The organism is Chryseobacterium culicis, assembly GCF_900108365.1.
Classification (GTDB): domain Bacteria; phylum Bacteroidota; class Bacteroidia; order Flavobacteriales; family Weeksellaceae; genus Chryseobacterium; species Chryseobacterium culicis.
This window is the reverse complement of sequence record NZ_FNWQ01000003.1, coordinates 575491-633161: the sequence shown is the minus strand read 5'-3', so window position 1 is coordinate 633161 and position 57671 is coordinate 575491. Positions and strand designations below refer to the sequence as shown.

The following is a 57671-nucleotide window of genomic DNA, read 5'->3' as shown; positions in this document are numbered from 1 at the left end:
TGATATGAATGCTTATTTTTTCTTTTTGTCAGAAGCTTGTTCTTTTTCTATTGGATTGTCATTCGCATTATAAAAGTCTTTATATTGCTTTTCTTGTTTTTTCATCATATCTCCAATTGTTCCATCCATTCCAGGTATAGATTTAGACATCATCTCTTGAGTCATCATTGGTCTTACTGATGCAAATGGATCTTTCTTGAAATCATTAAATGTCTTTTCAAATTTTTCTCTTGATAATTCATTTACTTTTCCTCCGGAAGCATGCATTAAATTTTCAATATAGGAGAATTCTGTATAATCCTTCACCTTCTTATTTCCTTGTAATATCCACGAATAATTTTTATCAGCATCTTCAATTTTTACAATTAAACCCGGAAGACCATAAAATTTGTACGGTCCATCCTGAAAAGGAATATCTGTACTAAACCAAGCTGTCCAAGTTCTTCCTCCAAAGTCTGTTGTTGCTTTTTGAGCATTGTATTCCCCTATCTTTTGTTTATCAGACAAAATATTCCAGTTGAATTTTAGATCTTCACTGTAGCCAATATTACTCGGTGTAAATCCATTTGCTATTTTATCCACATATTGAACTTTCATACCTGGGTAAAACTTATATATTCTTGCTGAGATTTTCGGAGTTTTAAGAGATTTTGAAAGATCTTTCATCATTCCTGCTTTTTGCATTGCTTCGATTTCTACTTTCATAATAGAATCTTGTGCTATTACAGTATAATCTTGATAAATAGATTTATTTTTATCTGTAATATCAAGAATGGTGATTACCTTATCTAGTTTTGCCGAATCTTTCTTCGGCTTAAAGGTCAGTTCATAAAAGAAACGATTAGCTGTTTCCTTTGACTCCTGAGCTCCTGCAAATGCAAAAAGAGTGACAAGAAATATGGAAAGTAATTTTTTCATTATAGCAAAGTTTTACATAATTAGTAATCACATGTCATCTTTTGTTACAATTTTTTTAAATTTTATTTTTTAGCTAAAACCTGTTCCCGCAAACCGGATAGCCTCCCAAAAATTATGATTCTCTTAAAACAGTTTGATTTTTAAAACGCTTATCTTTAAGTTTCTAAAAAACAAAATATTATGGATACCTTATCTCAATTAAAATCTGAACTGGAGGGAGAATTCCAAACCACGAAAAAATTTATTGAACTGTTTCCTGAGGGAAAAAACGACTTCGCTCCTCATGAGAAAAGCATGAAAATGATGCCGCTTGCCACCCATCTCGTAGAAGTTTTTGAATGGCCGAACACCATTTTAAATACTTCCGAACTGGATTTTGGCAAAGGCGAATATAAACCTACGGTTCTTTCTACCAGAGAGGATCTTATGAACAAGCTGGAAGAGACTATCAGGCAGGTAAAAAAGCGCTTGATAGCAGTACAGAAGATGATCTGAATCCCAGCTGGACGATTAAAAATGACGGCCATGAACTGGCAAGCTGGAGCAAATACGGCGCAATCCGTCATGCACTCAACCAGATTACGCATCACAGAGCTCAGCTGGGCGTGTATTACAGACTGAACAATATTCCTTTGCCGGGAAGCTATGGGCCTTCAGCAGACCAGCAAAGCTTTTAATTTTATTACATCTTATATCTCAAAAAAAACCAATCCGGATGGATTGGTTTTTGATATTATTTAAAGTTGAATTTTACCGTAAACATGACCTGGCTAGGGCGGAGCTGAATTCTTGTGTAAGAAATACTTTGTGCATTGATATCATACGTTTCAAAAACTTTTTTGTTCGCAATATTCATCCATTTCAATTCAAAATCTATCTTCTTCTTTGCCCAGCTGAACTGATAAGACAAATCATAGAATCCATTATTATATTTCTGAGTTCCGGCGCTGCTGTTTACCTGGTCCCAATTAAATCCGATGGTATGATTTTCTATTGGATAGAAGAACACTCCTAAATTATGATTAAATCCATTTCTTGAGTTTACATTATTCAATTCAGGTGTTGCACTTGTATTGGTTTGTTGCGTTCTTGAAATAGTAAAATTATAATCCACACTCATCCAACTGAAATAGGTATTATTAAATTTAAATCCTACTGATTGAGAGTTGTTTTTACTTTCATAAGATTTATCATTCTGATAGGCATCTGATGTTGAAGTGTTATTACTATAGCTTACTGAAGCATTTGTTTTAAATTTTGGGAAATACTTTCCTACTTCTCCACTAAATCCATTATTTTTTGTGTGATTATCCTGTTCCAGATATTTCACGGTTGTATATCCTGCTTCATTTCTTACTGGTGAAGAAATAAGGTTTCTTTTAACATCGGATAGCCTGTAATTAAGATTAAAGAACAAATTATTCAGAGGATTTCTATATTCTATTCGTGTTCCTCCAGATTTTGTATTATTCTGAGGAATCGGGTTGGTAGCGTCCATTGCATTGATACCATTGGGTGAAGTCATTAAAAATCCTGAATAGGCTGTGTTTACCTCCCCAAAATTATTACTGATATTTCCTGTTAATGAAGCTTTCCAGAATGAAGCAAATGAATACTGTGCAAAAATATTAGGTTCAAACGTTACTTTATTTACTGATTTTGAAACAAGTCTTAATGGGTCTTCAGCTTTAATATTGTTTGAGTTCACTGGAAGATTGGCATAGATCATCCATGATTCACTTTTATAATTTACTCCTACGCTTCCATATGGAGTTGCTGTAGTGTATTTCAAATCATTATTATAAGCTGCATTTGGTCTTGGAAAACTACTATTTTGAAGATTTGAAAGGTCTGTGGTCAGATCTGTAGTTTTAAAATTAAATCCTATTTCCGGAGTAAAAGTCCATCCTTTAGCTGAAAAACCTAAATTAGCAGAATGATTGGCTTCGAAAGTTTTAAGTCTCATATTCTGTCTTACAATATCTGTGGGCGCAGTTGCATTGAAGCCCGGGATCTGCAAATAAGAAGCTGGTGAAACCTCTAATGTCTGTCTATCTGTCTGATAATTAATATAAGACTGAATATTTACCATTTTCTCTTTCCATGGGATAATAGTACTTAATGAGTTCTGAAATGAAGAAGTAGGAGATTCTATTGCTTCCTCCCCATGTCGGCTGCTGTTTCCATCTGTTCGATCTACAATACCACGATCTGCATTCCAATATTGAGAGAAGCTTGTGGTATTTTTAAAGAATCCTTTCTTTGCATTTTTAGTGAAAATCAATTCTCCTTTTGCTTTATCAGTATAAAAGTTATTGAAAATATTCTGAGTAACTCTTGAAGCGGGCTGATTAGATGTTGCAAAATAATCAGTTTGGCTATAAGATTCTCTATCTACAGCATTATTAGTATAGTTTGCGTTAGCTTTAAGTTCCCATTCTTTTTTCTTATCAATATTGGTAAGGTAGTTGGCTGATAAGTAATGGACATTATTCATCAAATATCTTTTTACCGGAAGATTAGGTGTGCTTGCATTTTCTACGTTCAGCCAGTCATTTTGAGAAGCATTGATTCTCTTGCCTTCATACCTGTTCCCAAAAGCCAGAATATTTCCTTCATTCTCCACCTGCTCACCCATATTATTGGTTTTATAATTGACTACCCACTGGCTTTTCTGCCCGAAAAACATAGGGGTCAGTTTTACATTCCAAAGCCATGGATCTCCGAAGCCTGTTCCCACTTCTCCTCTACCTGTCATGGTAACGGAGTTTTTCAGTTTGATATTGATGGCTGCCTGATCTGAAGGTACTTTATCCTGGAGGATTTTTACCGGCTGGTGATTTTCAAGAACTTCTACTTTCTGTACGGCATCTTTCGGAAGGGAGTTGTTGATGGTTCCGTAACCTCCTTCCATAAGGTCTTTTCCGTTCACATAGAATTTATTGATGGCATTGCCTTGATAAAGGATTGTTCCGTCCGTATTTACTTCAATTCCCGGAATTTTTTTCATTACATCTGCCAGCGTTCTGTCGTTTTTACTGTTGAAAGCTTTAAGGTCGTAAGAAATAGTATCCCCTCTTGCGGTAATCATTTTTGTTTTCAGCTGTACTTCTTTGATTTCTGTAGCTTCAGACTGCATTTTGAAATTCAGGGTCTGATCACTATTGCTGATCTGCTTGGTAAGGGGTTTCTGGTTGAAAGCTTTCACTTTAAGATCTACATTAGATTCTGCAGAAGTGAAGGTTACTTTGTATTCCCCTTTAGAATTGGTAATTCCGTATGCCAGAATCGCATCTTTACCGGGTTCTTCTACGGTCACACTTGCACTTGGTATAGCAACTCCATCATCATCCGTAATTTTTCCTGAAACGGTTTTCTGCGCATAAGTAAACACAGTAAAGAACAGCATCAGAAATAAAGAAATATTTTTTTTCATACTTATTATTTGCTCAATTAGTTAATGAATCTCGCTTTTTGTTACACTTTTTATAAAGATGAATTTTATAGATAAAGGTTAAATCTTTATCACTACAAACATAGTGATATTTTTTTAACGATTGTATTTTTATTAAAATCCTTTTTTATTCCGGATCAAATTACAGTTCTCTGCCCATTAGTATACCGATCATCAAATTCTTTCAAAATCTATAGTTGGCCTGTAAAATCTTTAAAAGTATCTATGAATTACTTTTTAAAAACTGTGTAACGTAATCCGGACGAACATTGTCATATTGAGTATAATAACAACAATTTTCAACTAAAGAAAAAATATTAATATTCTTATTTAGACCAGATAGTAAAATCTGATTTGAATCATAGATTAAAAAAAAATTAAACGCTGTGACATAAATATATATTTAATAATTTTGTAACATAAAATTTATAAAATGGGAATTATTTTAAAGCCTATAGATATTGTAGAGGATATTTCGAAAGAAGATTTCTACGAAAAATATCTGAAGCCAAGAAGGCCCGTTGTCATCAGGAATATGGCAAAAAACTGGCCCGCTTACCAGAAATGGACGATGGAATATATGAAGGAGGTTGTAGGAGATGTGGAGGTTCCGCTATATGACAGCTCAAAGGCAGATCCTTCTGCGCCCATCAATGCAGCGGCGGCAAAAATGAAGTTTGGAGACTATATAGATCTTATTCAGCGTGAGCCCACTGATCTCAGAATATTTCTTTTTGACCCCATAAAATATGCCCCTAAGCTTCTGGAAGATTATATTTCTCCAAAAGATCTTATGGGAGGTTTTCTGGATAAATATCCCAACATGTTCTTTGGCGGAAAGGGATCTGTAACGTTCCTTCACTTTGATATTGACATGGCTCATATTTTCCATACCCACTTCAATGGAAGGAAGCATATTCTGCTTTTTGATTACAAGTGGAAGGAAAGGCTATACCAGATTCCATATGCTACTTATGCACTGGAGGATTATGATATAGAAAATCCTGATTTCACAAAATTCCCGGCACTGGATGGTGTAGAAGGAATTGAATGTTATCTTGAGCATGGTGATACTTTATTCATGCCGACCGGATGGTGGCACTGGATGAAATATCTGGATGGAAGCTTCTCTATTTCTTTGAGAGCATGGGACAAATCATGGGCGGTAAAAGCACACTCTCTTTGGAATCTTACGGTACAGCGTAAATTTGACGACATTATGAAGTCAAACTTTAAAAAGAGCTATATGGACTGGAAAGAGAAAATGGCCGTTAAAAGAGCAGAAATGGCCTTGAAAAGAGGCTTACCAAGATAATTAAAAAGACGTTTCATTTTGAAACGTCTTTTTTTAGTTTATCTATTCAATATCAATTATTTACAACACTCTGAAAACCGGATACTGTCTGAATGTTTTTTCTTCAAAATAAGGAGAATGCCTGTACACCCAATCCAGCTGTGCATCTCCGTCTTCAGATAACTTTTTATCCGATGCTTTTGCTGCTTCAAAAGCTTCTTTCAGTTTTTTATCCCTTTTCAGAAGTTCAGCGGCTGTATCCTCGAAGATATAGGCGGAATAATATTCTTTCTGAGCCAGAATTCCGTCAAAGAAATTCCAGTTGAAAAATGAGTCTAATGCTTCAGGTTCAAGGGTTTCTATAATATATTTAACCCCTGGCTGATTCGTAGGAACAAGATAATCACCAGCTGTAAATGTCAGATTCTTGTGGGAAGCGTCAACCGTTGTTTCAAAATGCAGATAATGGCCTTCATAAGGGTTTTTAACGGTTTTAAAGTCTTTGATTTTATAAGATTCAACCGCCATCGTGCTGTCTCTCTGTATCGGTTTCATCTGAATTTTATTTCTTTTAAATTCTTCAATCACGCGGTACTGCGACTGTGGAATTACATAATACTTCGGAATGGTAATATATCCTGTAGGAACAGCAGTTGTAAACAGTTTTATATTCTTTGTAAAGGGTTTGTTTCTGTCATAATACAGCCTCGATTTGCCTGAAACATCACTGGGTTTGTATTTTCCTTCATATCCTTTAAAATCCATGGTAGAAAACTTTGTGGAATCTATTTTCCAACGGATACCATATTGCTTTCCTGCCTGATATTGTTTTAAATTTTCAATGCGAAGCTGCTTTATTTTCTGATAATCTTGATCCAGATTCTGTAGATTGACCAACATATATTTATAAGTAGCATCTACCCTTTTGTCATAAGGTTTCAGCATATGGGTTTCGGGAACGGTTCCTAAGGAGTTGAAAAGAGAGGCATACCCTGTGGAATACCGCGGAGAGTCTTCAAATGAGGCAAATCCCACTTCGGGAACATCTCCGTGAATATTGACATAAGGAGTACTTTCGTACCCGAGTTTCTTCATATCCTCAAGATTTTTAGCCTGATAGTCATTGTAAAAATAGTTCCCGAGAATGTTCCCCAAACGTTCTTTAAAGGTAGAAATATAGGTAAATGTGTATTGATAATCTGCTCCGTTGCTTACATGGTTATCAATGAAAACGTCGGGCTTCAGCCACTGGTAGATTTCCTGAAAGCTTCGGGCATTTTTGGAATCTGCCTTGATAAAATCCCTGTTTAGGTCATAATTCCTGGCATTTCCTCTGAAACCATACTGTTCCGGCCCATTTTGATTGGCTCTTGAATATGAACCTCTGTTGAGCATTCCACTTACATTATACGCAGAAATAGCAGCAATAATAAAATTCTGTGGCGTTTTAATCTTTTTAGTGGCAAGATCTCTCATCAGCATCATCGTAGCATCAATTCCGTCCGGTTCTCCAGGATGAATCCCATTATTGACGAAGAGAATGGCTTTATCTTTTCTTAATTTTTCAGGATCTTTTTCGGCGAATGGATTATAAATAACAACATAAATCGGCTTTCCATTATCATCTTCTCCTTTTTTAAGGTATTGAATGGTATTAAAGTTTTTGGCTAAATTCTCATAGTAGCTGTTCATTTCATCGTAGGTAACGGTCTGGTTTCCATTTCCTTTTTCAAAAGGGGTCTGAAATGATTTTTGAGCCAAAAACAAAGTTGAACTCAGGGTGAACAAAAGATATTTGAGTTTCATTGAAGTCATTTTTCGGACTTTAAAATTAATCATCTTTTGCGAAAAATGAGCGTATGCTGAGGGGTAAAATATTTTTAAAATAGAAACCACACAGACATTGAAAATCTGTGTGGTTTGATTTATCTTCATAACAAAAACCTATTATTGTTCTGTTTCACTTAATTCCTTCCATTTTCCTTGGGGTACAGGGAAGGAAGCGGATCGCTTTGCCAGAACTGCTTACTGTCAATATCCATGATGGATAAAGATCCGGTATAGGCAGCTCCGGTGTCCATATTCCAGATATTGGCTTTATGGGCGGGTGTTTTAATTCCTATATCGAGCGTTGGAGTATGTCCAATGAATATTTCTTTATACAGAAGCAGCCTTTTGGGATATAATTCTGAATTTTTATCCAGTTTTTTATCCATTGCCACAGCAGTTTCCCAGAGGGTTCTGTCCCAGCGGTAATTGCTGGAGTACACCTCTTTTTCAGGGCCGTGCATGGAGGCATATCCGGCATGAATAAACAGCCGGTTCTGATCATCAATATAATAGTTTCTCATCTTCTGAAAGAATTCGAGGTGGTTATCCAACTCTTCAAGAGCATAATCAGCATAACTTTCTATGCTACTTGTTCCTCCGTTGAAAAGCCATACATCAGGTTTTTGTCCTAATGAAAGCCAGTCTTCGCACCATGCATCATGATTTCCTTTGATGAAAATACATTTTTGTTTTTCGGAAAGTTCGATTAAGAACTGTATGATTTGTGAAGACTCGCTCCATCCGTCTACGTAATCTCCGAGAAAGATCAGCTGATCATTTTCTGTCACGCCTGCTCTTTCAAGAACCTGCTGCAGGGCTTTAAATCCTCCGTGAATGTCTCCTATGACTAGTGTTCTGCTCATTTTTACTTCGAAATGTATTTGGCATCTACAAAATCTGTCAGCCATACTCCGTTTGCAGACTGGTAGAAAGATAAACCATCCTGATGCATTGTTCCGGTTCTGATGGTGAGAATTACTGGTTTACCGTGTCTCATTCCGACCTTTGTAGCTGTCTCTTTATCAGCACTTAAGTGTACATGCTGACGGGTTCTTTTTTCAATTCCTTTTTCTAAAATCGAAGAAATATTAGATTCTGCAGTTCCATGATAGAGATATTCAGGAGGCTGTATTGCTTCCAGAGCCAGATCTATATCAATTGAATGTCCCTGACTTGCCCGGATCATGGTTTTGTCTTCATTAAAGGCAAAACGCTTTTTATTGTTGGTTTCTACTACCTCATCTAATTCTTCGGGACTAAAATATATTTTTCTTTTGGCTGATTTCGCTCTCAGCTCTTCTACATCTGCCCAGCCGTTTTCATCTAATTTCAGACCGATTGTTTCCGGCTGATGCCGTAGAATCAGGCTTAAAAATTTACTTATTTTTTTCTTTTCTATTTCGTTCATGGTTTGTGTTTTAGTTCATTAATTTTTGATGCAATTTCTCACAGAGTTCTTCAATATCATCTTTCCTCACCAGCTCAGCAATCCATTCTTTAGGAATGTTTTCATAACCATAATAAATTCCGGCAATACCTCCGGTGATGGCTCCTGTTGTATCGGTATCTTCTCCCAGATTTACTGCTTTTAAAACTGCTTCAGAATAGCTTTCTGAATTGAGAAAACACCATAGAGAAGCCTCAAGGCTGTGAAGAACATATCCACTTGAACCTATTTTTTCCTCATCAAATTCAAATATATTTTTGTTTAAAATTTTTTCAAATTTATCCATTTCTGATTGAGAACAAACAAGATTAAAGTCTAAAAAATGCTTTACTGTTTGTTGCATTTTATGATACGCATCAAACTTTTCTGCTCCATTTAAGATTTCCAACAAAAGCTCCAAATAAATAAAACATGCAATCACTGAACGAATATGTCCGTGTGTTATTGAAGAAACCTCCTTAATTCTATCAAACCTTTTTTCAATAGGAAAATTTTTAATGTAGAATAATAATGGTAAAATTCTCATTAAAGATCCGTTACCATTATCAAACTCACTTGTTCCCCCGCATAATTGAGGAGTATATCCTTTACTGACTTTATATATCGCTTGTCTTGTAGCAATTCCTATATCGAAAACACGCCCATGAGGAGTCCAAATTTCTGCATTATACCACTGCAAAAACTTCAGAGCTATATTTTCAAGGTTATATCCGTTACACAAACTATCTGCAAGACATAACGTCAAGGAACCATCATCACTCCATGTGCCTACAGGCTGGTGATGGGTTCCCAAAGCACGCATCTTAGTAACAGGAGAACGCTTAAGTTGTTCTCTGCTTCTGAATTCCACCGGAACTCCAAGCGCATCTCCAATACAGACGCCCATAATTCCAGCTTTTACTTTGTTTTCCATTAGGCTAAATTGACTAATTTATCAAACAATAATTTCATTCCTTGTGTGGCTGTTTCTTTCATCACTACGGCTCTTTGTCCGTATCCGAATCCTGTTTCATTAGGATTGATGACGATGAGAAGACAGTCATCTTTAATATCATGAATCAGCCCGGCAGCAGGATATACCTGCAAAGAGGTTCCGATTACCAGCAGAATGTCCGCCTCTTTTACGATTTCTCGCGCCGTATGATACAATGGAACGTCTTCTCCAAACCAAACGATAAATGGTCTTAATTGTGCTCCATCTTCTGCTTTGTCTCCGATATTGATATCCTCTTTTTGTTCATAAATCAGGTTTTTATTGTTACAGGAACATGACTTGAACAATTCTCCGTGAATATGAAGAATATCGGTAGATCCTGCTCTTTCGTGAAGATCATCTATATTTTGGGTAACAATCTGAACTTCAAAATATTTTTCCAGCTCTGCCAGCAATTGGTGTGCTTCGTTCGGCTGTACTTCATGAAGCTGGCGTCTTCTCTGGTTGTAAAATTCAAGAACTAAAGCTCTGTCTCTTCTCCATCCTTCCGGACTTGCCACATCTGTTACATTATGATTTTCCCAAAGACCGTCTCCGTCTCTGAACGTTTTTATTCCGCTTTCGGCGCTTATTCCGGCGCCGCTTAATATGGTTAGTTTTTTCATTGGTTTACTCTAATAATTTATTGTAAATCATTTCATTCTCATCATCAAAACAGACAAAAATAACTTTCTCAATGATTTCTGATTGAAATTTTCTGACCTCATCTGCTGCTATTTTTCCTGCCAGCTCTTTTGGAAACCTATAAATTCCTGTACTAATATTAGGAAAAGCAATGGTTTTTACACCAAGACTTTCTGCTAATTTCAAAGAATTGCGATAACAGTTGGCCAGAAGCATTGATTCTTTTTCTTCATGGCCATTCCAAACAGGACCTACGGTATGAATAACGTATTTTGCAGGTAGATTTCCTGCATTGGTTACTACAGCTTCTCCCGTTTTGCATTTTCCTTGTCTGTTTCTTATCGCTTTGCATTCTTCCAATATCTGAGGACCTCCAGCTCTATGAATAGCTCCATCTACACCGCCGCCTCCAAGTAAGGATGAGTTGGCTGCATTGACAATGGCATCAGCTTGGATTTTTGTAATGTCTCCTTTTATTAATTCAATTTTCATCTTAAATTGAGTTTTGTGTTTAAAGCCTCGTCATCAAATAATAATGGCTTTTCTTCAGGAACAATCAGATTATCCAGATCATCGTTCAATACAAACTGATATTGTTCTGCCACAAAATCAGAAATATTTTCAATGAAAAGAATATCATTCTTAGCAAAAGTCTTAATAAATTTATTCCGCAAGCCAATCTGAATTGCTCTCCGTTCCAGTTTATTTCCAAAAGTATCATGATCCGGATCCCACTGCAGTCTTACTGATGATTGTTTTATCTGATCCTGCCATTCATCTCTTGAAATTCCAAGCTTTTTACTGTAAGAAGAAAGTACCGCATTTTCCAAATAGTTTATAAATGTTTCTTTCTTCAAATGAATTGCTAAAACACTTTCCTGATCTTCTTTCCTTCCCCAGCCACTACGATACATCATCCAAAGGAAATTAGGTTTTATCCAGGTCATTCTTTCAAAGCTGAAACTTCCGCCAAAAAATTGGTTTTTAACAGCAAATTCTCCAATTTCTTTTCTGTAAGACTGATACACTATAACTTTCTCATTATCATATTGAGCCATGATGTGATATCCCTGTTGAGGCCAGTCTTGTAATTGTTCTTTATATCTTCTTAATTTAAGATTCATTGTATTTCTTCAAACGGTTTCAGCATTTCTTCTTTCTTAGTAAGTACTGCAAAAACCACTCTTTTAAATTTATTTTTATACTTCCCCTGAAGATGCTTCCTGAATAATCCTGCAATATCTTCTGGATCATTTTTGAAAACCCCGCATCCCCAAGCCCCTAAGATCAAAACTTCATTTCCCTGTTGTAGAGCCAGTGAAAGCATTTTATCCATCCTGAGATCCATTGCATCAAGAATTTCATGTGCCTTTTCCGGTTCCTGACGTTTTACCACTCCTGCATTGACTGCCGGAGACGTAATGAAATTGCATAAAACAGGCTTTGGAAGTAATTCTCCCTTGTCTTTTCTAAAAACGGGAACTTTAGGACTGTAAATCATGGTGTCTGTATAAAAACAGGATTCCATCGCCCGATGAATCGTATAATAATCCCATGCCTGAAGTAAGCTTTCATACAGTCCGGAAGTTCTTGCCAGACTTTCTTCCTGTGCTTCTGCTCCATTGATAAATCCTCCGCCCGGATTTTTTGCTGATGCAAAGTTCAGACACATGATCTTTTCCTGATTTTCTTCTTCAGCTAATTGTAAAATTGCTTTTAAAGAACTGCATTTCCAGGTTTCAATTTTTGTTTCAAAACTTGTTTCCGGCATTGGAGATTCTTTCATTTCAGAAAGTTGTTCCGGAGTGAAAAGAACGGTTTCTTTTTTACTGATTTCCAGTTCGTTTTCTATATTTATTTTTTCGTTATGTTCGTTGATATAATATTTTTTAGCTAAGATATCCAAAGTATCTTTTGCCATTCCTTTATTAGTCATAGTTAGTTTTTTATGTTGATCATCAAATCTTCCACCTCAGCGCTTCCGCCCTTCTTAAAGTCATCTCCTATAAAGACTTTGATTACTTTGATATCTCCTACAATTGCCTTATTAAAGCTGTTAAGATCCTCAGAAGGAACCCATAATTCATTGTGGTTTCTGGCTCCTACATTCTGTGCAGGATATTGATTTGCCACTTCTTCCAATACGTCAAACTGAGTTACAAAACCAAGATAGTTTCCTGCTTCGTCTCTTGTATTCCATTTTTCTGCAATCTCTGAAGCATATTCTTCATTAAGAACAGGATAAAAAATGGGTTGCCAATCTAATCTGGGAGGAAATTCTTTAAATCCGCTTTCTAAGATTAGAATCATTTCTTTTTCTCCTACTGGTCTATATAATGTTGTTGTTTTCATGGTTATTATTTTCAATCATTAAATATAAAATTAAAGCTTTAATCCTCAGGCTGATTACTTCTTTTGAAATTAAAAAATCTGTTTAAAATCTTTTGAATACGGAGAATAGGATCCGTAAACAGCGTCAAATTCCACATCAATGTTTTCTACCTTAAAATGTTCTTCAATCTGATCCAGACAGGTTACAACAAGATTCTTTTTAGTTGGAAATACATACGCTGCATCCAGTTTTAAGGCATAATTCAGCAGTTGGTAATCTATTGCTCCGGTTCTGAATTCCTTCTGATATTCATTAAATGTACAGGTTTCCTCTTCATTATTTTTCAGATGCATTTCTTTTTCATTGCTCATCCAGCCGTTTCCGTGCCTGGTTGAGTAGCTTCTGGTCACATAATACATTTCAATGTCTTCAATCTTTAAAAGCTTACAGATTTCGAAGGCATTTTTTGAAGTGGTATGCGCATAGGTCACATTGGGAAAAACGCCATGGTCCATATCGAGTAAAATACCCTGACTTCCTTCGAAAATAAGATGATCAAACGAAGCCAGGTAGTTATAATCATTTATTTTCCAGTCAATGGCTTCAATAGCATCTAAATAACGCTGTAAAAGTTCTGTGATCTCATTTTCATCTGCAAAACCATGGTAATAGGCAATTCCTTTCAACTTTTCCATCAGCATTTCTTTGGGTGCTATGAGGTCTATGGCAAATAGTTTATAAGGACTTTCGTTTCTTTTCATCGTGGCTCCTACTCCTTTTCCACACGTTCCATGTTCAAGATTGCGGGCATTCGTTCTGTTTTGCCATACATCAAAAGGAGTTGTCACTTTAGCCAATGGATGAATATGCAGTTCTGTGTTTCCATCTTTTGTTTTTAGATCTTCCCTCTCATTCAGGAGAAAAACAGGATGAACAGTACAATGCTCGGTAAAGTAAGAAGGCAGACCGCGAAGTGCTCCGCTGGCAAAACTGGAATGTACATGTTTTCTTTCATCCATCATTACGGTATGAGCAGCCTGCTGTCCTCCTGAAAAACGGATTACAACAGCTTCCGGATTCTGAGAAGCCAGAAAATCTGTGGTGATTCCTTTTCCTTCGTCACCAAAACCAAGTCCTATTACTATTTGCGCCTTTTTCATGTCCTACTGTTTTTTAAAATTCTTAATCACAACATTTTCTGATGATAATTCCCGATTTCTAAAGCATTTGAAACTGATCTAAACCTGTTCCTGTTGTTCCGAAACTTTGATTTTTAAATGTATCACAAATAATCCCTTTAATAAGATTTGGAATTTCTCTGTGGTCTTCTATGGATATACAGTGTTTTCCTAATAATTCTTTCCAGCCTCTGTCTGCTCTCAATGCCTGGTCGGAGTGCAAAACACTGATGTGGTAGACGTCATATTTTTTCTTTGCTTCTTCCAGCAGTTCAAAATGAGAATACGTCTGCTGCCCTTTTCCCATAATCTCTCTGATAGCAGAGGCAGAAAGTGTTTTTAGACAGGGCTCATCACCTACGGTAAACAGCAATCCTTTTTGCCCTCTTTTTTCAAAGGCATCCGTTCTGGTGTGGAATGCGGCAAAATACCATGCTAAAAGGTAGCTTTCTCCTGCATTACCGCCGCCTCCGGATTCAATATAAGTTCGTGTAAGCCACATATCCAGTTCTTCATCTCCAGACTCGAACTGCCCCACCTGAAGCGGATAGCCATCACATTCATGATCCCCGATTCCCAGGAATAATAAGGCTGGATCAGGAACACCTCCCTGAATAATTCCTCCCATTAGCTTTGGTAATCCCTCTCTAATGAGTTCGTGGGGAATATGGCCCATACTTCCGGTAACATCCAGTCCTAAAATAATAGGAACCGAATGAGGATGAACTTCCGAATCTCTGGATTCTCTGAAAGAAATTCCGTGAGGATTCATGGATTCGTGAGCCATTCTTTTGGCATTCTGGGTGAAAATTTCTCCTGCGGATTTTGTTCCGTAACCTGCTTTGCTTGCTCTGTCATAACGAGCGTCTAAATCGTATCTTGTACTTCCCATGACTATAATGTTTTTCCAAATAAATATTCAAATCTCTTTTGGGTTACTTCGAGCTGAATATTCAGATTTCTGATTGTTAATGATAATTCAATGTCTTTCTGAACGAATGCTTCAGGATTAAAATCCGCAAAAGTCAGACTGTTTCTGTCTAAAGGACTGATATCTATAAGCCCTTCCTGTTCACGCTCGAGTCTTTTAATTTTGAGTTCGATATCTTCTACTCTGCGTCTGTAGATCAGTTCGGAATCTGCTCCGATGATCCTTGCTCTATCTTCTCTGATCTGATCATTATTTCTCTGTAATGATTCGATAAATCTTGGTTTTAATTCATCTTCCATGATCAATATTTTATTTGTGTTGATATTACGCTAATTAGACAGGGTACAGTTATGCCTTTATTTTCTGAGAGCGATGGTATTATTTTCTTAATTCATCTCTTACTTCCATCAAAGCAAATCCTAAAAGATTTTGTCCGTTCCACAGTAATGGATTTTCTGCCCTGCTGTCTGTTTCCAGCATTCCGATTCCCCAGATTGTATCATATGGACTTGCCTCTACGAGAATTTTATCTCCTGTGGACAAAAGAAAGTCTTTAAATTTCTGGTTTTGAGAGAATTTCAAAAGATTTCCCCTGGTTACAATTTGATATTTATGGTTATCCCAGATTTTCGGATCAAAGTTTTTTACTTTTCTTCCCAGAGCCTTTGCCTGATTGGGAGTATTTGTACTTAAGATTTCCTTTTCTGTTTCAGGATCATTAAATAATCTGGCTTTTGCTGCCATCATATAATGTTCTGCTGTTTTATAAGTAACTCCGTTTTCTTCAAAGCATCCCAGAAACCATTGACTGAAACATGATTTGGTAACCATATCTTTTGCGGTGTGTCCCCAGAAAAAGAGAAACTTTATTCTTTTCTTTTTCTGGAAACGTTCTGTAATATTTTGTAGGGTGTATTTCATGATTGCGTTATTTTGACACAAATTTAAAGGATTATCATTTTATGAACCAAATTTATTTGCGTTAATTTTACACTAATTAATTTAATAAACTGATTATCAATGATAAAAATTTAATTTATAGAAACACGAATAACACAAATTTTGATCACAAATGGCACCAATTTGATACATTTTGGCTAAAGCCGATGGAATTTGGCTATAAAAAAACGGGCTAAAGCCCGTTCCTATTGAATATATTCTGTTATTTTTTGCTCCAGGATATTGGTGAAAATTAGTGTCAAATCACTCGTGAAATTTGTGTTTAGATATAACTATTTTATTTCAAAATAAAAGCCCTGTTCTTCAAGCTCTTTATATTTTTCTTTGTTGAATGTAAAAAGTTTTCCCGGCCTTCCGCTGCCTTCTTTCTTAACGTTATTCGTCTCATTAAGCAGTCCGTAGCTCATAATTTTTTTACGGAAGTTTCTTCTGTCAATCTCCTGTCCTACAATTGTTTTGTAGAGATTTTCAAGATCTGAAAAGGGGAATTCTTCATTAAGAAGATTAAATCCGATTGGCTGGTATTGAATTTTCGTGCGAAGCCTTTTTAAAGCCGTTTCAATGATTGTTTTATGATCGAAAGCCACTGAAGGAAGTTTATTGATGCTGAACCATTGTGCATCTTCTGCATCCGAATCAGCAAACAGCTCATGGTAAGAAGGGTTCACAAGCCCCAGATAAGCCACTGAAACCACTCGGTTTCTTGGATCTCGGCCAGGATTACCAAAAGTGTACAGCTGTTCCAAAAAATCGGGTTTTATGCCGGCTTCTTCATAAAGTTCTCTTTTTACAGCATCGTCTATACTTTCGTCATCCAGAACAAGTCCTCCCGGAAGGGCCCATCCTCCTTTGAAAGGCTCAATATTTCTTTTAATCAGAAGGATCTGAAGATCTTTTTTGTCAAAATATCCGAAAATAACGGCATCTACAGCCACTTTTATATCCTGTAATTTTTTTGGAGACTCCATAAATTGATTTGCGTTACGAATACACAAAATTACAATTTATGCCTGTATTAAAAAATAATTTTCATTATAATAAAAGTTATTATCTTTAAGCTATTATTGTAACATTCTTAAAACTAAACAATTATGAAAAATTTATTAACCATTCTCCCGGCAGCTTTATTATTAACAGCCTGCGAGAAAGGAAAAACAGCAGCAGCTGCCGGTTCTGATAAAACAGATTCTACCGCTGCCAGTTCTGAATGGAAACCTGTAGATTCTGCGACCGCCATGAAAGCCTGGATGGAATATTCAACTCCGGGAGAAATGCAAAAAATGCTGGCAAAATCTGACGGAACCTGGACCGGGGAAACTACCATGTGGATGGAAAACGGAGCAAAACCTATGATGAGCAAATCTGAAGCGACCAATAAAATGATGTTTGGCGGGCGTTATCAGATCACGAACCATAAAGGTGACTTTATGGGAATGCCTTTTGAAGGAATGAGCATTGTAGGATATGACAACTCCAAAAAGAAGTTTGTAAGTACCTGGATCGACAATATGGGGACTGGAATCATGAATGGAGAAGGAGACTGGAATGCTTCCACAAAATCGGTTGAATTCAAAGGAAAAATGACAGATCCTTCAAGACCCGGAAAAGATTGTGATTTTAGAGAAGTATTCACGTTTGTGGATGATAACACTCAAAAGCTTGAAATGTATGGCCCGGATTCAAAAACGGGAAAAGAGTACAAAACCATGGAAATAAAATATACCCGTAAAAAATAAATCAGAAAAAAACCGCTTCTCTCGAAGCGGTTTTTATTTTATAATGAATTAAATTAATCATTGAGTTTCAGTACAGCCATAAATGCTGATTGCGGTACTTCTACTCTACCAATCTGCTTCATTTTTTTCTTACCTTCTTTCTGCTTTTCCAATAGCTTACGTTTTCTGGAAATATCTCCTCCGTAACATTTTGCGGTAACGTCTTTTCTTAAGGCCTTAATGGTCTCTCTTGCGATCACCTTTGTTCCTAATGCAGCCTGAACAGCAATATCAAACTGTTGTCTCGGAATCAGCTCACGAAGCTTCTCACACATTCTTTTACCGATGTAATAGGCATTAGAATCGTGAATTAGTGAAGATAATGCATCTACCATATCCCCATTGATCAGGATGTCCATTTTTACCAGCTTGGAAGCTCTGAATCCGATTGGATGATAATCGAATGAGGCATATCCTTTGGAGATTGATTTTAGCCTGTCGTAGAAATCGAATACGACTTCAGCAAGCGGCATATTGAAAACCAGCTCCACTCTTTCTGATGTCAGATAGCTTTGATTAACAATTTCCCCTCTCTTTTCAATACATAAGGTCATTACAGGCCCTACGAAGTCTGATTTAGTAATAATAGAAGCCTTTATATAGGGTTCTTCCACTCTGTCCATAATAGAAGGATCCATCATTTCAGAAGGGTTGTTAATCAGAATAGGAACTTCCGGTTCTTTTTTAGAGTATCCAAAATAAGATACGTTTGGTACTGTAGTAATTACGTTCATATTGAACTCTCTGTCAAGACGTTCCTGAACAATTTCCATGTGAAGCATTCCCAGGAATCCGCAACGGAAACCAAAACCAAGTGCTGCAGAACTTTCCGGCTCGAAAACCAGAGAAGCATCATTCAGTCTTAATTTTTCAAGAGAGAATCTTAATTCTTCAAAATCTTCAGAATCAATAGGATAAATACCGGCAAATACCATTGGTTTCACTTCCTCAAATCCGTCAATAGGGCCATCAGCTGGCTTTTCAAAAGAAGTGATGGTATCTCCTACTTTTACTTCACGGGCATCTTTAATCCCGGAAACCAGATATCCTACGTCTCCACACTGAATAGTTTTCTTTGGAACCTGCTTCAGTTTCAGGGTACCTACTTCATCAGCACCATATTCTTTTCCAGTAGCAAAGAATTTGATCTTTTCATTTTTTGTGATACTTCCGTTCACTACTTTGAAATATGCTTCAATTCCTCTGAACGGGTTGTAAACAGAGTCAAAGATCAAAGCCTGAAGCGGACCATCAGGATCTCCTACCGGTGCGGGAATTCTTTCTACAATCTGCTCCAGAAGGTGGTGAACTCCCTCTCCTGTTTTTCCGGAAACTCTTAAAACATCTTCATATTCGCATCCGATCAGATTCATGATCTCATCGGTTACCTCTTCAGGGTTTGCAGAAGGCAGGTCAATTTTATTCAGAATCGGAATGATCGTTAAATCATTTTCCAATGCAAGATACAGGTTGCTGATCGTTTGAGCCTGAATACTCTGTGCAGCATCTACAATAAGAAGCGCTCCTTCACAGGCAGCTATAGAACGGGAAACCTCGTAAGAAAAGTCAACGTGTCCCGGCGTATCAATAAGGTTTAAGATATATTTTTCTCCTTTATACTCATAATCCATCTGGATGGCGTGAGACTTGATCGTGATCCCGCGTTCTTTCTCCAAATCCATATCATCCAGCGTCTGAGACTGTAATTCTCGTTGGGTAACGGTATTCGTATACTCCAATAGACGGTCTGCCAGGGTACTTTTACCGTGGTCGATATGAGCGATTATGCAAAAATTTCGTATGTTTTTCATTTAAGAATCTTGTAATTTGCAAAGATAAGAAAATGCAAATGAATTTTTCATTGTTAATTCTTTCTTTTAACTGAAACACAGATACAACTCAGCACGGAATCTCATTTTGGCCCGTTTTATTCTCAAATACTATTTCGTTTTACCAAAGTCTTCCGGAAACAAGTAATTTCCGGTAAATGGGTCAATATAAACTTTGGGGCCTATTGTATTCTTTTTTTTATTGGATAGACTGACATCTATAACCGCACCAATAACGCCTCCTACCAGGCCTCCTGCAGCAACACCAACAGAGATACCGTTTACAGCCGTTTGAGGAAACAGTTCCGCCTTGGTTGCTTCAATAAATACACCATTTTCATCTTTAAAAATTTCAGTGTAGCCAACGGGAATATTTTTGTATGCTATCCCTTTATAAACAAAGGCATAAAAACGTCTGATGCCTGTTTTTTCATTCCCTTTTACTGCTTTTGTAACGACTCCTTTATCATTTTCCTGTACAGTAAATCCTGGTTCAGGATTGTGAGTAAAAAAACTATAGTAATCTTTGTAAACCCCGTCTTTCAATTCGTTCGCTTTCAGAATACCGAGTTTTTCTTTTAATACAGAAGCATAGTCAGGCAGCTCATTTTCTGAAATGCCCAATTCCCAGGGTGTTGCTCTGTAGGAATCTTTAAACAGCCCGGTAAGAACTAAAGTTATTTTCCTCGCCAGACTTTGAGCCAGATAAGGGGTTTCACGGGATGAAACAGTTGCTACTGTATCTTTTCTGCCAATAAAATGATAGCCATCTTCCTTCTTAATAAATGTGCTTGCCTTCAATTCAAGCTTCCCGACAGAATACTTCTCTTTTCTGTCTTCTGAAACATTCAAACTTTCGAGCAAAAAAACCATCTCTTTATCTCCCCTTACAGGATTGTACTTATAAAACCAATCTTTTATGTCTTTACCGGCCCCATTTTCGAAAACAACCTTAACCTCATCCTTATGGTACATAACCGCTCCTATTTCCGGATTTGATCTCTGATCTATTACTGTAAGATTTTTGATAGAATTTTTGCCATCTTTAATAGACTTTGAGAGGTCAATGGTCTCTATTTTCTGCGCTGCTGCAAAAACTGAAAGCAGTAAGAATAAAAGAATATTTCTCATGGTTTATGTTTTTTAACTCTGACAAAAATAGGAATTTACAGCAAAATTAAACGGCTCTCACAGAAAGATCTGTAAGAGCCGTCCAACATTAAAAAAATAAACTATTATGGGTTTTGTTTAGGTTCGGAAGCACTATTTTGTCCGTGTGGTCGTCTTTCATCCATTTTATCCTTCATCATTTTTTCAGACTGAAAGAGCTTCAGAACTTTTTGGCAGGGAATTACCTGCTGCATTTTTTCTGCGTATTTTTTTCTGTTATCCAGCAGCTTTTGTCCCACTTCAAAACTTTGCTGTAATTTCGCTTTTGCTTCCTCATCACTTAATGTTTCAGGATCAAAACTTGAATTGAACTGGCTTTTTATTTGCTTCTGGCTTTCCAGATATTCATTATATAGTTGAGTAAACTCGGCCTTATCACCGGGATCTACATTCAGGTTTTCCATAATCATATTATTCCTGAATTTTTTCAGAAGCTCTCTTCTCTCTTCCGGAGAAAGATTATTGATGACCTCTTTCCTTTGCTTAGGATCCATTTTCTTCCAGTCATAATCTGTCCTCTGGGCATTTAAGCCGAAGCCGTAAATAATCAAAAACGCAAATAATATCTTTTTCATCTTTCTTTTAATTATATATATCCAAATAAACGTCCTGTGTCGAATTACTTGCTAATTCTGCAATTTCAGAATTAGAAAACGAGTCCAGATATTCATTCATTTGTATTTCTTCTTTTTTGGTAGCTGCTTTTGCAGGTTTCGGGGCTTCTGATATTTTTTCAGTTACCTTTTCTGCTTGAGACGCATAAACATCTTTACCGTTTTGATTTTCAACTGTTTGATAATTATTTTCAACAGAAGTTAAATCAGATTTTAAAGTTTCATAGGCCACTTCACTTTCTGTTTTGGGTTCTCCGTTGCTGGCCATATATTCTGTTTTGGAGCTCAGCTTTTGCTTCGTAGAATGGTTATCCGAATTAAAAACATAAGTAGCTCCAAAAATCAAAGCCAGTGATGCTGCTGCGGCATACATCCAGTTCATCTTAAAGACAGGTGCTTTTTTACTTGTCTTTATATCATTCAAAACGCTCTCCTGAATATTTTCAAACATATTATCAGGAACTGTGTAAATGTTTTTACGCTCTAATTTTTCTATGTCGAACTCTTTCATCTTTGTTGGGTAAAAAATTATCTTTCGTAATTTTCTTTAATATACTCTTCTATTTTCTGTTTGGCATAATGATAATTTGTTTTCAGTGTTCCTACAGACATATCTACTATTTTTGATATTTCTTCGTAGGGCAAATCATCATAATACCTCATCATAAATACCAGTTTCTGCTTTTCGGGCAGGCTCTGTATAGCATTCTGCAGTAAAATCTGTATCTCTTCTGCATCCCCTTCAGTATTATCGGCAATCAGATTCTGCATATGATACTCCGGATCTTCATCAGTTTTCTGCATCTTCTTCATTTTATTTACCTGCTGCAGTGCTTCGTTGGTAGCGATTCTGTACAACCAGGTATACAACTGGCTATCATTTTTGAACTGATGAAAATTCTGATAGGCTTTAATAAAAGTTTCCTGCAAAGTATCCTGTGCAAGATCTCCGTCCACAATAATTCTTCTTATGTGCCAGTATAATCTGCTTTGATAGGCATCCATCAAGGCGCGGACTCCCTTATCCTGGGTCCGTGGATTTTGCATCAACGAAATAATTTCCGCGTCCTTAATCTTCATAAGATGCTTTCACTGTTTTGGATTACAAAAATAACTGAAAGTTAAATTAAAAATTCAATTTTCAAGTTAAAAATTTAAATAATATGAGACAGTTACGCAAGAAACGTGCCTATATTAAAGCATCCTATTTCTGGAATCATCCTTCTTTTCAGGCTCATCTTAAAACCTTATATTTGTTATATGCAAATTGTAATAATCGGTTCCGGAAATGTTGCCTATCATATGGCAAAGGCTTTCACGATGAAAAGTATTCCCCTGGCCCAGATTTTTGGCAGGAACGAAAAAGAATTAAGTAAAATTTCTGAAGAATTGCACATTCCCTATTCCACAGATCATCTGGAAGAGGCTGATCTTTATATCATCTGTGTGAGTGATAATTCTGTAGAAGAAGTTTCGAAAATCATCACCAAAAAAGACAGCCTGGTAGCGCATACTTCAGGATCACTTGCAAAAGAAGCGCTTGCCGGTGATTACAGAAAGTCCAGTTTCTATCCTTTACAGACTTTTTCAAAATCCAAAGCACTGGAATATGAAAAAATACCTTTTTTTGTAGAGGCTGAGCATGAAGAAGATCAGAAATTATTATTAGCTCTTGCTTCTCAGATTTCAGAAAAGGTAATGGAAAGCACTTATGAAAAAAGAAAGTATATTCATTTAACTGCCGTTTTTGCCTGCAATTTTGTGAATCATCTTTTTTCAAGGGCTAAAGAAATTTCGGATTCTCAGGAAATTCCGTTTGATTATTTTTTACCGCTGATTGATGAAACGGTCCAGAAAATTCATGAAATAGAACCCAAAAAAGCACAGACCGGTCCTGCCGTAAGAAATGACGTAAGGATTTTGCAGCTGCATGAACAGCTATTAGAAGACGAAAGTCTTGAAATTTATAAAACAATGAATCATTCTATTCAGAAAATGTATGAGTTATAAAGAGAAATTAAAAGATATAAAAGCATTTGTATTTGATGTAGATGGTGTTTTCACAGATGGAAGCGTTTACCTTCTACCCGGCGGAAATATGTGCAGGGTAATGAATGTTCTGGACGGATATGCAGTAGTGAAAGCTTTAAAAAACAACTATCTCATCGGCGTTATTACAGGTGGAAATGACGAAATGGTAAAACACAGAATCAATTACCTGGGGATTCAGGATTACTATCCGAAGTCTCATAATAAGATTGAAGATTTTGAAGATTTTAAGAAGAAATATAACCTTAAGAATGAAGAGATTCTGACTATGGGAGATGATCTTCCGGACATTCATATTATGGAAAGTTCTGCTATTGCAGCCTGTCCTGAAAATGCAGTTCCTGAAGTAAAAGGAATCTCCGACTATATTTCCCCGAAAAAGGGAGGTACAGGAGCTGTTCGTGATGTGATTGAGCAGGTGATGAAAGTTCAGGGAAACTGGCACGATGATAACACCCAATCTGTATAATAACGCTATGAAATTACTTTTAGCATCCCAATCGCCAAGAAGAAAAGAGCTCCTAACCAGCCTTGGCTTCGAATTTGAAGTGGTAAAAATAGACTGTGAGGAAATTATTCCGGAGCATATTAAAATAGAAGATGTGGCAGCGTATCTTTCAGATCTGAAAGCTTCTGCTTTCAGAAACCTTGAGGCTGATGAAGTTCTCTTGACGGCAGATACCGTAGTGGCTGTGGACGATCAGATCCTGGGAAAACCTAAGGATGAAGCTGATGCATTGAATATGCTGAGTAGCCTTTCTGGTAGAACTCATCAGGTGTATACGGGAATTACAATTAAGACTGCCGATAAAGTTTTTACTGAAACCGATGTGGCAGATGTTACTCTGGATCAACTTTCTGGTGAGGAAATAAACTATTACATTCAACACTATAAGCCCTTTGATAAAGCAGGAAGCTATGGTATTCAGGAATGGTTGGGAATGGCAAAAATCACCAATATGAAAGGGAGCTTTTATACTATTATGGGACTTCCGACCCATCTGGTTTACAAAATATTGAAAGAAATCTCGCTGTCGTAATCAATTATTGAATTTTAGAGAGTCTGTTTAAAGTGGAAATAAAATATTTCCGAAAGAAATATAAATATTTTTCATTATAAAATTTTATTATTTTTACAAAATCAGCAAACTGCTGATAATAAATAGCAGATTAGCGAGTTATATTGAATAATGAAAAAGAATATATTATTCCTTTTAGTCATCTGTCTTGTTGCTTCCTGTGCTACCAAAACAAAAAAGCCGGAGCAGCGGTCAAAACTATTGAAAGGATTTTCCACATACTACAACACTCTTTTTAATGCAAAAGATGCATTGAACAGTGAGTTTACGACGAGAGATAAGGGACATAAAGACAATTTTTATGCCCCTTATATTCCTATCCTGACCTATGAAGATCAGCCTTTGGGAAGTGACCTCGGGCAGTCTGAGGCTTTTGCCGAAAATTCTATGAAAATGGCTGAAGTAGTTAACAGACCTTCCGGAAGAGGTGCTTCAGGACCTCCGGGAGCTCCGGATGGAGGAACTTCAGGAACCGGGAGACCCGATGGTGAACAGGGCAAAGGAGCCACAACGCTTGAAATTGCAGAAGCAAAAGCTTTAAAAGCGATCAATAAATATTCCGTAACCAGAAATGGAGAAGAAAAAAACAAGACGATTTTTGATGCTTACATGATCCTTGCCCAGGCAAGAATTTACCGTGGCAAATCTCTTGAAGCGCTGGATGCTCTCAACTATGTTTTCACCCACATGAAGGATGACAAAAGAATTCCTTTGGCCAGAATTTATCAGGGGCTTGCTTATGATAAAATCAAAGATTATCACAGAGCTCATGAAACTTTTGCCAAGCTTAAAGGAGATGACATCAATAAAAGCTATCAAAAACTGCTCAGTATTTATTATGCTGAATCTTTACTTGATGCCGGTAAAAAAGAAGAGGCAGCCAAAGAGCTTGATGATGCTTTCGAACTGAACGGCAACAGAAAGCTGAAGAGCAGAATTGCCTATCTGAGAGGCCAGGTTCTCGAAAATCTGGGGCAGAACGACAAAGCGAGAGAGAGTTACACAGCTGCCTATAAATACGCCAATGATTTTGAATTTGAAGTTAAATCCCAAATTGCCATTGCCAAAACATTTAATGGTAAAGGCGATTATGCAGGAGCAAAAAATTATCTGGAAGGCATCAGTAAGAAAGGAACTTATGGATCCAGAAAAAATGAATTTTACTATGCTTTAGGCTTAATGGCCAACAAAGCCGGAAAAAAAGATGAAGCACAGCAATTTTTCAGAAAATCTCTGTTTGAAAAGGTTTCTGACCCTCAAATCCGTGGACTGGCCTATTATGAAATAGGAAAAAGCTATCTGGAAAAGAATGATTATATCGGTGCAGGAAGCTATTATGATTCTGCGCTTGCCGTAATGACCTATGAGCCTTCCAAAATCTTATTAAAAGACCAGTCTGAATACATCAAAAAGATTTCCAAAAATTACTATCTGATCAAAAAGAACGACAGTATTCTTTCTCTGGCCAGGATGGATAACACGCAGAAAACAGATTATTTTACAAAATATATCGCGAAATTAAAGATTAAAGAAGAGAAAGAGGAACAGGAAAGAAGACGTGCTGAAAGAAGCAAAGGATTCGATACCGGGGATTACAGCGCCAACTCTATTTTTGCCAATGGTTCTTCAAGTGCTTTCGAGGACTTTGGAGTAACAACAAAGTCATTTTACTTCAGCAATACCGGAACAGTGAGCAAAGGAACCTCCACGTTTAAACAGGTATGGGGAGACCGTGCGCTTTCTGATAACTGGCGTTATTCTAAGAAAATGGCATCTATTGAAGATATGAAAAATGAAGCGCTGGGAGTAACTTCTGCGCCTAATCCGAGACGTTTTGAACCAGCTTACTACATTGAGCAGATTCCTACGGATCAGGGTAAATTATCTCAGTTAAAAAAAGACAGAGATACAGCTTCTTTAGGATTGGGAATTATGTATCAGAATTACTTTACCAACACTCCCCTGGCTACCAAAACACTGTATGATCTTATAGAGGTGAAGCCGGAAGAAAAAGTAATGCTTCAGGCTCTGTATGAGATCTTTGCCATGAATTATGAGAAAAATCCACAGGCGAGCGAAAGAGCAAAACAAATTTTGCTGACGGACTATCCATACACTTCGTATGCTGAATTTGCCAGAAATCCAAAAAACCAGTCTTTCGTAAAATCAACAGAAGAAGTTGAAAATGAATATAAAAGAGCCTACGCTTTATTCGAGTCTGAAAAATTTGCAGAAAGTAAAGATATTATAGACCAGACTATTCAGAAGTTTCCTAAAGATGCGCTGGTACCTAAACTGTATCTTCTCAATGCATTTAATGCAGGAAAATCCAGTGGAAAAGAAGTGATGATTCTGCAGCTTGAGCAAATTGCCCTGAATTATGCAAAAACTCCGGAAGGGATAAGAGCGAAAGAAATGCTGAATTATCTGAAAAGCGATCTGAGCTTTCAGGCAACAGACAGTAAAGGAAATACAATACCGCAGCAGACCGGCAACAGACCTTCTCAGCCTAATTCCCCTAACGGAACCGGTATTCCGCAAATGAACGAAGGAAAAGTTCAGAAGCTGGAAAATGCAGATCTGCAGCCTCAGAATATGGGTGCTGCTCCACCGTCCAAGGCAAATCCTTCCCAACCAATGCAAAAGGACAAAAAATCCAGTGATAACAGACCGCCGTCTGGCAAGCCGCCAGGCATTCAATAAAATAAAAAAGCGAAGATTTACTCTTCGCTTTTCTTTTTCTTTACGCCATGGAAATCTTTGAGATAGAAAGGCTCAAAATAAGCCATATCTTCAAACTCCTTATTTTCTATTTTCTCCAGAGCTTTTCTGATAAGATATTGGGAAGACGGATAAACATTTTCATCAAAAACGGCATCAGGCAGATCCAGGATCTCTTTTGCTTTCTGAGCTCCATCCCCTACGAACACTACTCTTTTACCTCTGAATTCTTCAAAAGAAGTTTCGTCCAGAATTTTAGCTTCGGTCGGTGACAGCTCTTTTCCAGTATGGCCGTCATAAACGGCTGTATAAACCTCCATTCTCCTTGCATCTATCAACGGTACTACAAAATCATAGTTATGGCCTAAAAAAGGCTCTATCATGCTTTCAAGGGAATTTACTGCTATCAAAGGAATTTTCAGACCGTAACAAAATCCTTTTGCAGAAGCTGCTCCTATTCTTAAGCCTGTGTAGGACCCCGGTCCTTTACCCAGGCAGACAGCTTCGATATCTTTAAGTGAAAGTCCTGCTCCTTCCAATGCCCATTCCACATAGGTATGAAGACTTTCAGACTGCTTATAGTTTTCAGAAACTTCTTCGCATACGCACAGTAATTTTTCATCGTCTGATACAGCTACTGAGCAATTCTTGGAAGAGGTTTCCAGATATAGAATTTTCATTTTTTTGTTTTAAGCTAACTGCAACATTTGCCAGGCAAGATTGCTTTTAATTTTCTGCAAATTTAATCCATTATTTTGGACTATTTTCTATAAATCGTTCGTGGCTCTGCCTGAGCGCTCGGATAGATGGTCATATCTGAAATAGTAACGTGTTTGGGTGCATTGACGCAATACGCGATGGCATCGGCAATATCTTCGGCTTTCAGCGGTTCATAACCTGCATATACCGTTGAAGCTTTCCCACTGTCTCCTTTGAACCTTACCAAAGAGAAATCTGTCTCTACTGCTCCCGGCTGAATATTGGTTACTTTAATACCAAATTCAGTAAGTTCCAGTCTCATACCTTCGGATATAACGTCTACTGCTTTCTTCGTTGCACAGTACACTACTCCATTGGCATAGGTCTGCCTTGCTGCAACTGAACTGATATTTACAATATGACCTAAATTTTTAGTTTTCATATCCGGGATGATCATTTTGGAAACATAGAGCAGTCCCTTTACATTTCCGTCAATCATAGAATCCCAGTCATCCGTTTTACCCGCTGAAAGAGGGTCTAACCCGTGGGCATTCCCTGCATTATTGATCAGAACATCAACGTCTTTCCAGTTTTCAGGAAGCGAATTAATGGCTTCTTCCACTTCTTCCAGGTTTCTTACATCAAACTTTAAACTAAATATTTCGGTAAATTGGGAAAGCTCAGCTTTCACAGATTCCAGCACTTCATTTCTTCTTCCACAGATGATGATTCTGTTTCCTTGTTTTGCAAGAAGCTCTGCAGTGGCTTTTCCTATTCCGGAAGTGGCTCCGGTGATTAATATTGTTTTCATAAAATTGATTTATTAATTGGCATCAAAGGCTTGAAAAGCATCTTTGATATGGTCAATAATTAAGTGCTTATTTTCATCGGGAAGAACGGAGATAATATCAAACCTGACTTCGTTATCTTTATTGAATTCTTCGAGATAATGATTGGCTGCAGAAACAATTGATTTTATTTTTGTTTTGGTGACAGCTTCCTGTGGCAGCATAAATGCATCGGTAGACCTGGCTTTCACTTCTACAATGATAATCAGGTTATCTTTTTCAGCAATAATATCTATCTCTGCTTTCTGAAAACGAAAGTTTCTGACCAGAATTTTATAGCCGTTTTTCTTAAGATAATCAGCGGCCATATCTTCTGCTATTTTTCCAAAATCGTTATGGTGAGCCATTGTTTTCTTTATTAAGTTTAACTGCTTTTCCTTCTGACGCTATTTCAAATTCTTTATCAATCCATGATTTCAATTTAACATGAAAATCAAAAAATAATTCTACATCTTTTCCTTCGATTAAAATGTCAGAAAACCGATAGGGGATATCAAAGTGCTTTTCCTGATTCTGAATTTCCAATTTATAATATTCTGTTGGAGGATGTACAGAAGTGGCATATTCAACCTTGTCTGTTCCTATCCTTACAGGTAAAATTGACTTTATATCGGATTGCAGTACCTTTTCAAGTATTCTTTGCAGATCTTCCGGTAACTTATCTTTTATTGTTGTAAATCGCCTCTGTTGGCGTCTCTCCTCATCATTATCAGGAAAATAACCAAGATCAAAATACCAAAAAAACTTAAGCTGGATTTCAAACGTTCTGGAAATTAATAAATCCTTAGATATAAATTCTCCATAGAAGCCAGGAGAATAGAAATACTTAAGAATTATACGATCCATTTTTAAAACTCAATCTTTACTTTAGTACCTATATTCATTTTAATATTTGCACCAATTAAAAGAGGTCTGTTGTCTTTAATATGACCATTCGGGAATGCAAATACTACAGGGAATTTATACTTTGAAACTCTATCAGAAATCAGCTTGTAGGCAAATTCATCAAAGCTTTCTTCATAGCTTTTATTTTCTTTTTCATCTCCCATATTGGTCATGCCGCCAACAATCAATCCTTTGATTTTACTAAAAACTCCAGCCAGCTCCAGACTCATGATCATACGGTCCAGTGCATAGAAGTTTTCTCCGATATCTTCAATAAATAAGATCTTATCTTTAAAGTCGAAAGAATATTTAGTTCCTAAAAGGGCGTAAATAAGGGCTAAATTACCTCCAACCAATTCTCCTTCAATATTCCCCACTTTATTAAATTGATGAGATTCCAGGCTGTATTTTGGCTTTTTACCTTTCAGGATGTCAAAAATAAGATCATAGCTTTCATCTGTAACTCCAAAACTGGATGTTTTAATGGTCTGTCCGTGGATGGAAACAAAACCTTTTTTCAACAGATAGCTTTGGATTACGGTATTGTCGGAGTAACCAATGTACCATTTCGGGTTTTCTGTAAAGCTTTTCAACTTCAGGTGCTGAATGAGATGCTGGCATCCGTAACCTCCTCTGGAAGCCCATACCGCTCTGATCTCTGTATCATTTAAAGCCCAGTTGATATCTTTTGCTCTTTCCTTTTCTGTTCCGGCATAATTGTATCCGTTTGAAAATTTGGTGTAAAGATGTTCCCCGGGAATGGGTTCAAAACCTCTACTTTTAATCATTTCTATTCCCTTTTCCAGTTGAGAGGCGTCTACCGCTCCGGCAGGGGAAATAACAGCTATTTTGTCTCCTTTTTTAAGAGACTTAGGAAAGATCATTTTTTTCATTTTGTTTTTTGATATTTTACTTCTTTTTTCTCTGCTTCTTCAAGCTGTTTTTCAAACTGATTGAATTTTTTGAAACTTTGCAGGAAAATAAAGAAACTGAATATAATAAGAATGCAGCCAACAACTTTTCTGATCTGGTTGGCCAGTTTTTGTGTTAATTTATCATGAAACTGCTTGGCAAGAAATATCTTGGCCAGATCTATGGAAAGGTAAGTGGCCAGTACTATGCCTATATATAAAATAAAACTGCTGGTGTCCGGATATTGATTCCTTACGGAAATTACCGTTACCAGCCAGAAAAGAATCACTCCTACATTCAAAAGGTTAAAGAAAAAGCCATTGAAAAATGTTTTGATATAATTCTGGCCAATAATTCTTTCTTCGCCAGGCAAATGCATCTTTGTTTTAGTAACCAGCATCACAATTCCATAAATAAAAATTAGGATAGAGGTGATTCTGTAAAACCCTGGATGTTTATCTATTAAACTTACAATATCTGTACTGGCATAATAGGCAGCCACAATGCATAATAAATCTGCAGTAATCACTCCAAGATCTAATGAAAGGGCATGCTTCGGGCCTCTGGAAAAGCTGGTTTCAATGAGAAGGAAAAAAATTGGTCCTATAAAAACCAGGCTCAGCATAAATCCTAATATGATGGCAGATAGTACAAGTTCTAGCATTAAGTGGGGTTTAAAAATGAATAAAAATTCATTCCGTTTTATACAAAGTTATACTTTATGATTTAATTATTCAATAAAGTTGTGATAGATCAAGTGGATTTTAAGGAGAGTTTAATGTGAAATTTTTAATGAAATGGGAGGGGAGCGTGTATTCAAAAGTTTTTTAATACAAAAAACAAAATGCTGATTGTTTAATAACAATCAGCATTTTCATAAATTTATTCTGTTTACTTCACAATCTGGAAATCAAGCTGCTTCTGGATCAGATTGGCTTTTACCACTTTGATCTGAACTTCGTCACCCAGCTGGTATTTGTTTCCGTGTCTTACTCCGTATACGGCATGCGTTTTTGCATCGTACATGTAAGAATCATCTACAAGATCTCTCAGCTTAATCAGGCCTTCAGCTCCGTTTTCAGGAATTTCTACCCAGAAACCAAATTCCGCAACTCCGGAAATCACTCCTTTGAAAATTTCTCCCAGATGTTTTTCCATGAATTTTACCTGCATGAATTTGATAGAGTCTCTTTCCGCATCTGCTGCCAGTCTTTCCATGGCACTGCAGTGTTTTGCTTTGTCTTCAAGCTCACCTCTGTTTGGGGATTTCCCTCCATCCAGATAGTGCTGAAGAAGACGGTGTGCCAGTAAATCCGGGTAACGGCGGATAGGAGAGGTAAAGTGGCTGTAATATTCAAAACCAAGACCATAGTGGCCAATAGGTTCCGTAGAATATACGGCTTTGCTCATACTTCTCATCGCAAGGGTTTCAATCATATTTTCTTCCCCTTTTCCTTTAACGTCATGAAGAAGTTTGTTCAGAGATTCTGCTACCTTTTTGGTATTGGCAAGATTCATTTTATATCCGAAAGTGGCTACAAAATCTCTTAATGATTCTAATTTTGCCGGATCCGGATCATCGTGAACCCTGTAAATAAATGTATTGTTGGTAATCTCTCCTTTTCTTGAAAGAGATACAAATTCTGATACTTTTTTATTCGCCAAAAGCATAAATTCTTCAATCAGGTGGTTGGAATCTTTGCTTATTTTAAAATAAACACCCACCGGCTCATTGTTTTCATCAAGATTAAACCTTACTTCGCTTCTGTCGAAAGTAATAGCACCTCTTCTGATACGTTCATGACGTAAAATTTTAGCTAACTTATCAAGTGTATTAATTTCTTCTGCCAGATCTCCCTGTCCGCTTTCGATACGTTCCTGAGCTTCTTCATAAGTAAATCTTCTGTCCGAATGAATAACCGTTCTTCCAAACCATTGTTTCTGAATTTCAGCATTATCATTCAGTTCGAAAACGGCAGAAAAAGTATATTTATCTTCATGGGGGCGAAGTGAACAGACATCGTTACTCAAAACTTCCGGCAGCATCGGTACAACCCTGTCAACAAGATACACAGAAGTAGCCCTTTTGTAAGCTTCATCATCCAGTATTGTTCCCGGAACTACGTAATGAGATACGTCAGCAATATGAACACCGATTTCCCAGTTTCCGTTTTCCAGTTTTCTTATTGATAATGCATCATCAAAGTCCTTCGCATCTTTTGGGTCAATCGTAAACGTACAGATGTCACGCATATCCCAGCGTTTTGTCACTTCATCAGCAGTAATACTTCTGTCAATTTTATCTGCATCTGCTTCTACTTCAGGTGGAAATTCGTACGGAAGACCATATTCTGCAAGAATAGAGTGAATTTCTGTTTCGTGCTCGCCCGGTGCACCCAGCACCTGAATGATTTCACCTTCGGGATTTTTATCTCCAGGTCTCCATTCTGTCATTTTTACAATCACCTTATCACCATCTTCTGCTGTACTGAATTTCCCTTTTGGAATAAAGATGTCTGTATTGATTGATTTTTTATCACACACTACAAACCCAAAATCTTTGTGGGCAACCTTCTGAAAAGTCCCAACAAACTCTGTTCTGTTTCTCTCCAGAACTTCCAGAACAGAACCTTCAAGTTTCTTTCCTTTATAATGATAAGTTATAATAAGAACCTTATCTCCCTGTAACGCATCCTTCACATTTTTGGAGTGAACGAATACATCATCTTCCAGTCCTTCCACATTTACGTAAGCATTTCCGCTTTGGTTGAAATCTATTATTCCGGTAAGCGTTCCTGCAATTTTCAGGTTCACGATATATTTTCCTTTTTCCACTTCTTTGATCTTTTCGGATCCCTGAAGTTTATGCAGTGCCTGGATGACAAGTTCTCTTTGTCTTGGATTTTTATAATCTATTCCGTCAGCAATTTGCTTATAATTATAAATTTTGGATGAATTGGCATTCATAAAACGGAGGATCAGTCTTCCGATCTCCATCAGTTTTAAATCATTTTTATGACTTATATATTTTCTTTTTTTTGGCATTTTAAATTTCTTTTTTAATTATTTTGTCCAGGTTTAAATACAACCTTTTCTAAATTTCCCGATTCGTTTCTTTACGTGAGGTTATTCAATTTCATCATTAGATTCTTTCCGTGCATCATCAGAAATTATCTTTCAGTTTACTTAGAACGGGAGCTTTAGTTTTGTATAAATTTAATACAATTCTGGAGAAGAAAAGAGAAAAACCTTCTATTAAATATGTTTCTACTATAAGAAAGGCTTTGGAGAATAATAGAGTATATTTTCTATTGAACACTGCAAATGTACGAATAAAAAATAAATAAGGCTTGTAATATGATTTACAAGCCTTATTTATGATTAGCAAACTGCAATTTTATCAACTCTGTTCTGGTGTCTTCCACCTTCGAAGTCTGTTGACAGAAACTGATCTACAATTTCAATCGCCAGTTCTTTTGATATAAATCTTGCCGGTATTGAAATCATATTGGCATCATTATGCTGTCTTGCCAGTGTTGCAATCTCCGGCATCCAGCATAATGCACATCTTATTTTCTGATGTTTGTTCGCAGTGATCTGAACGCCGTTTCCGCTTCCGCAAAGCAGAATACCGAGCTCATTTTCTCCATTTTCAACAGAGGTTGCGGCAGGGTGTACAAAGTCCGGATAATCCACACTGTTTGTGGAAAACGTTCCAAAATCCTGTACTTCAAAACGTTCTGAAAGGTAGTTCTTAACAATCTCCTTATATTCATAGCCTGCATGGTCCGCTGCAATAGCAATTTTTCTTTTCATAATACTCTTATTAAGCTTTATTAGATTCTATTTCATTACAAAGGTAAGAATAATAACAATTCGTGTTAGTAAACCCTGAGTTAATTGTGAAAAGCTATGTGAATAACTGTGGAAAACTTTTATCAACTTTCTATTTTTAAAGATCAATTTATTTCGTAATAGAAATTCTTTCCTCAAAGTTTTACCACAACTTTCCAGATGTTTTCTTCATCTATCCCCAGATTTTTCCATAATAAAATAACTAATAACGGCCGTAGTTCAAAGTTATCAACATTTGTTAATAAGTTCGTGAAACAGCGGGTTTACAATGGTTTATATTGTGAGTTAAATATGAATTGAATACAAGTTGAATGTTATCAATTTTTAGCCTAAAACTTATCCCCGAAACTCACAATACTCAACAACAACTACACTATTCTTTTTTTTATAAGAGAAAAAATTGTTGATTAGTGGGTGACTGGGTTCGGGGAAAGTTTTTGAAAACTTTTGTTTTAATCAAAGTGTTGAAAAAGTTTAAAACCTTACATTTGTGAAACGAAAATTCAATGAGTTGCATGAAATTTTCCCCGCGGGATTTCCGGAAAAGCTTACGGTGATCTGGTAAAGGGGATTTCTTGAGACTTGGAAAAAAATAGATCTATTTATGAAAACAATCAATGATTTCAATTTTAAAGATAAGAAAGCTCTGGTAAGGGTGGACTTCAATGTTCCTCAGGACGATCAGCTGAAGGTGACAGACAATACAAGAATTGTTGCGGTGAAACCTACAGTAGAAAAGATCCTTAATGATGGTGGTTCTGTCATCCTAATTACGCACCTAGGAAGACCTAAAGGTGAAGTGAAGGATGAATTTTCTCTTAAGCATATAGTGGGCGAAGTTTCTTCAGTTTTAGGAAAAGAAGTAAAGTTTGTGGATGAGTGTATTGGTGAAAAAGCAGAGCAGGCAGCTGCAGATTTAAAGCCAGGGGAAATTTTATTATTGGAAAATGTACGTTTTCACAATGAAGAGGAAAAAGGAGATGCAGCTTTTGCTGAGAAACTGTCTAAGCTGGGAGATGCGTATGTAAACGATGCATTCGGTACAGCGCACAGAGCTCATGCTTCAACAGCGGTAATTGCTCAATATTTTCCTTCAACTAAATATTTCGGTTTACTGATGGCTAAAGAGCTTCAGGCTATTGATAAAGTATTAAAGAGTGGTGAAAAACCTGTTACAGCGATTCTGGGAGGATCTAAAGTTTCAACTAAAATTACCATTATAGAAAATATTCTTCCTGCAATTGATAATTTGATTATTGGAGGCGGGATGGCGTTTACCTTCATTAAAGCTCTTGGAGGAAAAATCGGAACTTCTTTGGTGGAAGAAGATAAGCTTCCGTTAGCGCTTGAGATTTTAGGAAAGGCAAAAGAACATAAAGTAAAAGTTTATTTGCCTTCTGATACGATCATTGCTGAAAGCTTTAGTAATGATGTAGAGAGAAAGGAAGTAGATATCTACGCAATTCCTGAAGGATGGATGGGACTTGATGCAGGTAACAAATCCAGAGATCAGTTTAATGATGTACTGTTAAATTCCAGAACTATTCTTTGGAATGGACCGATTGGTGTTTTTGAGATGTCGAACTTTGCCGGTGGAACTATTGCATTGGGTGAAAGCATTGCGGAGGCCACAAGATTAGGAGCATTCTCATTAGTAGGGGGAGGAGACAGTGTAGCTTTCGTTAAGCAATTTGGCTATGCTGATCAGGTAAGCTACGTTTCTACAGGAGGCGGAGCAATGCTTGAGAGTCTTGAAGGACTTGAGTTACCTGGTGTAGCTGCTATCAACAATTAAGAGAAAATAGTTAATATTTTACAGCCTGCTAATATAATTAGCAGGCTTTTTTTCTCTTTTGAAAATCATGAAAAGCCTTTACTGGCCGAAGATTTGGTAAGGTTTTAGATATAACTTTTAGTTATGTTGTATTGATTTTTATTCTCAGTCAAACAGGTATCATTTTTATCAGATTTCGTATAACAGTCATTTGATTTATCGTTGAGATCTCTGAGATTTTAATTTCATTTTCTGTTGTAAACTGATACGATCATTTATGTTTTTTTAGGGACAAAATTTACATTTTTATGTATGGTCAGATAGTCCTTTTTAGCGTGATTTTTTAGTTATTGGTCATTGGTTAATTAAACGGAATTTAAAATAATTTTTTTAGGATGTAATTTATTTCATTAGCTGATCAATTTCTATTTAATATGTCATAGGATGGATTTAATTAGATGCTGTATATTTTCACTTTTTACTATTCTCCAGTTTTTAGGATACTTTTTTTCAAAAGATAATTTAATGTTGAGTTTCTTTTCAGTGGTAAAAATCAATTTTTTATTGTAAATTTATTTCATATATTGGTGAATGCATTGTATATTATTGTATATCAGCAATTAAACTATTTTTTTTGAATATTTATTTTCTATTTAATTTGTTATAAGTTGCATACAATGAGGGACTTATGGTTTTTTCACTTCAATTTTCTTTTTTTTGAGTTCTACTCAAACTACAATCTGTTCGGATACTGTAATTATTTTCTATTTGGAGATTTCTGGGTAAGCTGTTAAGGGCAAATAATTTTTAAATCCATTTCTATCATATTGTTGAGTTATGAATTTTTACGTATGGTAATGATTCTTTTATTTAGACGATAGGGTAGGGGAGCATTTACCTTTTCCTGTTGCCTTATCAGATGATCTGCTGATCATACTTTTTTTTGAGAAGGTATAGTTTTTCCATTCTTACTTTATTTTTAGAGAAGATATGAAAAATCGGCCTTCATAAATCGGTCAAAAATTAGTTTTCTTTATTTTTTGTAGTATCGGTATGTTGTTTCGTTTTGGATAGGATTTTCACCTGTTTTTGTGAGAATTTAGTTTTTTATATTATTTTTTTTCCATTTTGTCAAGATAATAATCATCTAGTGAAACTTCTCTAATTAAAAATTCAATATTCTTGTGTTGGCAATTTCCGGAGTATTGATTTTATATTTCAATTGCTAAATGGAGTAGGGGAGATTTCTGTTCAGAAATAGTTTACATTTTTTGTGTTTTTTTTTGCGGGAGATAGTCACAAGTAAATATGAGTTTGTAGAAAAAAGAAAACTCAGGATAAAAATCCTGAGTTTTTTAAATTTTGTACCGATAAGCGCGAAAATCGACCTTCAGAAATGGCTTAAAAATCGAGTTTCTATCTTTTTTCGATAATATATATCAAACTTGAAAATTCGTTCGAAAATAAAGCCTTTACGTTCGAAATCGTTCCGTAAATCACAGCTTTTGCCCAAAATAGGGGTGATTTTTTATATTTTTCGCTTAACATGGAGATGTAGTAGGAATCTAATACCAACGGTTTTATTTTTCTCATTTTCCAGTTGGGATTTTTGGAAATTAAATTTTCCATACCTTTTTTAGAGAAATGATAGATATGTCGTGGTACGTCATAGGCTGCCCAGTATTCTTTATAATGTCTGGCATCATAGGAAGTAGGGTTGGGAACTGCAATAACAAGAATCCCTTTCTCTTTTAATTTCCCGTGAAAAGTATTTAGCATTTCATCCTGATTCTCGATGTGCTCAAATACATGCCAGAGAGTAATAGCATCTAGACTTTCTTCCTCGATTGTATTAATATCATCTAAAATAGTAGCCTTGTTTGTTTTGTTTTGTGCTGCTTTTCTTGCATCAGCATCGGGTTCAAAGCCGAAAGTTTCAAAATCATTTTGTATGTATTTTATAAACTCTCCGGCACCACATCCATAGTCTAGTACTTTAGATCCTTTTTTTATTCGGTCGATCAGTATGTTTTTTTTGTACTGCACATTGAAAGACTGTAGGAATTTATATAACTTTTCTTTGAGGCTTCCGGAATCCTGGTGATGAGAAATGTAATCTTCACTTTCATAGTATTTGGAAATATTGGATGGGATAGGGGTGGTCTTGAAGACCCCTTTTGTATCTGTCTCTTTAATTTCAAATATTTCCTGCGATAGAAAATGATCTTTTATTTGCATTGAACTCTATACTTTTTTTGATGAAAAAAAATTAAGATATCCAGAGGGTGATAGGGCCTCATAAATACCTTAATTTTTGATTGATTACTTGTAATGTTTCACGTGAAACATTTTTTATTTTAACGTCCTAAATAAACCAATAAAACGTTAATATCTGCTGGTGAAACTCCGCTTATTCTTCCTGCCTGTGCAATGGTCTTTGGACGTACATTAGACATTTTCTGCTTTGCTTCTGCAGAAAGGCTGCTGAGCTTTGTGTAATCAAAATCTTCTGGAATTTTAATATTTTCCAAACGATTTAGCTTAGCTACATTTTCCTTTTCTTTCTCAATATATCCCTTATATTTAATATTGATTTCTGCCTGCTCTCTTACTTCATCGTTATATTGAGCAGAAACTTCTTTAATAAAATCAATTTCATCCAGTTTTTCAAGAGTCATATTGGGTCTGGTAAGAATCTGTGCCGCTCTGTAAGCCTGATCTACAGGACTGCTCTCAATACTTTCAAGAACAGGATTAATGATACCAGGTTTTAAAGAAGTTTCGCGAAGGAAGTCTTCAAGTGACTGACTTTCAGATATTTTGGCTTCAACTCTTCTTAATCTGTCCTCTTTTGCCAATCCGAGCTTAAATGCTTTGTCAGTTAATCTGATATCTGCGTTATCCTGTCTCAAAAGAAGTCTGTATTCGGCACGTGAAGTAAACATTCTGTACGGTTCTTCGGTTCCTTTTGTGATCAGGTCATCAATTAAAACTCCGATATAAGCTTCATCTCTGTTCAGAATGAAATCTTCTTTTTCATGAACTTTATTGTGAGCATTAATACCGGCGATTAATCCCTGGCCTGCAGCTTCCTCATATCCGGTTGTTCCATTGATCTGTCCTGCAAAATATAAATTGTCAATTAATTTTGTTTCCAGTGTATGTTTGAGCTGGGTAGGAGGGAAGTAATCATATTCAATAGCATAACCCGGACGGAAAACTTTTACATTTTCAAATCCCGGAATATGTTTCATTGCTTTGATCTGTACATCCTCAGGAAGAGAGGAGCTGAATCCGTTAACGTAGATTTCCACAGTTCGCCATCCTTCCGGTTCTACGAACAGCTGGTGTCTGTTTCTTTCTGCAAAACGGTTGATCTTGTCTTCAATGCTTGGGCAGTATCTTGGTCCTAAACTTTGAATCGTTCCATTGAACATTGGACTTCTGTCAAATCCTTCTCTTAAAATATCGTGTACCGTTTCGTTGGTATATACAATATGACAGCTTAATTGTTTTGTCAGTTTTGGTGTATCAAGATAGCTGAACTTTTGAGGATTTTCATCTCCTTTCTGTTCTTCCATTTTTGAATAATCTAAACTTCTTCCGTCTACTCTTGGTGGAGTACCGGTTTTCATTCTTCCTGCTTCGAAACCTAAAGTGACCAATTGTTCTGTAATTCCAAAGGCTCTTGGTTCACCCATTCGTCCTCCGCCTAATTGTTTATCTCCAACGTGAATTAATCCGTTAAGAAAAGTTCCATTAGTAAGAACTACAGATTTTGCTTTTATTTCAATTCCTAAAGAAGTAATTACTCCGGATACTTTATTATTTTCAACAATCAGCTGTTTTACCATATCCTGAAAGAAATCAAGATTGGGAGTGTTCTCTAATGCTAAGCGCCATTCTTCGGCAAAAAGCATTCTGTCATTTTGGGTTCTCGGAGACCACATCGCAGGACCTTTTGAAAGATTCAGCATTTTGAATTGAATGGCAGATTTGTCTGCTACAATTCCGGAATATCCTCCCATTGCATCAATTTCTCTTACGATCTGTCCTTTTGCGATTCCGCCCATTGCCGGGTTGCAGCTCATCTGTCCGATGGTCTGCATATTCATTGTAATAAGCAGGGTTTTTGAACCGAGGTTAGCTGCCGCTGCTGCTGCTTCGCAACCTGCGTGTCCGGCACCAACTACTATTACATCATATATTTCTGAAATCATTTTTATCTCGCTTGTTTTAAGCTTTAAACCTTATATTTTCAACCAATGTTTCACGTGAAACATTTTTGGAGAATGCACTCTAGATAAACTTATATTGTTACTAGAACAGAGTACTTTAGATATCGGACTTTAAGTGATTGTTCAATTTTAAATCTCTAAATCCCTGTATTTGGCTAAGTACAAATCTTCCATCCTCCGCATCTCTTTTTCTTCCTCTTCCGTCTTGTCTTTATAGCCTGCAAGGTGCAAAATACCATGGGCTAAAACCCTTCTTAATTCTTCTTCATAATCTCGGGAAAGGGTAGAGGCGTTATCAGAAATGCGCTGCAAAGATACGAAAATCTCAGCGCTTATTGTCTTACCTTTTACATAATCAAAAGTGATGATGTCCGTATAATAATCATGCTGTAAATAATCCTGATTGATCTTAAGAAGATATTCATCATCACAGAAAATATAGTTGATTTCCCCTAGTTTTTTTCCTTCTGAAAGAATAAGATCTTCCAGCCATTTTTTGTAATCTGTACTTACCGACTCCGGTAAGTTTTCGTAAAAGAACTGTATCATTTTTTTAAAACCAGTGTCCTAAGATAACACTGAATATACCTTTTTGGTTATTTTTAAGTGAGTGGCTGAAGTTAACTTTTATCTGCCCGAAAGGAGATTTGTAACCTGCCGTAATTCCCAATGAGCTATAATTTACTTTAACTGCATCTTCAAACTTAATATCGTTTGATAAGTTAGCAAAGCTGAAATTTCCGCTGATAAAATAGTTTTTATTAAACTTAAACTGGATATCATTAGACGCCAGTATTACATTATTGGTATAAAGCTGGGCAAAATAAAAACCTCCGAAACTTTTAAAATTAATCAGATTCTGTTCAAAAATTCCTCCTAATCTGTACTGGTAATAATCCGGAAGGTTTTCTCCTATGGTAACTCCTCCAAATAAATTCAGACGGTAACTGAACTGTTTACCGAGAGGAATATTAAGCCTAAGATCTGCCTTAATCTGAATAATTCTCTTGTCTACCTGCGACTTTAAAAGATCTATAACCTTTCCTTCTGCTGCAAAGTAAACCCCTTTTGTAGGGAATTCTTTATCATCCTGAGTGTCGGTTTTAATGAAAATATAAGGATTTAAAAAACGGCTGTAACGTCTGTTTTCACCATTGCTGTTTTCGGCCTTGAAATAATCGTGGCTGATACCTCCGCCAATGGCAAACTTATCTTTCCATACAGACTGTATAAAAGCTTCATTTCTGAGCCATTCCCAGCGGTCTACAGCGTAATTATCCACATTCTTGATATCGAAGCTCATTCCGGATGAATAAAGGCCAAAACCAGGGATATATCCGTTGTCTATAAAGTAGTTCAGATAATATCTCACGCGGTCACCTACAACCACATCAAGAGAAAGATTTGAATTTTTGAATAAAAGCCGCTTTGCAGAATAATTCAAAAGAAGACCTGTTTTGAAAACTTCGTCATAGTGCAGCCCGAATTTTAAAAAATGGCGGGTATCATCTTCAGTGACGTAAAGCTTCAGATAATTGGCATCATTTTCCTGAACGATATCATAATTGATAAAACGATAATTGTTGGTTGCAACCAGCTTATCTATCATTTTATTGATATTTCCATAAGTTTGTAAAGAGGGAAGACGTAATCCCATTTTCCCGAGTGTATAATTTTTCCCGTAGATTTTACTTCCTTCAATAGAAATACTGTCTATTTTGTATACATTGGAATAAATAGGATTCACACTTTGTCTCAGGCGGTCAAATGGACGTTTTGGAAGCTGATCCAATATCTGGGAATACTTTAAACCTTCCACATATCCGCTGTCCAGGATTTTCTTTTTGTCGTCATAGCTTGTAGCAGACATCCCTTTCAGGTTTGGTTTTATGTTGATATCTGTATATTGATATTGCTTTCTGGTATCTTTTTTTATTCCAAAATCAATAACCTGATTCAGGATGGCTATAATATTGTTTAAATCTTCTCTTTTTGAAAGATCCTGGTTAAGATCCACCCCGATAACAATATCAATTCCTTTGTCTTTTAAAGGCTTTGAAGGATAGTTTACCGTCATGGCACCATCAATATAAATGCTGTCTCCAATTTTTACGGGATCCATTAAGGAAGGAAATGCGGAACTGGCCATAATAGACTGTACCAGATCTCCTTTTTCAAAAATCTGCATATTGCCGCTTTCCAGGTTGGTGGCCACGCAGAGAAAAGGGATGGGCATTTTGGAGAAATCCTCAATATTGGATACATTCTTAAAAAGCTCTTTAAGAAGATAAACATTTCTCTGTCCGGTACTGATAGAGGAGGGAAGTGTGATTTTTCCGTTTTTAAGCGGAATAGATAATAGGTATTTGTCTACAGATTTATTAAAGAAACTGGCTTCCTGTCTTGATTTTGGATCCATGATTAAAGAATAAAAATCTGTATCCATGACTATTTTTTCAATTTCTTTTCCGGAATAGCCTGCCGCATATAACCCACCTACGATGGCTCCCATACTTGTCCCGGAGATATAGTCTACTTTCACTCCCAATGAATCTAATACTTTAAGAACTCCTACATGTGAAAAACCCTTGGCACCACCACCGGCAAGTGAGAGCCCTATCTTCGGATTCTTCGGAATCACCAGATCTTTTTTTACCTGAGAATGGATCAGTAACAGTGAGAATATGAAAAGCAGAATCAGGAGTTTTCTCATAATTAATCTTTTATATAAATCCGTTTCACCCGGGGCGAAATGGAGGTTAATACTTCATAGGTTATTGTTTTGCAGTAGCCTGCAAATTCTTTTAAGCTCGGTTTTGCATTGAAAACAGTTACCATGTCACCTTCTTTCACATTAGGAATATGATCTACATTAATCATCATCATATCCATACATATATTTCCTACAATGGGAGCCAATATTTTATGTACTCCGACACTTCCAATCTGATTTCCGATCAGTCTCGGTATACCGTCAGCATATCCCACAGGAATTGTGGCAATTCTGGTAGGATGATCAGCTTTATATCTTCTGCTGTAGCCTACAGATTCACCGTTTTCAACCGTTGATATCTGTGAAATTACGGTTTTAAAACTTACAACAGACCTTAATTGCTTCTGAATTTCAGGATCTGCAGATTCTCCCAGCATCCCGATACCGATTCTTACCATGTCGTGCTGATGATCTTTATAATTTGTTATTCCAGCCGAATTCAGTATATGCCGAATAGGAGCGTAGCCTAATTTTTCAATAAGGTAGCCGGAGTTTTTTTCGAAAACTTCCAGTTGCTTCATTGTGAATTTTTTTTCTTCAGGCATATCAGAAGACGATAAATGGCTGAACAGACTTTGTACCCTTACATTTTTCAGGCTTAAAGTTTCGCTTAACTGATCGAGTTCAAAATCTTTAAAGCCAAGGCGGTGCATTCCTGTTTCTAGTTTGATATGGATAGGATATTTTTTGTCATATCCGGATTTCTGAACGGCTTCATAAAATAGTTCAAGAACTCTGAAACTGTAAATTTCAGGCTCAAGGTTATATTCTATGATCGTCTGATAGCTGTGCTGCTCAGGGTTCATTACAATAATGGGGGTTGTAATTCCTTTTTTACGAAGCTCTACGCCTTCATCTACATAAGCTACTCCGAGGTAATCTATATGGTGATGCTGCAGGAATTCTGATACCTCATAGCTTCCAAGACCATAAGCATTTGCTTTTACCATAGCCATCATTTTGGTTCCGGGTTTCAGCAGTGATTTATGGTAATTAATATTATGAAGAATTGCATTAAGGTTTACTTCCAGTACTGTATCATGCTTTCTCAGCTCAAGAATATCTTTCAGCTTTTCAATCTCGAATTTTCTTGCTCCTTTAAGAAGAATAATCTGATTTTCTAATTCAGTAAGATGTTTGCTGTCAATTAATTCTTTAGTGTCAATAAAAGTATATGTTTTCGCTTTAAATAATTCACTAAAGTTTGAAATTTCTTCACCAATTAAGAAGACAGAGTCAAAATGCTGCTCGTTCACCAGTTCGGAAACCTCTTCGTACAATTCCTTTGCGTTGGAATTTACTCCTACAATATCTGTTAAAACAAGTGATTTCTTGGTTTTGTTATATTCATTCAAAAACTGAAGGGCAGTCTTCAGGGAATCAAGGTCAAGGTTAAAAGAATCGTTAATGATAATATTGCCCTTAATTCCTTCAATCGCTTCAAGCCTCATTTCAACGGCTTTTAAAAGGTTGATTTTTTCAACGATCTTTTTATTTTCGATGTTCAGCTCCTTGAGGACTGTGATAAGCGCCATAGCATTGGTTAATGTAGCTTCGTCTCTCTGATGAACCGGAAAACTGATTTCCTCACCAAAATATTCAACAATAATGTTTTCGTCTTTAGAAATATTGTTGTTGATGAAAACCTGGTTTTCTTTTTTAAAGCCGTAAGAAATTAATTTTTTATCAGAATACGATCTTTTAATTTTTTCATCCACCACAGAATTATCACCATTATAAATGATCACCTCAGAATTTTTGAAAAGTCTGATTTTTTCATCTATCAGTTCTTCTTCTGAAGAAAAGTTGGCAGCGTGTGCGGTTCCGATATGGGTGAGAAGCCCGATCTGAGGGTGGAAAATATTTTCAAGCTTCTCCATTTCATGCGGTTTTGAAATTCCTACTTCGAAAATTCCCAGCTGATGTGAGCTGTTGATCTGAAGAAGAGACAGGGGGAGACCAATCTGAGAATTAAAGCTTTTAGGACTTTTAACTGTAGGAAATTCGTTCCATAAACATTGATACAGCCATTCTTTTAAGATTGTTTTCCCATTGCTTCCCGTAATTCCGATAGATCGTAAATGAGAATGCTCGAAATGATATTTGGCTAATTTTTGAAGAAACGCCACAGAATTTTCAACAATAATCCAGGTAATATTTTCAAAATCAGGATAATGATGCTCGGAAATAATAACACTGATACCTCTGTCCATTGCAGATTCTATGAATTTTTCGCCGGAATTTTTAGAAGTATTGATTGCGATAAACGCAGTATTCTTAATAGAATAAATAATCCTGCTGTCGAAGGCTATATTTTTGATCCATATATTTCCGTCTCCAATGATCTGTGCATTGGTGATCTCTGCAATGTGTTGTACTGTATAATTCATTGGTACCCTTTCTGCTTTATTTTGAGCGAAAAACTGCGAAATGTAAAATTATCAGAGATCTTTAATATTTTATTTCCTTTTGATATTTTACAATAAGGCTTTGCGCTGCTTCTTTTATATTAAGTGAATGTATTTATGGTCTGACGCAAACAGCTCCATTACAATTTAGTAATTTTTCCGTGGGGTCATATCTGTTTATTTTCTTTTTGAAAGTACTTCGTCAATAAAAACACGGCGGCTTACTGCTTCATAGCTTTCAGTTTCTCCCAGTTCCACCAGATCATCCCCCTGGGAAGTTCTCATGGAATAATTGGCAAGATTACCAGTTCTTTTACAAATAGCATGCACTTTTGTAACGTATTCTGCAGTTGCCATCAGGTTGGGCATCGGCCCGAAAGGACGTCCTAAAAAGTCCATATCCAGTCCTGCAATTACTACCCGGATACCACTATTGGCAAGCTGATTGGCAACGTCAACAATGCTTTCATCAAAAAACTGAGCTTCATCAATGGCTACTACATCACAATTGGAAGCCAACAGAAGAATTTCATTAGGATTTTCTACTGCAGTACTGCGGATTTTATTCTGATTATGAGATACTACATCCTCTTCAGAGTATCGCACATCCATTTTTGGTTTAAAAATTTCCACATTCTGCCCTGCCATTTCCGCTCTTCGCAATCTGCGGATAAGCTCCTCGGTTTTTCCCGAAAACATAGAGCCGCAAATTACTTCCATCCAACCACTTTGTTTGGAATGATTAATTGTATTTTCTAAAAACATTTGTTAAATTAGCCGTATATTTTTAACATCAAAAGTAAGCAATTTTAATAAGAATCTTATTATGCAGAATATCCAAGATTTAAAGGAAAAGATTTTTTTTGAATCCATGAATATCATTGATAATCTGGACAAAATAAGTCACATCGATGAATTACTTTCCAAGCAAGATCTTGTAGATGAGCTTGCTAACAGGATTTCTTTTTTGAAACTGCTGGAAAAGAATATTGAATATTTCGTTACAGCAGATCCGGTACAAAATCCGGACTACCAGCACCTCTCTTTTGTGTCGGGAGATACAGATCATCATGATTCAGGAAACGAAGTAACGGAAGAGGAAGCTATCTTCAATAATGAGCTGAACGAAATTGATGAAAATGAAGTTTTCTCAGAGGCATCTGAAGAAGAACAGGCCGTTTTTAACAATCAGCTGAATGATATTGTTGAAAACGAATTTCACGAAAATCTTGTGAGTTTTGTAGAAGAAAACCAACAGGACAATAATCGGGAAGGAGCTCCTGAACAGGAAGCCCTGGAAGAAGAGGCTGTTTTCAATAATCAGCTGAACGAAATTGACGACAATGAAATTTCAGAAGAGCAGAGAGCTGTTTTGAGCTTTGTAGATGAAGATAAAATTCTTGCAGACTCTAAACCGGATTCCGACGAAGATCTTAACGAAGATCTGTTTCATCACGAGATGACAGCGGAAGAAACTTCTTTCAAAAATCAGCTGACAGATATAGACAATCAGGAAGAAGAGCAAACCACAGAAACAGAATCTCGAAAAGAAACTGATTTTGCCGTGGTAGAGGATGTTAAAACTTCGGTTACTGAAACTATTCCTAGTATTTTCGATACAGAAACACTGGATGATGAAATACTGATTGAAGAAAATGAAGAACAGTTTGTAGCGTCAAATGCTGCCATAGAACAGGGAGAAATGACCACGGAAACTTCTAATGTAGAAAACATTCTTAGTGAGATAAAAAATGACCATTCTGAAGAACCTGCCAGGGAAGAAAGCATTCTTGCCGAAGTGTATGACAGAAGGAAAATTGTTGAAATAGACAGGCCTGTTCCTGAAGATACAGACAGACATCCTTCTGATGAAAGCTTTGAAAATTTAGAAGCCTATCAGCAGGAGAAAAAAATAAAATTAGCCAATATCAAAGGGTTGAAAGCCGTTCAGTCACTTTTTGATGATGATCATCTGGAAACAGAACTTCCACTTCCTAAGGAAAAAGAGCCGGCAGCAGTGAAAGAAGATACAGGAAGCATCCTGAAATCTAACATTCCTACCCAATTTATGGAAGCAGAGAAGCAGAAACCTGAATTTAAGCTGGACCTGAATGACCGCATTGCGTTCTCAAAAATGCTCTTCGGAGGAAGCCAGACTGATCTGAATGATGCAATATTTCAGCTGAACCAATTCAAAACACTGGAGGAAGCCAAAGAATATCTCAGTGATCTGTATTACGAAAGAAAATGGAATAAGGTGGATGAATATGCACAGAGACTTTGGATATTGGTGGAAAATAAATTCTTATAATTTTGAGCGGAATCCTATATTTTGTTCCCACACCCGTTGGGAACCTGGAAGATATGACATTCAGGGCGGTAAATGTCCTGAAAGAAGTAGATTATATTTTATGCGAAGACACCAGAACTTCCGGAATACTTTTAAAGCATTTTGAGATCTCAAAACCTTTGAAATCTTATCATCTGCATAATGAACATCAGGCAACCGATAAAGTGATTGCTGACCTTAAAAGCGGCCAGAATATCGCAATCATTACGGATGCAGGAACTCCGGGTATTTCAGATCCCGGATATTTACTGGCAAAAGCAGGAGCAGACAATAATATTGATATGATATGCCTTCCCGGGGCTACAGCGCTGATTCCGGCATTAGTGGTTTCCGGACTTCCCAATAACGAGTTTTTGTTCGCCGGCTTTTTACCACAGAAAAAAGGTAGACAAACAAAGCTGAAGCAGCTTGCGGAAGAGAAAAAGACCATTGTGCTTTACGAAAGCCCTCATAAAATCAATACCACGCTGGAGCAGATTAAAGAATTCTTCGGAGAAGAAACCAAAGTAAGCCTAAGCCGTGAGATCTCTAAAAAATTTGAAGAAACTAAACGTGGAACAATCAATGAATTGATTGAGTTTTCCAAAAGTAAAACTTTAAAAGGCGAGATCGTTCTTATTGTCAATAATTCTATGTAATTTTTCTTGAAGAAATTAGTTTTTATTTTATGTTCTGTAGTCTGTACAGCACAGACTAACCAATATATGAAAGTGATTCTGTCTAAAAAGACAGAAAAGGAGATAAGTTCCTATTCTGAAGGATATGGAACGTTTTACAATGCAGGTGATAAGAAACAGGGTATTGTAGATTCTTTAGGGAATATTACTTTTGAATCTCCATATAAGGAAAGTATTTTGCATGTTTTTAAAAACAGATTCATTCTGTATTCTGAAGATGGAAACAGTAGAAAATCAGCCATTATTGACGAAACCGGTAAAGAAATTATTCCAATGGATAGTCAGGAGTTCAATACACACTGGTGGAGCAGAGAATGTATTATTTCTTCTAAGCAGGATAAAGAAGCCGTTTTTGACTTTAACGGGAAGGAAATCATTCCGTATGCTGAAAAGATCCGTTTTTCTGGCAAGAACAGGTTTTTTGTTTTAAAAGATAAAAAATGGTTTCTGTATGACCTTACCGGAAAGCAGCTCAGTACCCGCGCGTTTAAAGAATATTATAACTTCGAAGACGGAAAAGCACTTATTATTAATGATGACAGCGAAAATGAAATCGTCGGAAATAACGGACAGACACTTCATCAATTTTCAAAACAAATTGTAAATATTAATGCATATCCGTATCTGATTACCCAAAATAAAAGTACAGGAAAATACGGATTGATGGACACCGATGAAAATATCATCGCTGAAGAAATCTATAACGATATTACTCCGGAATATTTTGGCAAAAAGGAATATATCTACCTCACAAAAAGCGGAAAGACAACCATTTTCAATAAGAAAGATAAGAAGCTGTATCCGCAGGCTTTTAAATACTTGAATCCGCTATCAAACAACCTTTTCAGTGTTTATAACGATAAACTGAGAAAATCCGGCATTGTAGATCTGCAGGGAAATATGATCTTTCCCCAGGACTACGATTTTATCAAAAGTTTTACCATTTCCGGCCAGGATTTTATCTATCTTAAAAAAGGAGATGAAGAGCAGTTTCTGGATGATAATCTGAAAAATATTATAGGAGAAGGAATTCAGGTTTTCGGTTTTTATCCGGACAATCTTATCATTGGAAAACAAAATCGCTATTACAGATTTTCCGTAAAGGATCAATCAATATCTGAATTAAAAAATATCAGCCAAATCAAAAATGAGGGAATAGAATATTTTAATATACTGAATCATTATTCAAAACCTTTGGTTTGCAGAAATACAGATAATTTATATGGTATTCTGGATGGGAAAGGAATAGAAATTGTACCCTTTATTTACGAGGATATTATCACATTCGGGAATGCTGAAAACGAAATTGTAGTAAAAAAAGAAGGCAAATTCGGTGTTTCAAACTTTCAGAATGAGCCTCTCAAAGAAATAATTTATGATAAATATTTCTGGCAGAAGGAAGTGCTGAAGCTGGATAAAGGCAAAAAAACAGATTTTATTTATTTCACCAGATTTAAAAATAACGCTGTTCAGCTTTAATGAAAATCCTAATAATTGTCAAAAAAATCCAGTATTTTAACAATTTAAATGGCTTGAATAACATTTTATAATATCTTTGCAAACCGTTTAATTCCGGAGAGGAATTGTAGAAGCAACAAGAGGCAGCTGTCACAAGCTGAATGAGTTATAAAAGAAAATAATTATCAATAGATATGAAAATATTAGAAGGAAAAGTAGCATTAATTACCGGAGCTACAAGAGGAATCGGTAAAGGTATCGCTGAAATGTTTGCTCAGCAGGGGGCAAAAGTAGCATTTACCTACGCGGGTTCTGTAGACAAGGCAAAAGAATTAGAAGCAGCTTTAAGTTCTGTAACCCAGATTAAGGGATATCAGTCTGACGCATCAGATTATGATGCTGCTCAGAAATTGGTGGAGGATGTAATGGCAGAGTTCGGGCAGATTGATATTCTGATCAATAATGCAGGGATTACAAAAGATAACCTGTTATTGAGAATGTCTAAAGAAGACTGGGATAAAGTAATCAAAGTAAACTTAGACTCTGTTTTTAATCTTACCAAAGCAGTAATTAAGCCAATGATGAAGGCAAGATCAGGATCTATTATCAATATGACTTCTGTAGTAGGAGTGAAGGGTAATGCCGGCCAGGCTAACTACGCGGCTTCTAAAGCTGGAGTTATCGGGTTTACAAAATCTGTAGCATTGGAATTAGGCTCAAGAAATATCAGATGTAACGCTATTGCTCCTGGATTTATTGAAACGGAAATGACCGCTGTTCTGGACGAAAAAACAGTGCAGGGATGGAGAGAAGAAATTCCGATGAAAAGAGGAGGACAGCCTGCGGATATCGCTAATGCATGCGTATTCTTAGGAAGTGAAATGTCAGCATACATTACAGGACAGACATTAAACGTTGACGGTGGTATGTTAACTTAAAATATAAAAAGGCTGCAATCTGCAGCCTTTTTTATTCTAGTTAAAAACCTGATTTTCCTGTTCCTGGACTCTGATAAAAGTTGTTCTCTTGGAAAGCTCTTTAAGTTTAGAAGCTCCTACATAAGTGCAGGTGGATCTTACCCCTCCTAAAATATCCTTTACCGTTTCCGAAACAGGGCCCTTATAAGCCACTTTCACTGTTTTTCCTTCAGAGGCACGGTATTCAGCCACCCCTCCCGAATGTTTATCCATTGCGGTTTTTGAGCTCATTCCGTAGAAAAGACGATACTTTTTGCCATTTTCTTCAATCATTTCGCCGCCGCTTTCATCATGGCCGGCAAACATTCCGCCCAGCATTACAAAATCTGCGCCTCCTCCGAAGGCTTTTGCAACATCTCCGGGTACTTTACAGCCACCATCTGCAATGATATGCCCTCCCAAACCATGAGCGGCATCCGAACACTCAATAATGGCAGAAAGCTGCGGATATCCTACCCCTGTTTTTACTCTTGTAGTACACACAGATCCTGGGCCAATACCCACTTTTATGATGTCAGCCCCCACCAAAAGAAGCTCTTCTACCATTTCTCCGGTAACCACATTTCCGGCTATAATAATTTTATCAGGAAAATTGGCTCTTGCTTTCTTCACAAATTCAACGAAATGCTCAGAATAGCCATTGGCTACATCTATACATAGAAACTCAATTTTTGGATGCTTTTCAAGAATTTGTCTTATTTTTTCTTCATCTGCTTTTCCTGTTCCGGTGCTTAAAGCAATATACTGATGAATGCTTTCCGGCTGGCTGTCGAGAAAATGGCTCCATTCTTCGGGAGTATAATGTTTATGAACTGCTGTAATGATTTTTTCTTTGGCAAGCTCCACAGCCATCTCAAAAGTTCCTACCGTATCCATATTGGCTGCAATTATGGGAACTCCGGTCCATTTTTTCTTAGTGTGCTTAAAGGTAAATTCTCTTTCTAAATTAACTTCCGATCGGGATTTTAAAGTAGAACGCTTAGGGCGGAACATTACATCCTTAAACCCCAGTTTTATGTCATATTCTATACGCATTTTGTAATTATTTGTCAGAATAAAGGTAGTGAATATTATGAAATAGTGTATTTTTGAAATAATGGATTTTCCTGTAACATTTCATATTTTCGGCAAAACAATCCTTGCTCATCCACTTTTTGAGGCAGGTGGAATGTTTCTGGGCATGAGATATTATTTTTATCTGAAACGAAAGTCCAGAGAAAAACTGTCATTCAATACCTCTGCTGCCGTTTTAATAGGCGCCACAGCGGGAGCTTTGGTAGGCTCCAAGCTGATTGGTAATCTAGAAAACCCCTATACTTTATTTGAGAATTTCAGTATTAAAAAATTTTGGTCAAACAATACCATAGTAGGAGGCCTGGCCTTTGGGCTGTTAGGGGTTGAATTAGCAAAAAAGATAGTCAGTCATAAAGAAAGTACAGGTGACCTGGTGGTGTTTCCTTTAATGCTGGCGATGATTATAGGGCGGATCGGCTGCTTTCTTACCGGAGTTTATGAAGAAACCTACGGCATTCCTACAGACTCTGTTTTTGGAATGCATCTGGGAGATCAATACCTCAGGCATCCGGTTGCTTTATATGAAATAGTATTTCTGATTATTCTATGGCTGGGATTAAGATATATTCAGAAACAGAAGAATTATAAGTCAGGCTTTCTTTTTCAGATCTTTATGCTGAGCTACTTTACATTCAGATTTTTATTAGATTTTATAAAACCACGGGTTGAATTTGCTGGAAATCTGGGAACCATCCAGCTTGTCTGTATTTGTATAATTATTTATTACATTTATGCTCTTAAAAATACTCAAACCACTTTAAAATATTCAAGATGAAATTATTAACACTTTTGGAGGTTGGTGATATGACCGGTGTGGTAATCGTTATCGTTGGCGTCATAATTATAGGCGCTTTATTATTGTCTCTTATTGTTGCAGGTATTGCAAAACTGATTTATGAAAGTAAGGACAACAGGAAATTCAGCAAAAAACAATTTATACAAACAATGCTTATCTCCCTTCTGATCTGTGGATTGATCAGCGGTTACATTTGTGGGTAAGCAATTAAAAAAATAACGATGCCAGTAAGAAACTATACGTATTACGACTATACCATCAGCCTTTGCCCGGAATGCCTTAAAAGGGTAGGAGCAAAGATTATCATAGAGGATGAAGCTGTTTTTATGACCAAGAGATGTCCTGATCATGGCTTTTTTAAAACAAAAATAGCTTCCGATGTACATTATTATAAAAACATAAGAAACTATAATAAAGCTTCAGAAATGCCTCTTCATTTCGGAACTGATGTAGAATACGGATGTCCCTATGATTGCGGACTTTGTGTAGACCATGAACAGCATAGCTGTCTTTCTATCGTAGAAGTTACAGACCGCTGTAATTTGACCTGCCCGACATGTTACGCAATGTCTTCTCCGCACTATGGAAGTCATAGAACGCTGGAAGAAATAGAAGCCATGTTTGATGTCATTGTAAAAAATGAGGGTGAGCCGGATGTAGTCCAGATCAGCGGTGGCGAACCCACTATTCATCCGGAATTCTTCAAAATTATGGATATTGCGAAGTCCAAACCTATCAAACATCTCATGCTGAATACCAATGGAGTCAGAATTGCCAATGATCCGGGATTTGCTGAACAGCTGGCCACTTATGCCCCTGAGTTTGAAGTTTATCTTCAGTTTGATTCATTCAAACCGGAAGTTCTGGAAGATTTTAGAGGTAAAGATCTTACTGCTGTAAGAATGAAAGCATTGCAAAAGCTTAATGAGCTTAATCTTTCCACGACGTTAGTTATTGTTCTTCAGAAAGGCAAAAATATTGATGAAATCGGAAAAATTATAGAATTTGCGCTTAAGCAGAAGTGTGTGAGAGGAATTACCTTCCAGCCCGTTGAAATTGCGGGAAGAAACCGGGAAGATTCTGCTCATGAAAAAATTACTTTAACCGAAGTAAGGCAGGAAATCATCAGTCAGTTTCCTTTATTAAATGCTGATGATATTATACCGGTTCCCTGTAATCCGGATGCCTTGGCGATGGGATATATTTTGAAACTTCAGGACGAAACCATTCCTTTAACCAGATATATCAATCCTGCGGATCTTCTGAACAATGAATCAAGAAATACCATAGTTTACGAACAGGATAAAGGGCTGCATATGCAGCTGCTGGATATATTCAGTACAGGAATTTCTGTAGATAAAGTGCAGCCTAAAGTAAATCAGTTGCTATGCTGTCTTCCGGAGGTTTGTGCCCCGGATCTTGATTACGATAATCTGTTTAGAATTATTATTATGAACTTTATGGATGCTCATGATTTTGATGTACGGGCCGTAAAAAAATCGTGTGTGCACATTGTTAATAAAGATTTGAAGTTAATTCCATTTGAAACCATGAATCTCTTTTACAGGGATGAAAAAAAAGCTTACCTGGAAGAACTCAGAAAAGAAGATAAAGTGTTATTTTAATACCTAAAAAAGCGTGAAATAAAATTTCACGCTTTTTTATCTTTAATTTTTAAAATCTATTTTGCTTCTTTTACATTATCGAAAGTCATTACCTCTTCCAGTGTTTTCATGTATTCGTAAGCGGTAAGATCAAACTTTACAGGAACAATAGAGATATACCCGTTTGCCAAAGCTGTTTCATCAGCATCTTCAGAATCGTCCATATTATTAAAATATCCGGTCAGCCAGTAGTATTTTTTACCGTGCGGATTGATCCTTTCATCAAAGCTTTCTTCCCATTTGGCATGAGCCTGCTTACACACTTTCACTCCTTTTATTTCTTCAGCCGGAAGTTTTGGAATATTAACATTCAGTACAACTCCTTTAGGCATTGGATTCTCCAATGTTCTTTTTACAATGTTCTGAATAAATTCTTTAGCCTGCAAAAAATCTGCTTCCCAGCTGAAATCCAGCAATGAGAATCCAATAGCAGGAATGCCTTCTACACCAGCTTCTACAGCGGCAGACATCGTTCCGGAATAGATTACATTGATGGAGGAATTAGCTCCATGATTGATTCCTGAAACCACAATATCAGGTCTTCTCGTCAGGATTTTATCAAGAGCCATTTTAACACAGTCTACCGGAGTTCCGCTGCATGAAAAGTCTGTCTGCGGTCCATCCAGAGTAACTTCTTCAAAACTCAGGGTAGAATTGATCGTAATAGCGTGGCCTTTTCCACTTTGAGGAGAGTTGGGTGCTACTACCACCACTTCTCCTATTTCATTCATAAAATTTACTAGATTTCTGATACCAGGAGCTGTAATTCCGTCATCATTAGTTACCAGAATAAGTGGTCTTTCCATACATTATATTTATTTTTTTATTTAAACAGAGAAATTTGTTCACTTTAAGAACTGAACAAATAGATTTTCAACCCATCAAATGTAGTTAAAAATAAGAAGCAATAAAATACAGGATTGATTAATATTTATTGTGATTCAGGAATTGTAATCCTGATATTCTGAGCGCAGAACAGCAATGAAAAGGACTGTTTACCATGAGTTTAAGTCCTTGGAAGAATGAAAATAACAGAAGGAAAATACTATCATAATTCACCTCAGAACCTTACAGGCGCACATCCTGAAAAAGAACACCTGAAAATCCTGAGGTTGTTAATTGATCGTTCAACAAAATAATATGCTAGTCGAGAGGTTTTCTGCCAGATATGATATTGTACAGAATCACAACAATGGCAATAACCAATAAAATATGAATTAAATAACCTGTGCTAATTCCGGGAACTATATTTAACATTCCCAATAGCCACACAACGATGCAGATGACTGCTACTAACCATAGTAAACTTTTCATAACTTAAAATTTTGAATTTGTATGTTTAATTATCTGCATATTTTATGCCTTTATTCATAAAAAACAATTTTTGTGGTATCTGTTTTTATATTATGATATTTTTACAGGATGTTTTTTTGTATCAGATTATCTCTGTATGAATAGAATTTTTATTCCTTTAACAAAAAAATAGATAAAACTGCCTGATAATTACAAATAAGGTATTAAATTTGATCATTTGTAACAGTACCAGACTTACGGCTACTAATTACGATACATATTTAAAATTTAATAATATAAAGACAGTTTATGTGGAAAAATTTCAAACTGAATAAATTTTTACTTCTTATTCCATTAACCAGTCTGATGTTTTGTTTCAACTCGCCAAAAAATGACGATGAAAAGATGCAGACGATCATGGTGAGCGTAAAAAACACACTTTCTTATCTGCATTATAGCCCAAAGACAATCAATGATGCCTATTCGAAGGACGTTTATAAGCATTATTTCGAATTGGTAGATCCTGCAAAGAGATATTTCCTGCAATCTGATATGGATGAATTCAGCAAGCATGAGACAAAGCTTGACGACTATATCGGCCAGGGAGACCTTACATTCTACAAACTTACTATTGACAGATTGTACCAGAGAGTAGATGAGATTGATAAGATCACACAGGATATCTTCAGCAAGCCGATCAATCTTCAGGAGGATGAAACGCTTACTTTAGAGCCAAAGCTGAAAAAAATACCTGCCAATAAGCAGGAACAGTATAATGAGTGGAAAAAATTCATCAAATACAATATCCTTCAGGAAGTTGAATCGTTGAACAGCAAAGAAGAAGCTCAGAAAGAAAAGAAAGATTCTGTTCAGAAGTACAAACTGAAAGATACCATCAAGCTGAAGGTTCTTACTCAGGATGAAAAGATCAAAAAAGCAACGGATGAGGTCAAAGATCTTGTAAAAGATACTTTCACGAGATTCAAGAAGAGAAAGAAAATGGATTGGTTTACGGTGTATATGAATGCTTATACAGAAGTTTTTGATCCGCATACCAACTATTATTCTCCAAAAGATAAAGAAGACTTTGATACCCAGTTTACCGGAAAAGTAATCGGTATCGGAGCAGTGATTCAGGAGAAAAAAGGAAATCTTTACTTAGGAGCTCTTACTATTGGAGCACCGGCATGGAAGTCAAAGCAGCTTTCTGAAGGTGATAAAATCCTGAAAGTAAGATCTAAACCAAAAGAAGACGCTGTAAATGTAGTAGGAATGCTTTCTGATGAAGCGGTAAGATTGATCAGAGGAGAGAAAGGAACACCTGTAACGCTCACCGTTCAGAAAAAAGACGGAACCATCAAAGATGTAACAATGATCCGTGAAGAAGTTGCGATTGAAGATACTTTTGCAAGAAGTATCGTAGTAAACACTCCAAACGGTAAGAAATATGGATTCATTAACCTTCCAAGCTTTAATGCTGATTTTGAAAATGCCAAAGGAAGAAATGCTTCCGATGATATCAAAAATGAAATCATTAAGCTGAAAGAACAGAATATTGAAGGTATTATTCTGGACCTAAGAAATAACGGAGGAGGATCATTAACTGAAGTAGGCGATATTATGGGGCTTTTCATGGAAGCGGGTCCATACGTTCAGGTAAAAGACGGAAACGGGAAAATACAGACGCTTAAGAATAAAAATGAAACTCCAATCTGGACAGGTCCGCTTGTCATCATGCAAAATGAGCTTTCGGCTTCAGCTTCAGAGATCCTTGCAGGAGTAATGCAGGAT

General features: G+C 36.5%; 54 protein-coding genes (1 of these 54 running past the window's edge). 16 read left to right on the top strand and 38 right to left on the bottom strand.

Annotated elements, in window-relative coordinates:
* Positions 1-12: 12 nt before the first annotated feature.
* A complete protein-coding gene (locus tag BLW74_RS14605) occupies positions 13-918 on the bottom strand; it encodes a GLPGLI family protein (protein ID WP_089693386.1) in 906 nt (301 codons plus the stop codon).
* Positions 919-1098: 180 nt separating this feature from the next.
* On the opposite strand from BLW74_RS14605, the gene BLW74_RS22710 reads away from it, so the two are divergent.
* A complete protein-coding gene (locus BLW74_RS22710; RefSeq protein ID WP_228424922.1) occupies positions 1099-1413 on the top strand; it encodes a hypothetical protein in 315 nt (104 codons plus the stop codon).
* Positions 1414-1651: 238 nt separating this feature from the next.
* On the opposite strand, the gene BLW74_RS14595 is transcribed toward BLW74_RS22710, so the two are convergent.
* A complete protein-coding gene (locus BLW74_RS14595) occupies positions 1652-4354 on the bottom strand; it encodes a carboxypeptidase-like regulatory domain-containing protein (RefSeq protein WP_089693384.1) in 2703 nt (900 codons plus the stop codon).
* A gap of 451 nt (positions 4355-4805) precedes the next feature.
* Here BLW74_RS14595 and BLW74_RS14590 point away from each other — a divergent pair, with 451 nt between their 5' ends.
* A complete protein-coding gene (locus BLW74_RS14590; protein ID WP_089693382.1) occupies positions 4806-5687 on the top strand; it encodes a cupin-like domain-containing protein in 882 nt (293 codons plus the stop codon).
* Positions 5688-5747: 60 nt separating this feature from the next.
* Here the strand turns inward: BLW74_RS14590 and BLW74_RS14585 are convergent, their stop codons facing one another.
* The 14 genes from BLW74_RS14585 to BLW74_RS14520 all read right to left on the bottom strand — a co-directional run bounded on the left by BLW74_RS14585 (position 5748) and on the right by BLW74_RS14520 (position 16930).
* Positions 5748-7472, bottom strand: a complete 1725-nt coding sequence (locus tag BLW74_RS14585; protein WP_089693603.1) for a M14 family metallopeptidase — start codon at positions 7470-7472, stop codon at positions 5748-5750.
* A gap of 158 nt (positions 7473-7630) precedes the next feature.
* Entirely contained in the window at positions 7631-8359 is a 729-nt protein-coding gene (locus BLW74_RS14580; protein ID WP_089693380.1) for a metallophosphoesterase family protein, read from the bottom strand.
* A 2-nt stretch (positions 8360-8361) separates the two neighbouring features.
* On the bottom strand, positions 8362-8904 hold the full coding sequence (locus BLW74_RS14575) for an RNA 2'-phosphotransferase (RefSeq protein ID WP_089693378.1): 543 nt from the start codon (positions 8902-8904) through the stop codon (positions 8362-8364).
* A gap of 10 nt (positions 8905-8914) precedes the next feature.
* A complete protein-coding gene (locus BLW74_RS14570; RefSeq protein ID WP_089693376.1) occupies positions 8915-9856 on the bottom strand; it encodes an ADP-ribosylglycohydrolase family protein in 942 nt (313 codons plus the stop codon).
* Positions 9856-10542 carry an SIR2 family NAD-dependent protein deacylase gene (locus BLW74_RS14565; RefSeq protein WP_089693374.1) on the bottom strand — a complete coding sequence of 229 codons (687 nt, stop codon included), beginning with the start codon at positions 10540-10542 and terminating at the stop codon, positions 9856-9858. The genes BLW74_RS14570 and BLW74_RS14565 overlap by 1 nt, the downstream gene beginning before the upstream one ends.
* A 4-nt stretch (positions 10543-10546) precedes the next feature.
* Positions 10547-11053 carry an O-acetyl-ADP-ribose deacetylase gene (locus BLW74_RS14560; protein ID WP_089693372.1) on the bottom strand — a complete coding sequence of 169 codons (507 nt, stop codon included), beginning with the start codon at positions 11051-11053 and terminating at the stop codon, positions 10547-10549.
* On the bottom strand, positions 11050-11685 hold the full coding sequence (locus BLW74_RS14555; protein ID WP_089693370.1) for a DUF4291 domain-containing protein: 636 nt from the start codon (positions 11683-11685) through the stop codon (positions 11050-11052). Before BLW74_RS14555 ends, BLW74_RS14560 begins: the two co-directional genes overlap by 4 nt.
* Entirely contained in the window at positions 11682-12497 is an 816-nt protein-coding gene (locus BLW74_RS14550) for a TIGR02452 family protein (RefSeq protein ID WP_089693368.1), read from the bottom strand. Before BLW74_RS14550 ends, BLW74_RS14555 begins: the two co-directional genes overlap by 4 nt.
* A 2-nt stretch (positions 12498-12499) precedes the next feature.
* Positions 12500-12913 carry an ADP-ribosylation/crystallin J1 gene (locus BLW74_RS14545; RefSeq protein WP_089693366.1) on the bottom strand — a complete coding sequence of 138 codons (414 nt, stop codon included), beginning with the start codon at positions 12911-12913 and terminating at the stop codon, positions 12500-12502.
* 69 nt (positions 12914-12982) lie between these two features.
* Complete coding sequence (locus BLW74_RS14540) at positions 12983-14053, bottom strand: adenylosuccinate synthetase (protein ID WP_089693365.1); 1071 nt, start codon at positions 14051-14053, stop codon at positions 12983-12985.
* Between the two features lie 58 nt (positions 14054-14111).
* Positions 14112-14963 carry a hypothetical protein gene (locus tag BLW74_RS14535; RefSeq protein ID WP_089693363.1) on the bottom strand — a complete coding sequence of 284 codons (852 nt, stop codon included), beginning with the start codon at positions 14961-14963 and terminating at the stop codon, positions 14112-14114.
* A 2-nt stretch (positions 14964-14965) separates the two neighbouring features.
* A complete protein-coding gene (locus BLW74_RS14530) occupies positions 14966-15301 on the bottom strand; it encodes a hypothetical protein (protein WP_089693361.1) in 336 nt (111 codons plus the stop codon).
* Between the two features lie 79 nt (positions 15302-15380).
* Complete coding sequence (locus BLW74_RS14525; RefSeq protein ID WP_089693359.1) at positions 15381-15923, bottom strand: NADAR family protein; 543 nt, start codon at positions 15921-15923, stop codon at positions 15381-15383.
* Between the two features lie 311 nt (positions 15924-16234).
* Positions 16235-16930, bottom strand: coding sequence for an NUDIX hydrolase (locus tag BLW74_RS14520; protein ID WP_089693357.1), 696 nt, complete (start codon positions 16928-16930; stop codon positions 16235-16237).
* 123 nt (positions 16931-17053) lie between these two features.
* On the opposite strand from BLW74_RS14520, the gene BLW74_RS14515 reads away from it, so the two are divergent.
* Positions 17054-17698, top strand: a complete 645-nt coding sequence (locus BLW74_RS14515) for a DUF1579 domain-containing protein (protein WP_089693355.1) — start codon at positions 17054-17056, stop codon at positions 17696-17698.
* A 53-nt stretch (positions 17699-17751) separates the two neighbouring features.
* Here the strand turns inward: BLW74_RS14515 and lepA are convergent, their stop codons facing one another.
* From lepA to BLW74_RS14490, 5 genes are all read right to left on the bottom strand, one after another.
* Positions 17752-19548, bottom strand: coding sequence for a translation elongation factor 4 (gene lepA, locus BLW74_RS14510; protein WP_089693353.1), 1797 nt, complete (start codon positions 19546-19548; stop codon positions 17752-17754).
* Between the two features lie 129 nt (positions 19549-19677).
* The gene (locus BLW74_RS14505) at positions 19678-20697 is read right to left on the bottom strand and encodes a hypothetical protein (RefSeq protein ID WP_089693351.1); all 1020 of its coding nucleotides are present in this window, start codon (positions 20695-20697) and stop codon (positions 19678-19680) included.
* Positions 20698-20801: 104 nt separating this feature from the next.
* On the bottom strand, positions 20802-21311 hold the full coding sequence (locus BLW74_RS14500; RefSeq protein ID WP_089693349.1) for a hypothetical protein: 510 nt from the start codon (positions 21309-21311) through the stop codon (positions 20802-20804).
* A gap of 7 nt (positions 21312-21318) precedes the next feature.
* Positions 21319-21861, bottom strand: coding sequence for a hypothetical protein (locus tag BLW74_RS14495; protein ID WP_089693347.1), 543 nt, complete (start codon positions 21859-21861; stop codon positions 21319-21321).
* A gap of 17 nt (positions 21862-21878) precedes the next feature.
* A complete protein-coding gene (locus BLW74_RS14490; protein ID WP_089693345.1) occupies positions 21879-22430 on the bottom strand; it encodes an RNA polymerase sigma factor in 552 nt (183 codons plus the stop codon).
* 180 nt (positions 22431-22610) lie between these two features.
* Here BLW74_RS14490 and BLW74_RS14485 point away from each other — a divergent pair, with 180 nt between their 5' ends.
* The 4 genes from BLW74_RS14485 to porW all read left to right on the top strand — a co-directional run bounded on the left by BLW74_RS14485 (position 22611) and on the right by porW (position 27181).
* Positions 22611-23360, top strand: coding sequence for a Rossmann-like and DUF2520 domain-containing protein (locus BLW74_RS14485; RefSeq protein WP_089693343.1), 750 nt, complete (start codon positions 22611-22613; stop codon positions 23358-23360).
* Positions 23350-23868: a KdsC family phosphatase gene (locus BLW74_RS14480; protein ID WP_089693341.1), complete on the top strand. Its 519-nt coding sequence runs from the start codon at positions 23350-23352 to the stop codon at positions 23866-23868. The genes BLW74_RS14485 and BLW74_RS14480 overlap by 11 nt, the downstream gene beginning before the upstream one ends.
* 7 nt (positions 23869-23875) lie before the next feature.
* Entirely contained in the window at positions 23876-24439 is a 564-nt protein-coding gene (locus BLW74_RS14475) for a Maf family protein (protein ID WP_089693601.1), read from the top strand.
* Between the two features lie 150 nt (positions 24440-24589).
* On the top strand, positions 24590-27181 hold the full coding sequence (gene porW / locus BLW74_RS14470) for a type IX secretion system periplasmic lipoprotein PorW/SprE (protein ID WP_089693339.1): 2592 nt from the start codon (positions 24590-24592) through the stop codon (positions 27179-27181).
* 17 nt (positions 27182-27198) lie between these two features.
* On the opposite strand, the gene tsaB is transcribed toward porW, so the two are convergent.
* The 8 genes from tsaB to rpiB all read right to left on the bottom strand — a co-directional run bounded on the left by tsaB (position 27199) and on the right by rpiB (position 34359).
* Positions 27199-27879: a tRNA (adenosine(37)-N6)-threonylcarbamoyltransferase complex dimerization subunit type 1 TsaB gene (gene tsaB, locus BLW74_RS14465; RefSeq protein ID WP_089693337.1), complete on the bottom strand. Its 681-nt coding sequence runs from the start codon at positions 27877-27879 to the stop codon at positions 27199-27201.
* 80 nt (positions 27880-27959) lie between these two features.
* Positions 27960-28709: an SDR family NAD(P)-dependent oxidoreductase gene (locus BLW74_RS14460; protein WP_089693335.1), complete on the bottom strand. Its 750-nt coding sequence runs from the start codon at positions 28707-28709 to the stop codon at positions 27960-27962.
* Between the two features lie 12 nt (positions 28710-28721).
* The gene (locus BLW74_RS14455) at positions 28722-29093 is read right to left on the bottom strand and encodes a YraN family protein (RefSeq protein ID WP_089693332.1); all 372 of its coding nucleotides are present in this window, start codon (positions 29091-29093) and stop codon (positions 28722-28724) included.
* Positions 29080-29592 (bottom strand): hypothetical protein, encoded by a 513-nt coding sequence (locus BLW74_RS14450; protein ID WP_089693330.1) that lies wholly within the window; start codon positions 29590-29592, stop codon positions 29080-29082. The genes BLW74_RS14455 and BLW74_RS14450 overlap by 14 nt, the downstream gene beginning before the upstream one ends.
* Positions 29593-29594: 2 nt before the next feature.
* On the bottom strand, positions 29595-30524 hold the full coding sequence (locus tag BLW74_RS14445) for a S66 peptidase family protein (RefSeq protein WP_089693328.1): 930 nt from the start codon (positions 30522-30524) through the stop codon (positions 29595-29597).
* Entirely contained in the window at positions 30521-31207 is a 687-nt protein-coding gene (locus tag BLW74_RS14440; protein ID WP_089693326.1) for a LysE family translocator, read from the bottom strand. Before BLW74_RS14440 ends, BLW74_RS14445 begins: the two co-directional genes overlap by 4 nt.
* A gap of 227 nt (positions 31208-31434) precedes the next feature.
* Positions 31435-33588: a ribonuclease R gene (rnr, locus tag BLW74_RS14435; RefSeq protein WP_089693324.1), complete on the bottom strand. Its 2154-nt coding sequence runs from the start codon at positions 33586-33588 to the stop codon at positions 31435-31437.
* Between the two features lie 336 nt (positions 33589-33924).
* The gene (gene rpiB, locus BLW74_RS14430; protein ID WP_089693322.1) at positions 33925-34359 is read right to left on the bottom strand and encodes a ribose 5-phosphate isomerase B; all 435 of its coding nucleotides are present in this window, start codon (positions 34357-34359) and stop codon (positions 33925-33927) included.
* A gap of 643 nt (positions 34360-35002) precedes the next feature.
* Between rpiB and BLW74_RS14425 the strand changes: the two genes are divergently transcribed.
* The gene (locus BLW74_RS14425; protein WP_089693320.1) at positions 35003-36193 is read left to right on the top strand and encodes a phosphoglycerate kinase; all 1191 of its coding nucleotides are present in this window, start codon (positions 35003-35005) and stop codon (positions 36191-36193) included.
* 1395 nt (positions 36194-37588) lie between these two features.
* Here the strand turns inward: BLW74_RS14425 and BLW74_RS14420 are convergent.
* From BLW74_RS14420 to BLW74_RS14395, 6 genes are all read right to left on the bottom strand, one after another.
* Positions 37589-38410 (bottom strand): class I SAM-dependent methyltransferase, encoded by an 822-nt coding sequence (locus tag BLW74_RS14420; protein ID WP_089693318.1) that lies wholly within the window; start codon positions 38408-38410, stop codon positions 37589-37591.
* Between the two features lie 119 nt (positions 38411-38529).
* The gene (mnmG, locus tag BLW74_RS14415; protein WP_089693316.1) at positions 38530-40392 is read right to left on the bottom strand and encodes a tRNA uridine-5-carboxymethylaminomethyl(34) synthesis enzyme MnmG; all 1863 of its coding nucleotides are present in this window, start codon (positions 40390-40392) and stop codon (positions 38530-38532) included.
* Between the two features lie 147 nt (positions 40393-40539).
* Positions 40540-40959, bottom strand: coding sequence for an rRNA maturation RNase YbeY (gene ybeY / locus BLW74_RS14410; RefSeq protein WP_089693314.1), 420 nt, complete (start codon positions 40957-40959; stop codon positions 40540-40542).
* 4 nt (positions 40960-40963) lie between these two features.
* Positions 40964-43123 (bottom strand): patatin-like phospholipase family protein, encoded by a 2160-nt coding sequence (locus BLW74_RS14405; RefSeq protein WP_089693312.1) that lies wholly within the window; start codon positions 43121-43123, stop codon positions 40964-40966.
* Between the two features lie 2 nt (positions 43124-43125).
* Positions 43126-45573 (bottom strand): bifunctional UDP-N-acetylmuramoyl-tripeptide:D-alanyl-D-alanine ligase/alanine racemase, encoded by a 2448-nt coding sequence (locus tag BLW74_RS14400; RefSeq protein WP_089693310.1) that lies wholly within the window; start codon positions 45571-45573, stop codon positions 43126-43128.
* 195 nt (positions 45574-45768) lie between these two features.
* Positions 45769-46356, bottom strand: a complete 588-nt coding sequence (locus BLW74_RS14395) for a thymidine kinase (RefSeq protein WP_089693308.1) — start codon at positions 46354-46356, stop codon at positions 45769-45771.
* 61 nt (positions 46357-46417) lie between these two features.
* Here BLW74_RS14395 and BLW74_RS14390 point away from each other — a divergent pair, with 61 nt between their 5' ends.
* From BLW74_RS14390 to fabG, 4 genes are all read left to right on the top strand, one after another.
* Complete coding sequence (locus tag BLW74_RS14390) at positions 46418-47902, top strand: hypothetical protein (RefSeq protein WP_089693307.1); 1485 nt, start codon at positions 46418-46420, stop codon at positions 47900-47902.
* Between the two features lie 2 nt (positions 47903-47904).
* Positions 47905-48579, top strand: a complete 675-nt coding sequence (rsmI, locus tag BLW74_RS14385; RefSeq protein WP_089693304.1) for a 16S rRNA (cytidine(1402)-2'-O)-methyltransferase — start codon at positions 47905-47907, stop codon at positions 48577-48579.
* A gap of 6 nt (positions 48580-48585) precedes the next feature.
* A complete protein-coding gene (locus BLW74_RS14380) occupies positions 48586-50097 on the top strand; it encodes a WG repeat-containing protein (RefSeq protein ID WP_139265746.1) in 1512 nt (503 codons plus the stop codon).
* A gap of 173 nt (positions 50098-50270) precedes the next feature.
* On the top strand, positions 50271-51014 hold the full coding sequence (gene fabG / locus BLW74_RS14375; protein WP_047377912.1) for a 3-oxoacyl-[acyl-carrier-protein] reductase: 744 nt from the start codon (positions 50271-50273) through the stop codon (positions 51012-51014).
* 36 nt (positions 51015-51050) lie between these two features.
* Here the strand turns inward: fabG and BLW74_RS14370 are convergent, their stop codons facing one another.
* On the bottom strand, positions 51051-52088 hold the full coding sequence (locus BLW74_RS14370) for a GMP reductase (RefSeq protein ID WP_089693300.1): 1038 nt from the start codon (positions 52086-52088) through the stop codon (positions 51051-51053).
* Between the two features lie 61 nt (positions 52089-52149).
* Between BLW74_RS14370 and BLW74_RS14365 the strand changes: the two genes are divergently transcribed.
* From BLW74_RS14365 to BLW74_RS14355, 3 genes are read left to right on the top strand one after another with little or no spacing between them, the layout of a single operon-like run.
* A complete protein-coding gene (locus tag BLW74_RS14365) occupies positions 52150-52902 on the top strand; it encodes a prolipoprotein diacylglyceryl transferase (RefSeq protein ID WP_185116361.1) in 753 nt (250 codons plus the stop codon).
* Positions 52899-53126 carry a hypothetical protein gene (locus tag BLW74_RS14360; RefSeq protein WP_089693296.1) on the top strand — a complete coding sequence of 76 codons (228 nt, stop codon included), beginning with the start codon at positions 52899-52901 and terminating at the stop codon, positions 53124-53126. Before BLW74_RS14365 ends, BLW74_RS14360 begins: the two co-directional genes overlap by 4 nt.
* Positions 53127-53144: 18 nt before the next feature.
* Entirely contained in the window at positions 53145-54548 is a 1404-nt protein-coding gene (locus BLW74_RS14355) for a radical SAM protein (protein ID WP_089693293.1), read from the top strand.
* A 56-nt stretch (positions 54549-54604) separates the two neighbouring features.
* Here the strand turns inward: BLW74_RS14355 and surE are convergent, their stop codons facing one another.
* Positions 54605-55393, bottom strand: coding sequence for a 5'/3'-nucleotidase SurE (gene surE / locus BLW74_RS14350; protein WP_089693291.1), 789 nt, complete (start codon positions 55391-55393; stop codon positions 54605-54607).
* A 337-nt stretch (positions 55394-55730) separates the two neighbouring features.
* Positions 55731-55901, bottom strand: a complete 171-nt coding sequence (locus BLW74_RS22255) for a lmo0937 family membrane protein (protein ID WP_139265745.1) — start codon at positions 55899-55901, stop codon at positions 55731-55733.
* 288 nt (positions 55902-56189) lie between these two features.
* Here BLW74_RS22255 and BLW74_RS14345 point away from each other — a divergent pair, with 288 nt between their 5' ends.
* Positions 56190-57671 carry the 5' portion of a carboxy terminal-processing peptidase gene (locus BLW74_RS14345; RefSeq protein ID WP_089693289.1) on the top strand. 648 nt of this gene lie beyond the right edge of the window, so 1482 of the gene's 2130 nt are visible here — the first part of the coding sequence; the start codon lies at positions 56190-56192; the stop codon falls past the right edge of the window.

Coding starts and splice junctions, on each gene's coding strand:
- BLW74_RS14605 (WP_089693386.1), bottom strand. CDS start 918: ATGAAAAAATTACTTTCCATATTTCTTGTCACTCTTTTTGCATTTGCA.
- BLW74_RS22710 (WP_228424922.1), top strand. CDS start 1,099: ATGGATACCTTATCTCAATTAAAATCTGAACTGGAGGGAGAATTCCAA.
- BLW74_RS14595 (WP_089693384.1), bottom strand. CDS start 4,354: ATGAAAAAAAATATTTCTTTATTTCTGATGCTGTTCTTTACTGTGTTT.
- BLW74_RS14590 (WP_089693382.1), top strand. CDS start 4,806: ATGGGAATTATTTTAAAGCCTATAGATATTGTAGAGGATATTTCGAAA.
- BLW74_RS14585 (WP_089693603.1), bottom strand. CDS start 7,472: ATGAAACTCAAATATCTTTTGTTCACCCTGAGTTCAACTTTGTTTTTG.
- BLW74_RS14580 (WP_089693380.1), bottom strand. CDS start 8,359: ATGAGCAGAACACTAGTCATAGGAGACATTCACGGAGGATTTAAAGCC.
- BLW74_RS14575 (WP_089693378.1), bottom strand. CDS start 8,904: ATGAACGAAATAGAAAAGAAAAAAATAAGTAAATTTTTAAGCCTGATT.
- BLW74_RS14570 (WP_089693376.1), bottom strand. CDS start 9,856: ATGGAAAACAAAGTAAAAGCTGGAATTATGGGCGTCTGTATTGGAGAT.
- BLW74_RS14565 (WP_089693374.1), bottom strand. CDS start 10,542: ATGAAAAAACTAACCATATTAAGCGGCGCCGGAATAAGCGCCGAAAGC.
- BLW74_RS14560 (WP_089693372.1), bottom strand. CDS start 11,053: ATGAAAATTGAATTAATAAAAGGAGACATTACAAAAATCCAAGCTGAT.
- BLW74_RS14555 (WP_089693370.1), bottom strand. CDS start 11,685: ATGAATCTTAAATTAAGAAGATATAAAGAACAATTACAAGACTGGCCT.
- BLW74_RS14550 (WP_089693368.1), bottom strand. CDS start 12,497: ATGACTAATAAAGGAATGGCAAAAGATACTTTGGATATCTTAGCTAAA.
- BLW74_RS14545 (WP_089693366.1), bottom strand. CDS start 12,913: ATGAAAACAACAACATTATATAGACCAGTAGGAGAAAAAGAAATGATT.
- BLW74_RS14540 (WP_089693365.1), bottom strand. CDS start 14,053: ATGAAAAAGGCGCAAATAGTAATAGGACTTGGTTTTGGTGACGAAGGA.
- BLW74_RS14535 (WP_089693363.1), bottom strand. CDS start 14,963: ATGGGAAGTACAAGATACGATTTAGACGCTCGTTATGACAGAGCAAGC.
- BLW74_RS14530 (WP_089693361.1), bottom strand. CDS start 15,301: ATGGAAGATGAATTAAAACCAAGATTTATCGAATCATTACAGAGAAAT.
- BLW74_RS14525 (WP_089693359.1), bottom strand. CDS start 15,923: ATGAAATACACCCTACAAAATATTACAGAACGTTTCCAGAAAAAGAAA.
- BLW74_RS14520 (WP_089693357.1), bottom strand. CDS start 16,930: ATGGAGTCTCCAAAAAAATTACAGGATATAAAAGTGGCTGTAGATGCC.
- BLW74_RS14515 (WP_089693355.1), top strand. CDS start 17,054: ATGAAAAATTTATTAACCATTCTCCCGGCAGCTTTATTATTAACAGCC.
- lepA (WP_089693353.1), bottom strand. CDS start 19,548: ATGAAAAACATACGAAATTTTTGCATAATCGCTCATATCGACCACGGT.
- BLW74_RS14505 (WP_089693351.1), bottom strand. CDS start 20,697: ATGAGAAATATTCTTTTATTCTTACTGCTTTCAGTTTTTGCAGCAGCG.
- BLW74_RS14500 (WP_089693349.1), bottom strand. CDS start 21,311: ATGAAAAAGATATTATTTGCGTTTTTGATTATTTACGGCTTCGGCTTA.
- BLW74_RS14495 (WP_089693347.1), bottom strand. CDS start 21,861: ATGAAAGAGTTCGACATAGAAAAATTAGAGCGTAAAAACATTTACACA.
- BLW74_RS14490 (WP_089693345.1), bottom strand. CDS start 22,430: ATGAAGATTAAGGACGCGGAAATTATTTCGTTGATGCAAAATCCACGG.
- BLW74_RS14485 (WP_089693343.1), top strand. CDS start 22,611: ATGCAAATTGTAATAATCGGTTCCGGAAATGTTGCCTATCATATGGCA.
- BLW74_RS14480 (WP_089693341.1), top strand. CDS start 23,350: ATGAGTTATAAAGAGAAATTAAAAGATATAAAAGCATTTGTATTTGAT.
- BLW74_RS14475 (WP_089693601.1), top strand. CDS start 23,876: ATGAAATTACTTTTAGCATCCCAATCGCCAAGAAGAAAAGAGCTCCTA.
- porW (WP_089693339.1), top strand. CDS start 24,590: ATGAAAAAGAATATATTATTCCTTTTAGTCATCTGTCTTGTTGCTTCC.
- tsaB (WP_089693337.1), bottom strand. CDS start 27,879: ATGAAAATTCTATATCTGGAAACCTCTTCCAAGAATTGCTCAGTAGCT.
- BLW74_RS14460 (WP_089693335.1), bottom strand. CDS start 28,709: ATGAAAACAATATTAATCACCGGAGCCACTTCCGGAATAGGAAAAGCC.
- BLW74_RS14455 (WP_089693332.1), bottom strand. CDS start 29,093: ATGGCTCACCATAACGATTTTGGAAAAATAGCAGAAGATATGGCCGCT.
- BLW74_RS14450 (WP_089693330.1), bottom strand. CDS start 29,592: ATGGATCGTATAATTCTTAAGTATTTCTATTCTCCTGGCTTCTATGGA.
- BLW74_RS14445 (WP_089693328.1), bottom strand. CDS start 30,524: ATGAAAAAAATGATCTTTCCTAAGTCTCTTAAAAAAGGAGACAAAATA.
- BLW74_RS14440 (WP_089693326.1), bottom strand. CDS start 31,207: ATGCTAGAACTTGTACTATCTGCCATCATATTAGGATTTATGCTGAGC.
- rnr (WP_089693324.1), bottom strand. CDS start 33,588: ATGCCAAAAAAAAGAAAATATATAAGTCATAAAAATGATTTAAAACTG.
- rpiB (WP_089693322.1), bottom strand. CDS start 34,359: ATGAAAAGAAAAATTGCTATTGCAGCGGACCATGCAGGCTATGAATAT.
- BLW74_RS14425 (WP_089693320.1), top strand. CDS start 35,003: ATGAAAACAATCAATGATTTCAATTTTAAAGATAAGAAAGCTCTGGTA.
- BLW74_RS14420 (WP_089693318.1), bottom strand. CDS start 38,410: ATGCAAATAAAAGATCATTTTCTATCGCAGGAAATATTTGAAATTAAA.
- mnmG (WP_089693316.1), bottom strand. CDS start 40,392: ATGATTTCAGAAATATATGATGTAATAGTAGTTGGTGCCGGACACGCA.
- ybeY (WP_089693314.1), bottom strand. CDS start 40,959: ATGATACAGTTCTTTTACGAAAACTTACCGGAGTCGGTAAGTACAGAT.
- BLW74_RS14405 (WP_089693312.1), bottom strand. CDS start 43,123: ATGAGAAAACTCCTGATTCTGCTTTTCATATTCTCACTGTTACTGATC.
- BLW74_RS14400 (WP_089693310.1), bottom strand. CDS start 45,573: ATGAATTATACAGTACAACACATTGCAGAGATCACCAATGCACAGATC.
- BLW74_RS14395 (WP_089693308.1), bottom strand. CDS start 46,356: ATGTTTTTAGAAAATACAATTAATCATTCCAAACAAAGTGGTTGGATG.
- BLW74_RS14390 (WP_089693307.1), top strand. CDS start 46,418: ATGCAGAATATCCAAGATTTAAAGGAAAAGATTTTTTTTGAATCCATG.
- fabG (WP_047377912.1), top strand. CDS start 50,271: ATGAAAATATTAGAAGGAAAAGTAGCATTAATTACCGGAGCTACAAGA.
- BLW74_RS14370 (WP_089693300.1), bottom strand. CDS start 52,088: ATGCGTATAGAATATGACATAAAACTGGGGTTTAAGGATGTAATGTTC.
- BLW74_RS14365 (WP_185116361.1), top strand. CDS start 52,150: ATGGATTTTCCTGTAACATTTCATATTTTCGGCAAAACAATCCTTGCT.
- BLW74_RS14360 (WP_089693296.1), top strand. CDS start 52,899: ATGAAATTATTAACACTTTTGGAGGTTGGTGATATGACCGGTGTGGTA.
- BLW74_RS14355 (WP_089693293.1), top strand. CDS start 53,145: ATGCCAGTAAGAAACTATACGTATTACGACTATACCATCAGCCTTTGC.
- surE (WP_089693291.1), bottom strand. CDS start 55,393: ATGGAAAGACCACTTATTCTGGTAACTAATGATGACGGAATTACAGCT.
- BLW74_RS22255 (WP_139265745.1), bottom strand. CDS start 55,901: ATGAAAAGTTTACTATGGTTAGTAGCAGTCATCTGCATCGTTGTGTGG.